Annotated in this window: 51 protein-coding genes and 1 pseudogene (1 of these 52 only partly in view); 30 read left to right on the forward strand and 22 right to left on the reverse strand. The window is 72.1% G+C overall.

Going from position 1 to position 56,169, the window contains the following annotated elements; translation table 11 throughout:
• Positions 1-72: 72 nt before the first annotated feature.
• Positions 73-1,167 (reverse strand): DUF5925 domain-containing protein, encoded by a 1,095-nt coding sequence (locus tag ACFV8T_RS10595; protein WP_385326368.1) that lies wholly within the window; start codon positions 1,165-1,167, stop codon positions 73-75.
• A gap of 227 nt (positions 1,168-1,394) precedes the next feature.
• On the opposite strand from ACFV8T_RS10595, the gene ACFV8T_RS10600 reads away from it, so the two are divergent.
• The 3 genes from ACFV8T_RS10600 to ACFV8T_RS10610 all read left to right on the forward strand — a co-directional run bounded on the left by ACFV8T_RS10600 (position 1,395) and on the right by ACFV8T_RS10610 (position 3,651).
• On the forward strand, positions 1,395-2,204 hold the full coding sequence (locus ACFV8T_RS10600; protein WP_385326370.1) for an SGNH/GDSL hydrolase family protein: 810 nt from the start codon (positions 1,395-1,397) through the stop codon (positions 2,202-2,204).
• 300 nt (positions 2,205-2,504) lie between these two features.
• Positions 2,505-2,768, forward strand: a complete 264-nt coding sequence (locus tag ACFV8T_RS10605; protein ID WP_385326371.1) for a hypothetical protein — start codon at positions 2,505-2,507, stop codon at positions 2,766-2,768.
• 274 nt (positions 2,769-3,042) lie between these two features.
• The gene (locus ACFV8T_RS10610; protein WP_385326372.1) at positions 3,043-3,651 is read left to right on the forward strand and encodes a TetR/AcrR family transcriptional regulator; all 609 of its coding nucleotides are present in this window, start codon (positions 3,043-3,045) and stop codon (positions 3,649-3,651) included.
• A 12-nt stretch (positions 3,652-3,663) separates the two neighbouring features.
• Here ACFV8T_RS10610 and ACFV8T_RS10615 read toward each other — a convergent pair whose 3' ends face one another.
• On the reverse strand, positions 3,664-4,491 hold the full coding sequence (locus tag ACFV8T_RS10615; protein ID WP_385326373.1) for an ABC transporter permease: 828 nt from the start codon (positions 4,489-4,491) through the stop codon (positions 3,664-3,666).
• Positions 4,488-5,465 (reverse strand): ATP-binding cassette domain-containing protein, encoded by a 978-nt coding sequence (locus ACFV8T_RS10620; RefSeq protein WP_385326375.1) that lies wholly within the window; start codon positions 5,463-5,465, stop codon positions 4,488-4,490. The genes ACFV8T_RS10615 and ACFV8T_RS10620 overlap by 4 nt, the downstream gene beginning before the upstream one ends.
• A gap of 64 nt (positions 5,466-5,529) precedes the next feature.
• On the opposite strand from ACFV8T_RS10620, the gene ACFV8T_RS10625 reads away from it, so the two are divergent.
• Positions 5,530-6,237, forward strand: a complete 708-nt coding sequence (locus ACFV8T_RS10625) for a TetR/AcrR family transcriptional regulator (protein ID WP_385326377.1) — start codon at positions 5,530-5,532, stop codon at positions 6,235-6,237.
• A 21-nt stretch (positions 6,238-6,258) separates the two neighbouring features.
• On the opposite strand, the gene ACFV8T_RS10630 is transcribed toward ACFV8T_RS10625, so the two are convergent.
• The 3 genes from ACFV8T_RS10630 to hmgA form a co-directional block, all read right to left on the reverse strand.
• Positions 6,259-6,396 (reverse strand): hypothetical protein, encoded by a 138-nt coding sequence (locus tag ACFV8T_RS10630; RefSeq protein WP_385326378.1) that lies wholly within the window; start codon positions 6,394-6,396, stop codon positions 6,259-6,261.
• Positions 6,397-6,558: 162 nt separating this feature from the next.
• Complete coding sequence (locus ACFV8T_RS10635; protein ID WP_385326379.1) at positions 6,559-7,335, reverse strand: GntR family transcriptional regulator; 777 nt, start codon at positions 7,333-7,335, stop codon at positions 6,559-6,561.
• A 43-nt stretch (positions 7,336-7,378) separates the two neighbouring features.
• Positions 7,379-8,707 (reverse strand): homogentisate 1,2-dioxygenase, encoded by a 1,329-nt coding sequence (hmgA, locus tag ACFV8T_RS10640; RefSeq protein ID WP_385326381.1) that lies wholly within the window; start codon positions 8,705-8,707, stop codon positions 7,379-7,381.
• A gap of 166 nt (positions 8,708-8,873) precedes the next feature.
• On the opposite strand from hmgA, the gene ACFV8T_RS10645 reads away from it, so the two are divergent.
• The 10 genes from ACFV8T_RS10645 (at position 8,874) to ACFV8T_RS10690 (ending at position 21,781) form a co-directional block, all read left to right on the forward strand.
• Positions 8,874-10,955 (forward strand): right-handed parallel beta-helix repeat-containing protein, encoded by a 2,082-nt coding sequence (locus ACFV8T_RS10645; protein WP_385326382.1) that lies wholly within the window; start codon positions 8,874-8,876, stop codon positions 10,953-10,955.
• A 35-nt stretch (positions 10,956-10,990) separates the two neighbouring features.
• Positions 10,991-11,818 (forward strand): hypothetical protein, encoded by an 828-nt coding sequence (locus ACFV8T_RS10650; RefSeq protein WP_385326812.1) that lies wholly within the window; start codon positions 10,991-10,993, stop codon positions 11,816-11,818.
• A complete protein-coding gene (locus ACFV8T_RS10655; RefSeq protein WP_385326384.1) occupies positions 11,815-13,098 on the forward strand; it encodes a hypothetical protein in 1,284 nt (427 codons plus the stop codon). The genes ACFV8T_RS10650 and ACFV8T_RS10655 overlap by 4 nt, the downstream gene beginning before the upstream one ends.
• 108 nt (positions 13,099-13,206) lie before the next feature.
• Positions 13,207-13,827, forward strand: coding sequence for a TetR family transcriptional regulator (locus ACFV8T_RS10660; RefSeq protein ID WP_385326385.1), 621 nt, complete (start codon positions 13,207-13,209; stop codon positions 13,825-13,827).
• A 73-nt stretch (positions 13,828-13,900) separates the two neighbouring features.
• Positions 13,901-14,341, forward strand: a complete 441-nt coding sequence (locus ACFV8T_RS10665; protein ID WP_385326387.1) for a molybdopterin dinucleotide binding domain-containing protein — start codon at positions 13,901-13,903, stop codon at positions 14,339-14,341.
• 132 nt (positions 14,342-14,473) lie between these two features.
• Positions 14,474-15,913 (forward strand): CitMHS family transporter, encoded by a 1,440-nt coding sequence (locus ACFV8T_RS10670; RefSeq protein ID WP_385326388.1) that lies wholly within the window; start codon positions 14,474-14,476, stop codon positions 15,911-15,913.
• Complete coding sequence (locus tag ACFV8T_RS10675; RefSeq protein WP_385326814.1) at positions 15,910-17,169, forward strand: MFS transporter; 1,260 nt, start codon at positions 15,910-15,912, stop codon at positions 17,167-17,169. Before ACFV8T_RS10670 ends, ACFV8T_RS10675 begins: the two co-directional genes overlap by 4 nt.
• A 77-nt stretch (positions 17,170-17,246) precedes the next feature.
• Positions 17,247-19,148, forward strand: a complete 1,902-nt coding sequence (locus tag ACFV8T_RS10680; protein WP_385326390.1) for an ABC transporter ATP-binding protein — start codon at positions 17,247-17,249, stop codon at positions 19,146-19,148.
• Between the two features lie 86 nt (positions 19,149-19,234).
• Positions 19,235-20,623 carry an aldehyde dehydrogenase family protein gene (locus tag ACFV8T_RS10685; RefSeq protein ID WP_385326392.1) on the forward strand — a complete coding sequence of 463 codons (1,389 nt, stop codon included), beginning with the start codon at positions 19,235-19,237 and terminating at the stop codon, positions 20,621-20,623.
• Positions 20,624-20,698: 75 nt separating this feature from the next.
• The gene (locus ACFV8T_RS10690) at positions 20,699-21,781 is read left to right on the forward strand and encodes a Zn-dependent alcohol dehydrogenase (RefSeq protein ID WP_385326393.1); all 1,083 of its coding nucleotides are present in this window, start codon (positions 20,699-20,701) and stop codon (positions 21,779-21,781) included.
• Here ACFV8T_RS10690 and ACFV8T_RS10695 read toward each other — a convergent pair.
• Genes ACFV8T_RS10695 through ACFV8T_RS10705 form a run of 3 tightly spaced genes read right to left on the reverse strand, consistent with a single transcriptional unit; the run spans position 21,778 to position 24,270 of the window.
• A complete protein-coding gene (locus ACFV8T_RS10695) occupies positions 21,778-22,815 on the reverse strand; it encodes a DMT family transporter (RefSeq protein ID WP_385326394.1) in 1,038 nt (345 codons plus the stop codon). The genes ACFV8T_RS10690 and ACFV8T_RS10695 overlap by 4 nt on opposite strands.
• Before the next feature lie 33 nt (positions 22,816-22,848).
• Positions 22,849-23,571, reverse strand: a complete 723-nt coding sequence (locus tag ACFV8T_RS10700; protein WP_385326816.1) for an ArsR/SmtB family transcription factor — start codon at positions 23,569-23,571, stop codon at positions 22,849-22,851.
• 24 nt (positions 23,572-23,595) lie between these two features.
• A complete protein-coding gene (locus tag ACFV8T_RS10705; protein ID WP_266421460.1) occupies positions 23,596-24,270 on the reverse strand; it encodes a TetR/AcrR family transcriptional regulator in 675 nt (224 codons plus the stop codon).
• Between the two features lie 65 nt (positions 24,271-24,335).
• On the opposite strand from ACFV8T_RS10705, the gene ACFV8T_RS10710 reads away from it, so the two are divergent.
• From ACFV8T_RS10710 to ACFV8T_RS10720, 3 genes are all read left to right on the forward strand, one after another.
• Positions 24,336-25,523, forward strand: coding sequence for an acyl-CoA dehydrogenase family protein (locus ACFV8T_RS10710; RefSeq protein ID WP_385326396.1), 1,188 nt, complete (start codon positions 24,336-24,338; stop codon positions 25,521-25,523).
• Positions 25,524-25,610: 87 nt separating this feature from the next.
• On the forward strand, positions 25,611-25,901 hold the full coding sequence (locus ACFV8T_RS10715) for a YiaA/YiaB family inner membrane protein (protein WP_266421465.1): 291 nt from the start codon (positions 25,611-25,613) through the stop codon (positions 25,899-25,901).
• Between the two features lie 81 nt (positions 25,902-25,982).
• Positions 25,983-26,612 carry a TetR/AcrR family transcriptional regulator gene (locus ACFV8T_RS10720; RefSeq protein WP_385326398.1) on the forward strand — a complete coding sequence of 210 codons (630 nt, stop codon included), beginning with the start codon at positions 25,983-25,985 and terminating at the stop codon, positions 26,610-26,612.
• 75 nt (positions 26,613-26,687) lie between these two features.
• On the opposite strand, the gene ACFV8T_RS10725 is transcribed toward ACFV8T_RS10720, so the two are convergent.
• A complete protein-coding gene (locus ACFV8T_RS10725) occupies positions 26,688-27,149 on the reverse strand; it encodes a MaoC family dehydratase (RefSeq protein ID WP_266421469.1) in 462 nt (153 codons plus the stop codon).
• 131 nt (positions 27,150-27,280) lie between these two features.
• Between ACFV8T_RS10725 and soxR the strand changes: the two genes are divergently transcribed.
• Entirely contained in the window at positions 27,281-27,754 is a 474-nt protein-coding gene (gene soxR, locus ACFV8T_RS10730) for a redox-sensitive transcriptional activator SoxR (protein WP_385326400.1), read from the forward strand.
• 60 nt (positions 27,755-27,814) lie between these two features.
• On the forward strand, positions 27,815-28,453 hold the full coding sequence (locus ACFV8T_RS10735) for a serine/threonine-protein kinase (protein WP_385326402.1): 639 nt from the start codon (positions 27,815-27,817) through the stop codon (positions 28,451-28,453).
• Here ACFV8T_RS10735 and ACFV8T_RS10740 read toward each other — a convergent pair.
• Positions 28,389-29,000, reverse strand: a complete 612-nt coding sequence (locus tag ACFV8T_RS10740; protein ID WP_385326404.1) for a hypothetical protein — start codon at positions 28,998-29,000, stop codon at positions 28,389-28,391. The genes ACFV8T_RS10735 and ACFV8T_RS10740 overlap by 65 nt on opposite strands.
• 229 nt (positions 29,001-29,229) lie before the next feature.
• On the opposite strand from ACFV8T_RS10740, the gene ACFV8T_RS10745 reads away from it, so the two are divergent.
• Positions 29,230-32,055: a penicillin acylase family protein gene (locus ACFV8T_RS10745; RefSeq protein WP_385326405.1), complete on the forward strand. Its 2,826-nt coding sequence runs from the start codon at positions 29,230-29,232 to the stop codon at positions 32,053-32,055.
• A gap of 54 nt (positions 32,056-32,109) precedes the next feature.
• Here ACFV8T_RS10745 and ACFV8T_RS10750 read toward each other — a convergent pair whose 3' ends face one another.
• Entirely contained in the window at positions 32,110-33,375 is a 1,266-nt protein-coding gene (locus ACFV8T_RS10750) for an exo-beta-N-acetylmuramidase NamZ domain-containing protein (RefSeq protein ID WP_385326406.1), read from the reverse strand.
• A gap of 185 nt (positions 33,376-33,560) precedes the next feature.
• Here ACFV8T_RS10750 and ACFV8T_RS10755 point away from each other — a divergent pair, with 185 nt between their 5' ends.
• From ACFV8T_RS10755 to ACFV8T_RS10765, 3 genes are read left to right on the forward strand one after another with little or no spacing between them, the layout of a single operon-like run.
• Positions 33,561-34,325 (forward strand): SDR family oxidoreductase, encoded by a 765-nt coding sequence (locus ACFV8T_RS10755; RefSeq protein ID WP_385326407.1) that lies wholly within the window; start codon positions 33,561-33,563, stop codon positions 34,323-34,325.
• Positions 34,322-35,980, forward strand: coding sequence for an AMP-binding protein (locus ACFV8T_RS10760; protein WP_385326408.1), 1,659 nt, complete (start codon positions 34,322-34,324; stop codon positions 35,978-35,980). The genes ACFV8T_RS10755 and ACFV8T_RS10760 overlap by 4 nt, the downstream gene beginning before the upstream one ends.
• A gap of 29 nt (positions 35,981-36,009) precedes the next feature.
• On the forward strand, positions 36,010-36,603 hold the full coding sequence (locus ACFV8T_RS10765) for a TetR/AcrR family transcriptional regulator (RefSeq protein WP_385326410.1): 594 nt from the start codon (positions 36,010-36,012) through the stop codon (positions 36,601-36,603).
• Here the strand turns inward: ACFV8T_RS10765 and ACFV8T_RS10770 are convergent.
• A pseudogene (locus ACFV8T_RS10770) lies at positions 36,542-37,508 on the reverse strand (LysR family transcriptional regulator). The gene ACFV8T_RS10765 and the pseudogene ACFV8T_RS10770 sit on opposite strands and share 62 nt — an antisense overlap.
• Positions 37,509-37,582: 74 nt before the next feature.
• Here ACFV8T_RS10770 and ACFV8T_RS10775 point away from each other — a divergent pair.
• Complete coding sequence (locus ACFV8T_RS10775) at positions 37,583-37,747, forward strand: hypothetical protein (protein WP_385326412.1); 165 nt, start codon at positions 37,583-37,585, stop codon at positions 37,745-37,747.
• Positions 37,748-37,819: 72 nt separating this feature from the next.
• Positions 37,820-42,502 (forward strand): HEAT repeat domain-containing protein, encoded by a 4,683-nt coding sequence (locus ACFV8T_RS10780; protein ID WP_385326413.1) that lies wholly within the window; start codon positions 37,820-37,822, stop codon positions 42,500-42,502.
• Between the two features lie 40 nt (positions 42,503-42,542).
• Here ACFV8T_RS10780 and ACFV8T_RS10785 read toward each other — a convergent pair whose 3' ends face one another.
• Positions 42,543-43,757 carry an acyl-CoA dehydrogenase family protein gene (locus tag ACFV8T_RS10785; RefSeq protein WP_385326414.1) on the reverse strand — a complete coding sequence of 405 codons (1,215 nt, stop codon included), beginning with the start codon at positions 43,755-43,757 and terminating at the stop codon, positions 42,543-42,545.
• An 8-nt stretch (positions 43,758-43,765) separates the two neighbouring features.
• Positions 43,766-44,788, reverse strand: a complete 1,023-nt coding sequence (locus ACFV8T_RS10790) for a phosphotransferase family protein (protein WP_385326416.1) — start codon at positions 44,786-44,788, stop codon at positions 43,766-43,768.
• A 180-nt stretch (positions 44,789-44,968) separates the two neighbouring features.
• Between ACFV8T_RS10790 and ACFV8T_RS10795 the strand changes: the two genes are divergently transcribed.
• Both ACFV8T_RS10795 and ACFV8T_RS10800 read left to right on the forward strand, forming a co-directional pair.
• Positions 44,969-46,258: a glucarate dehydratase family protein gene (locus ACFV8T_RS10795; protein ID WP_385326418.1), complete on the forward strand. Its 1,290-nt coding sequence runs from the start codon at positions 44,969-44,971 to the stop codon at positions 46,256-46,258.
• A 67-nt stretch (positions 46,259-46,325) separates the two neighbouring features.
• Positions 46,326-47,270: an NADP-dependent oxidoreductase gene (locus ACFV8T_RS10800; RefSeq protein WP_385326420.1), complete on the forward strand. Its 945-nt coding sequence runs from the start codon at positions 46,326-46,328 to the stop codon at positions 47,268-47,270.
• A gap of 29 nt (positions 47,271-47,299) precedes the next feature.
• Here the strand turns inward: ACFV8T_RS10800 and ACFV8T_RS10805 are convergent, their stop codons facing one another.
• From ACFV8T_RS10805 to ACFV8T_RS10830, 6 genes are all read right to left on the reverse strand, one after another.
• Positions 47,300-47,611 carry a DUF202 domain-containing protein gene (locus ACFV8T_RS10805; RefSeq protein ID WP_385326422.1) on the reverse strand — a complete coding sequence of 104 codons (312 nt, stop codon included), beginning with the start codon at positions 47,609-47,611 and terminating at the stop codon, positions 47,300-47,302.
• Positions 47,608-48,003 (reverse strand): YidH family protein, encoded by a 396-nt coding sequence (locus ACFV8T_RS10810; protein ID WP_385326423.1) that lies wholly within the window; start codon positions 48,001-48,003, stop codon positions 47,608-47,610. Before ACFV8T_RS10810 ends, ACFV8T_RS10805 begins: the two co-directional genes overlap by 4 nt.
• 44 nt (positions 48,004-48,047) lie before the next feature.
• Positions 48,048-48,569: an NUDIX hydrolase gene (locus ACFV8T_RS10815; RefSeq protein WP_385326425.1), complete on the reverse strand. Its 522-nt coding sequence runs from the start codon at positions 48,567-48,569 to the stop codon at positions 48,048-48,050.
• Positions 48,570-48,603: 34 nt separating this feature from the next.
• Positions 48,604-49,377: a glucose 1-dehydrogenase gene (locus tag ACFV8T_RS10820; protein ID WP_385326426.1), complete on the reverse strand. Its 774-nt coding sequence runs from the start codon at positions 49,375-49,377 to the stop codon at positions 48,604-48,606.
• A 73-nt stretch (positions 49,378-49,450) separates the two neighbouring features.
• Entirely contained in the window at positions 49,451-50,080 is a 630-nt protein-coding gene (locus tag ACFV8T_RS10825) for a TetR/AcrR family transcriptional regulator (RefSeq protein WP_385326428.1), read from the reverse strand.
• A gap of 68 nt (positions 50,081-50,148) precedes the next feature.
• Positions 50,149-51,042, reverse strand: coding sequence for a DMT family transporter (locus ACFV8T_RS10830; RefSeq protein ID WP_385326430.1), 894 nt, complete (start codon positions 51,040-51,042; stop codon positions 50,149-50,151).
• 220 nt (positions 51,043-51,262) lie between these two features.
• Between ACFV8T_RS10830 and ACFV8T_RS10835 the strand changes: the two genes are divergently transcribed.
• On the forward strand, positions 51,263-52,918 hold the full coding sequence (locus ACFV8T_RS10835) for an FAD-binding dehydrogenase (RefSeq protein WP_385326431.1): 1,656 nt from the start codon (positions 51,263-51,265) through the stop codon (positions 52,916-52,918).
• A 284-nt stretch (positions 52,919-53,202) separates the two neighbouring features.
• Entirely contained in the window at positions 53,203-55,023 is a 1,821-nt protein-coding gene (locus ACFV8T_RS10840; RefSeq protein ID WP_385326818.1) for an acyl-CoA dehydrogenase, read from the forward strand.
• 409 nt (positions 55,024-55,432) lie between these two features.
• Here the strand turns inward: ACFV8T_RS10840 and ACFV8T_RS10845 are convergent, their stop codons facing one another.
• Positions 55,433-55,882 carry an ASCH domain-containing protein gene (locus tag ACFV8T_RS10845; protein WP_385326433.1) on the reverse strand — a complete coding sequence of 150 codons (450 nt, stop codon included), beginning with the start codon at positions 55,880-55,882 and terminating at the stop codon, positions 55,433-55,435.
• 156 nt (positions 55,883-56,038) lie between these two features.
• Here ACFV8T_RS10845 and ACFV8T_RS10850 point away from each other — a divergent pair, with 156 nt between their 5' ends.
• A protein-coding gene (locus tag ACFV8T_RS10850; RefSeq protein WP_385326435.1) for a molybdopterin-dependent oxidoreductase crosses the window boundary here: on the forward strand, positions 56,039-56,169 show its 5' portion. Its footprint extends 595 nt past the window's final position; the window shows 131 of its 726 coding nt (coding positions 1-131); its start codon is at positions 56,039-56,041; the stop codon falls past the right edge of the window.

Raw genomic sequence — 56,169 nt, forward strand, 5'->3', positions numbered from 1 at the left:
GGGGGGGGGGGGGGGGGGGGGGGGGGGGGGGGGGGGGGGGGGGGGGGGGGGGGGGCTCCCCCCGACAGGCTCTCAGAGATACAGGCCCGCGTCCGCCCCGGAGTCCTGCTTCGGCACCGACGCGGGACCGCTTCCGCGCCGCAGCGCGTACAGCTCGGCGAGCGTCGCGCCCTCGCGGCCGAGCCCTTTCTCCGTGCCCAGCCAGGCCACCGCCTCCTTGCGGGTCAGTGAGCCCACCTCGATCCTGGCGAGGCAGCGGCCGGGCCTGACCACGGCCGGGTGGAGCCGCTCCAGGTCCTCGTTGGTGGTGACGCCCACCAGCACATTGCGGCCCTGCCCGAGCAGCCCGTCGGTGAGGTTCAGCAGCCGGGACAGCGCCTGGCCCGCGGTGTGCTTGGCCTCACCGCGGATCAACTCGTCGCAGTCCTCCAGGAGCAGCAGCCGCCACCGGCCCTTGGACGTGCCCTCGTCCTCGCCGATCGCGATGTCCATCAGGTAGCCGACGTCGTTGAAGAGCCGCTCGGGATCGAGCACGCAGTCGACCTGGCACCAGTCCCGCCACGAGCGCGCGAGCGTGCGCAGCGCGGACGTCTTGCCGGTGCCCGGCGGGCCGTGCAGCAGGAGCAGCCGGCCCGAGATGTCGTCGGGCGTGACCTTCATCAGCCGGTCCATGGCATCGGCCACCGGCGCCGTGTAGTTGCCGCGGACCTCGTCCCAGGTGCCGGCGGCGATCTGCCGGGTGGTGCGGTGCGGGCCGCGGCGCGGGGAGACGTACCAGAAGCCCATCGTCACGTTCTCGGGCTGGGGTTCGGGCTCGTCCAGGGCGCCGTCCGTCGCCTGGCCGAGGACCTGCTGGGCCAGCTCCGCGCTGGTCGCGGTGACCGTGACGTCGGCGCCGCGGTTCCACCGCGAGATGAGCAGCGTCCAGCCGTCGCCCTCGGCGAGCGTGGCACTGCGGTCGTCGTCGCGGGCGGCGCGCAGCACCTTGGCGGCCGGGGGCAGCAGGGTGGCCCCGGCCTTGACGCGGTCCAGGGTGGAGCTGTGCGAGTACGGCTGCTCGCCCGTCGCGAAACGGCCGAGGAACAGCGCGTCGACCACATCTGACGGGGAATCGCTGTCGTCGACGGTGAGCCGGATCGGCAGAGCGGACTCGGGGTTGGCAGACATGGCGCCCATGATCCGGCAAGGGGGTACCCGACGCACCCGGGTTTCACTACCTTCCTCCCCTTTCCCGGCAGCGGTCACGGACATGACGCGGCCTCAAGGGGGCGCGGAAAGGGACTTGAATTATTGGAGCAACTTGGCATGCACACTTCCGGTGGGGGTGCCGGAACTGCTACCACGGACTCGGCAGACCGGGCGGAGATCCCGTCGGTCGGTCCCAGGGAGGTTCCATGAAGATGTCCAGACTCGCGGCGCTCTCGTCCTCGCTCCTGCTCGGTGCCGTTCTCGCTCTGACCGGAGCGGCCACCGCCAGCGCCGCAACGTCTGTTCAGGCCGTCGACTACGTTGCCCTCGGCGACTCCTACTCCTCGGGTGTCGGGTCCGGCAGCTACGACAGCGCCAGTGGTGACTGCAAGCGCAGCACCAAGGCGTATCCCGCCCTCTGGGCCGCCGCCAACTCGCCCGCCTCGTTCGCCTTCACCGCGTGCTCGGGTGCTCGTTCGGGTGATGTGAAGGCCAATCAGCTCGGCCCCCTCAACTCCTCGACCGATCTCGTCTCGATCTCCGTCGGCGGCAATGACGCGGGCTTCGCCGACGTCATGACCACCTGTGTCCTCCAGTCGGAGGCCACCTGCCTCAGCCGGATCGCCACGGCCCGCAGCTATGTCGACACCACCCTGCCCGGCAACCTCGACTCGGTGTACTCGGCGATCCAGGCCAAGGCGCCGTCCGCCCGTGTCGTCGTCCTCGGCTACCCGCGCTTCTACAAGATCGGCGGCACCTGTGCCGTCGGCCTGAGCGACAAGGTGCGCACCGCGATCAACGGGGCGGCCGACTACCTCAACGCGGCGACCGCCAAGCGCGCCGCCGACCACGGCTTCGCCTTCGCCGATGTCGCGGGGAAGTTCACCGGTCACGAGATCTGCTCCGGGAGCGCCTGGCTGCACAGTCTCAACTGGCTCAACATCGGCGAGTCCTACCACCCCACCGCCGCCGGACAGTCGGGCGGCTACCTGCCCGTCCTCAACTCGGCGGCCTGACGCCACCAGCGCATGCGCCGGGCCCGTTCGGCCGTCTGACGGGCAGGGGACCCCTGTTCGCCGGGGTCTCCGTCCGGCGGGGTGCGCGGACGGCCGGCGGCCCGCGGCGGGCCTGCGGGCGGAGCGAATCCGTCCGTTTCCGTTCTGTCCAACTCGCCCTGAAATCGGGCGGATTCATGGGTGAGGTGTCAACCTCCGTATGTGTGTGCGCGATCCTGCGACCGGGATACACGAGTGTCACCGCGGGGCGATAGGGTTACCCTGCCCGGGTCGGGTGCCCTCGTACGGGTGGGGAGTGACATGGAACAGATAGTGATGCGGAGCAGGCCGCGTGTGCCTGCCATCACATGCGGGAGCGGTGCGACGAGTTCGCGCCTGGACCGCCATCTCGCGGTGCTCGGCGGTCCCGCCGTGCCACAGCGGGATGCCGCGGAGGCGACACTGCTGATGCGCGAGCTCACCTCGCGCGATGCCGCCCACCGTCGCCGGAGCAAGAGCGCGCGGGTCTCGCTCTTCGCGCCGCTGCGACGACTCCGGCGCTCGCTCTTCGGTAGCCGCCGCTGATCCGACAGCCCGTCACGACCGCCCACCGGTCCTCCGTCCGGGCTGCCCGGCCAGGGTCCGTCGCCCGGCCTCCCGCTCGGGGCCGCAGGTGATCACACCGTCCCGGCGCTGCGCTGCTGTCCGCCCTCCCGTCTCCCCAGGGCCCACGGCGGCGCTTCGGTGTGTTCACCGGGCGCCGGAGGGCGACGGTCGCGGTCCCGGGAAGGCTTCGGTGACTGCTTCAGTGGGCGCCTCGGTAAGTACTTCGGCGCCGAAGTACTTCTAGACTGTACGTATGTCCGAAAAGCGAGCCGCGCGCCTGAGCCCCGACGAACGAAGGGCCCAGTTGGTCGCCATCGGCCTGGACATGCTCGCCGAGCGGTCGCTGGACGAACTCTCCACGGACGACGTGGCGCGGCGGGCCGGTATCTCGCGGGGACTGCTTTTCCACTACTTCGACTCCAAGCGCGACTTCTACCGCGCCGTGGTGCAGCAGGAGTGCGACGACTTCGTCGCAGCCACGGAACCGGACCCCTCGCTGGGGCCCGTCCCCTGGCTGCGGTCGTTCATCGCCGGTTTCGTGCGGTACGTACTGGAGCACCGCAAGGTCTATCTCGCCCTGGTCCGCGGCGCCGCGGGCAGTCACCCCGCGGTGGAGGACATCGTCGACGGAACCAGGACCATCCTCGCCCGGCGGGTGGCGGAGGGGCAGCGGCGGCTCGGGATGCCGGACTCGCCGCGACTGGCCGTCGCCGCCCGCGCCTGGACGGCGTTCGCGGAGGAGGCCGTGACCAGCTGGCCGCGCGGGGAACCGGACGCGCCGGCGGAGCTCGGGGCCTTTCTGGAGTCGAGCTTCATCAGCCTGCTCGGCGCCCTGGACCGGCCCTGTGCGCTGCCCCGGTGAGGTGCCCGACGGTCACTCGCCGCCGCGCGCGTAACGCCGTACGGACAGCGGCACGAACACCGCGAGGAGTACCGCCGACCAGGCGAGCGTCCCGGCCACCGGATGGGCGACCGGCCAGGCGGCGTCGGCGGCCGGGGACGCGTTGCCGAACAGGTCGCGGGCGGCCGAGGCCATGGCGCTGATCGGGTTCCACTCCGCGACCGTCCGCAGCCAGCCCGGCAGATTGTCGGTCGGGATGTAGGCGTTCGACAGCAGCGGCAGGATGAAGGTGGCGCTGCCCAGCTGACCGGCGATCTCCTCGTTGCGGATCAGCAGGCCCAGCCAGCAGCCCAGCCACGACGTGGCGAACCGGAGGAGCAGCAGCAGCCCGAAGCCGCCAAGGGCGGCGAGCGCCCCGCCCTCGATCCGCCAGCCGACCGCGAGTCCGACGAGGATCAGCGGGACCATGCCGATGGCCGTGGTCAGCAGATCGGCGGCGGTCTGGCCGAACGGCACGGCGGGCCGGCTCATCGGCAGGGTGCGGAACCGGTCCATCACCCCGCGGTGGCAGTCCTGCGAGGACTGGAACATCCCGACCATGATGCCGTTGGCCGCCGTCGCGGCCAGCAGGCCCGGTACCAGGAACGCGCGGTACTCCTGGCCCGGCACGGCCAGCGCGCTGCCGAACACGTACCCGAAGAACAGCAGCATCGTGATCGGCATGGTCTGGGTCAGGATCACCACGCCCGGGGCCGCCTTGATCCGCTGCAGATGGCGGCCCAGCACGGCCAGAGTGTCGGCGACGGGGGTGCTCGCGGCGGTCGTGGCGGGCCGCTCGTGGACCAGTGTCGTGCCGCTCATGCTGCCGTCTCCTTCCGGGGCGGGGCGGTGCGGCCGTTGCCGCGGTCGGTCAGGCGGAGGAAGACCTCGTCGAGCGTCGGCGGGCGCAGGCTCGCGTCGATCACCGGTACGCCCGCAGCGTCGAGCTCGCGGATGATACGGGGGAGGGTGAGCGTGGTGTCGGTCGCGACGGCGCCCACGGTGCGGCGCTCGTGGTCGAGCACCGGTTCGGCGCCGGTGAGCTGGTCGAGCACACCGGCCGCCGGGAGCAGCGCCGACTCATGGGCGACGACCACCTCGGCGTAACTGCCGATGCGGGACTTCAGCTCGGCGGGGGTGCCGCGATGGGCGGCCCGGCCCCGGTCGATCAGCACGATGTCGTCGGCCAGCTGATCGGCCTCCTCCAGATACTGCGTGGTGAGCAGGACGGTCGTGCCCCGGCCGGCCAGCTCCCGTACCGCCGCCCAGATCTGGTTGCGGCTGTGCGGGTCGAGACCGGTGGTCGGCTCGTCCAGGAAGAGCACCCCCGGGCGGGTCAGCAGACTGGCGGCGAGATCGAGGCGGCGGCGCATACCGCCCGAGTAGGTGCGGGCCGGGCGGTCGGCCGCCTCGGTCAGCTCGAAGCGCTCCAGGAGCTCGTCGGCGCGGGCGCGTGCCGCGTCGCCGCGGAACCGTTGCAGCTTGGCGAAGAGCCGCAGATTCTGCCGGCCGGACAGCTCGCCGTCGACCGAGGCGTCCTGCCCGGTGACGCCGATCGCCGCGCGGACCGAGGCCGCCTCGCGCACCACGTCGTGGCCGGCGACCCGGGCGCTGCCGCCGTCCGGCGTCGTCAGCGTGGTGAGCACCCGGACGGCGGTGGTCTTGCCCGCGCCGTTCGGTCCCAGCACTCCGCAGACGGTGCCCTCGGCGACCGCGAGGTCGAGCCCGCGCAGCGCGTGTACATCGCCGTAGCGCTTCTCCAGACCTTCACTAAGTACAGCGTACGTAGTTTTCATACGGCCCACCGTATCGCACTACGTACGGTGTACGTAACTACGATGGTGGGCGAGGTGATGATCGATGGTGGGGCGACCCGCTGTACCCGAAGTGATCTGGGCGCGCCCCGAGCGCGCGGGCCGGGGCCCCAGGCCCGCATTCAGCCGAGCGGACATCGCGGCGGCCGCCGTCCGCATCGCCGACGCGGACGGCTTCGACGCGGTGTCCATGCGCAAGGTCGCGACGGAGCTCGGCTGCGGCACGATGTCGCTCTACAACTACGTGCCGCGCAAGGAGGACCTGTACGAGCTGATGCTCGACGCGGTCAGCGGGGGGTACGACTTCCCCGAGCCCTCCGGCGACTGGCGCGCCGACCTCGTCGCACTCGCCCGCCAGACCCGCGCGATGATGCACCGCCACACCTGGGTGCCCCGGCTGATGTCACCCGTGTACGGCTTCAGTCCGAATGCCCTGCGGTACCTGGAGTACGCGCTCAGCTGTCTGGACGGGGTCGACGCGCGGTTCGGCGAGAAGATGGAACTCGTCGCGATGGTCAACGGCGTGATCACCACCTTTGTGGCCAATGAGATCGCCACGGCGGAGCGCAGCCGGTCGCTGCCCTGGTCCGAGGAGCAGGAGAACGCCGCGCGCACCGGCTATCTGATCAGCCAGATCGCGACCGGGAAGTATCCGCGGATGGCGGCGGGATTCGCCGAAGACCCGGGGCCGATCGATCTGGAAGGGGTCTTCGACCGGGCGCTCCACCGGGTGCTGGACTCCTTCGACCGGTAGCGGGCGGGCCCGGTCGCCCCGTCACAGCAGCGCGAACTGCCCGTCCGGGCCCTCCTCCTGATGCCCGAGCACCGACGCGGGCCGCCGGGCCGTGGCCGCGACGGGCAGGACGCCCGCCGCGCGGAGACCGGCGGCCGTGAGCTGCGGACCCGTCGGCAAGACCCTCCTGCCGGGGCCGGAGCCCGTCCAACAGGGCGAGCGGGGCGATCAGTTCCAGCAGCTCGGAGGTCCACTCCCGGGGCCGGGCGCGGGGCCGGACCGCCGCGGCACGAGGCAGTGCGCCCGTGCCCTTCCGCGGCGGTCGGTGCGCCTTTCCAGTGGTCAGTGGGCTTCCACGGTGACCGAGAAGGAGAACCGGTCGCCCCGGTAGCGGATCTGCGCCACGTCGACCACCTGGCCGCTCTCGTCGTACGTCACGCCCGTGTAGAACAGGATCGGGCTCAGCAGCGGGACTTGGAGGAGTTCGGCGGTGGCCGGGTCGGCCAGCCGCGCCTCGACCGTGTCGGTGATGCGCGCGATACGGACGCCGACCCGGTCGCGCAGCACCTTGGTCATCGGCCAGCGTTCGAGATCGGCGACGTCCAGGCGGGCCGCGATCTCGGGACGCACCACGTTCTCCACCCAGTTGGTGGGCTCGTCGCTGTCGCCGTCGTGGCGCAGCCGGCGGTAGCTGACCACCTCCGCGCAGTCGGGGAAGTACTCGGTGAGATCCCCCGGCACGGCGACCGGGCCGTGGCCGAGCACCGTGGTCCGCTCGCCCGACTGCTGGGCCACGATCGCATCGATCGAACCCAGCAGCCGGACCGGCGAGACCCGGCGGGCGCGCGGCTCGATGAAGGTGCCGCGCCGCCGGTGCCGGCTGATCAGCCCTTCGGTCTCCAGCTCCTTGAGCGCCTGGCGCATCGTCAGGACGCTGACGCCGTAGTGCGCGGCGAGCTGTTCCTCGGTCGGCAGCCGCGCCGAGGCGTCCCTGGCACGGCCCAGTATCGAGGCGCGCAACGACTGCGAGACCTGGTACCACAGCGGCAGCTTTCGGTTCAGGACCAGCGAATCGGGGGCGAAGGCCGGCCCCGGGGAGATCTTGGGCGTCTGAGGCACCTGGGGCCTTTCGTTCGGACCGGGCCGGGGGCGGCGGTGTCGCCTACGGCCTGAAGTTGCGGCTCAGACCCTGCCACACGTCGTCGTAGCCGTGCTGCAGATGACCGGCGGTCGCCGCCTGCCCCGTCGCCGTCACCGGCCAGCGGGTCTCGAACATGAAGGCGAGGCCGTCGTCGATCTTCTGCGGCTTCAGCTCCGCCTCGCTCGCCCGGTCGAAGGTCTCCCGGTCCGGGCCGTGCGCCGACATCATGTTGTGGAGCGAGCCGCCGCCCGGCACGAAACCGCCCTTGCCGGCCGTCTTGGCGTCGTACGCGCCCTCGATCAGGCCCATGTATTCGCTCATCACATTGCGGTGGAAGTACGGCGGCCGGAAGGTGTCCTCGCCGACCAGCCAGCGCGGCGCGAAGACGACGAAGTCGACACCGGCCAGACCGGGGGTGTCGGACGGCGACGTCAGCACGGTGAAGATCGACGGGTCGGGATGGTCATAGCTGATCGAGCCGATGACATTGAAGCGGTGCAGGTCGTAGACGTACGGGGTGTGGTTGCCGTGCCAGGCGACCACATCGAGCGGCGAGTGGTCGTAGGTCGCCGACCAGAGGTTCCCGCAGAACTTGTTGACCACCTCCACCGGGCGGTCGTCGTCCTCGAACGCCGCGACGGGAGCGAGGAAGTCCCGGGCGTTCGCCAGGCCGTTGGCGCCGATCGGGCCGAGGTCGGGGAGGGCGAACGGCTGGCCGTAGTTCTCGCAGACATAGCCGCGGGCGGTGGCGTCGAGCAGCTCCACGCGGAAACGGACGCCGCGCGGGATCAGCGCGACGTGCCCCGGTTCGGCACGCAGCAGGCCCAGTTCGGTACGGAGCAGCAGGCCGCCGCGCTCCGGGACGATCAGCAGCTCGCCGTCCGAGTCGCTGAACACCCGGTCCGTCATCGACGAGTCGGCGTGGTAGAGATGCACGGCCATTCCGGTGCGCTGCGTCGCGTCGCCGTTGCCGCCGAGGGTCCACAGGCCCGCCAGGAAGTCCGTCCCGGGCGTGGGCTCGGGGAGCGGATCCCAGCGCAGCCGGTTGGGGTCGGGCACGGATTCGGTGAACGGGGCGGTCCGGATCGCCCCGTTGCCGATCCGGACGAACGGGGGATGAGCGGCCGACGGGCGGATCCGGTAGAGCCAGGAACGGCGGTTGTGGGCGCGCGGTTCGGTGAAGGCGGAGCCGCTCAGCTGCTCCGCGTAGAGCCCGAGGGGGGCGCGCTGGGGGGAGTTGCGGCCGTGCGGCAGCGCCCCCGCAACCGCCTCCGAGCTGTGCTGATTGCCGAAACCGGCGGAATGCTCCAGCGCTTCCGCCGTCTTCCTCGCCTGCTCGTTGCCGCTCATGTGCGCTCCCGGTGCCGAAGGAATCCTATGGGTAACCGTAGGAATCGGATCGAGGCGAGTCAACGGCATTCGTGACGCACACGGGTTCCGGGGGTTCCCGGAGTGTTCCAAATGTGTGATGCACGGGGGGGTTCAAAAAGTTGAACAATGCTCTACTCTCCCGCACATGTCGTGGACACGAAGACTTCTGGTGGTTCTGGCGGCGCTCGTCGCCGCCCTGCTCGCGGCCCCGGCCGCCCAGGCGCACGAGGAACGTCCGGTCACCCTGCCCGACGGAACCGGCAGCGTTCCCGTGTACCGCACCGGCGAACCCGATCTGCTGGTCTGCAAGAGCGACCGGGCGGACTTCGAACGCCGGGTGTCCGGCTTCCCGGAGGGGCTGCGGACCCGGAACCTGAAGCTCTTCGACCGGTGCCAGAAGTCCGGCTACCGCCATCTGCAACAGGCCGTCGACGCGGTCGACGGGCCCGGCATGAATATCGCCATCCTGCCCGGCCTGTACGAGGAGGAGCCCTCGCTGCCCAAGCCGACGGGGGAGTGCGCCCGGCTGAAGGCACCCAACTCCCAGCTCGGCTACCAGATCCTGTCGTACGCGCAGCAGGCTCGGTGCCCGCACAACCAGAACCTGGTGGCGATCCTCGGCAAGAAGGACCTCCAGATCGAGGGCACCGGCGCCGAGCGCACGGACGTGGTCGTCGACGCCAAGTACCAGAAGCTCAACGCGATCCGCGCGGACGGCTCCGACGGCATCTACTTCAGGAACTTCACCGCCCAGCGCACCACCTTCAACTCCCTGTACGTCCTGGCCCAGGACGGCTTCGTCATCGACTCCGTCCTCACCCGGTGGAACGACGAGTACGGCTTTCTGACCTTCGCCAGCGACCACGGGCTGTACAAGAACTGCGAGTCGTACGGAAACGGCGACTCCGGCATCTACCCCGGCAGCGCGTCGAACATCAACGACGCGTACGGCTACGACGTGCCGCGCTACTCCATCGAGATCACCGGCTGCCGCAGCCACCACAACATGGTCGGCTACTCCGGCACCGCGGGCGACTCCGTCTACGTCCACGACAACGAGTTCGACCACAACATGGGCGGCGCCTCGATGGACAGCGCCTTCCCCGGCCACCCCGGCCTGCCGCAGAACCACGCCCGCTTCGAACACAACCTGATCCACGACAACAACGCCGACTACTACCCCTACGTCGCCGACGGCACCTGCGCCAAGCCGCCCGTGGACCGCGGCTACGAGGAGGGGGTCGTCTGCCCGCAGATCTCCATGCCGCCCGGTTCCGGCATCATCACCGCGGGCGGCAACTGGAACCTGTACGAGAACAACTGGATCTACGGGCAGCGGCGCGCCGCCTTCGTCCTGACCGCCGTCCCCGCCTTCATCCGCGGCGAGGGCGCGCTGTCCAAGCAGGCCGACACCTCGCACCACAACCGGTACGCGGGCAACCACCTCGGCAGGGACAAGGCGGGCAACTCCCGCCCCAACCGCACCGATGTGTGGTGGGACGGCCAGGGCGAGGGCAACTGCTGGCAGGCGGACGCGGGGCCGTCCTCCCCGCGCGCCCTGCCCACCTGCGGTTCCGGGCGCGGCGCCGTGTCCGGGAGCACCGACCGGCTCGTCGGCGAACCGGTCAAGCTCGCCCAGCTGCTGGTCTGTGCCGACTACAACGTGCAGGCACGCCGGCTGCCGGCCGGCTGCGACTGGTACGGGGCCCGGGGCATCGAGCGCATCGAGGTGCAGGTGGCGCTGGCGGTCGCGGTGGTGCTCGCGCTGGTCGGCGGGGTGCTGTGGTGGCGCAGACTGCGCGGCAGCCGGCTCGCGACGGTGGCCACGGGGCTCGGCGTGATCGGCCTCGGGCTCGACGTGGCCGGATCGACGACGGGGCTGGCCGCCTCCTATGTGCCCGCGCTGGCGCTGTTGCTGACCGGGGTGTGGTGGACCGGCATCGGTCTCGTGCTCCGGAGGGAACGGCCCTGGCTGGGCCGGACCACGGTGGTGCTGGGTGCGCTCACGCTGCTCGACGCCGTGGACAAGGCCGTCTTCATGATCCCGTGGATTCCGCTCAGCCCGGCCTGGGTGCGCGGACTGCTCGGTGTGGTCTGGGTGGTGTGGGCCGTGATCGCCGCCGCCCGCCACGGCGACCGCAACCCGCCGGAAGAGACCGCGGCCCCGGCCCCCGGTTCCGTCCCGGCCCCGGCCTCGGGCCCCGCCCCGGAAGGAGACGCATCGTGAAGCGTTCCACCACACCGTCGCTGCCCGCCCGGCCGATCCGGGTTTCCCGGCCGGTCCTCGCCGCCGTCACCGTGCTCACCGCGGGCGCCCTCGTGTTCGGTGCGAGCGCCTGCGGCGGGCGGGCCACCACCCATCACAAACCCGGCACCAGCCATGAACAGGCCGGCGGCGGCGTCGGCCGGCTGCTCGCCGCCGACGACGGCTCCGGCAACCGGCTGCGCCAGGTCGACGCCGAGGGCGCCCCCGGGGTGACGGTCGCCGTACGACCGGACTCCGAGGACGGGTGGAACGTCCACCTCTCCGTACGGAACTTCAGGTTCACCCCGGACAGCGTGGGCGGCGCCGCCCTCCTCGGGCGCGGCCACGCCCGGCTGTTCCTCGACGGCCACCCCCTCGCCCGCGTCTACGGCTCCTGGTACCACCTCCCCGCCTCCCTCGTCCGTGCCGCCGGCGGCGGTACCGGCCTCACCGCACGGCTCTACGCCGACGACCGCACCGCCTGGGCCGTGAACGCCACCCCCGTCCAGGCCACCACCTCCCTCGCCACGCCCTCCGCGACGGCCACCTCCCCGGAGGAGCACCGAACCGCAACACCCCGGCCCGACACGACACTTGAGATCGTCGTCTCGCACGGCAGGGTCAGCCCCGATCCCGGCCGCACCGAGATCGAGAAGGGCCGGACCGTCGAACTCCGGGTCCGCAGCGACCGCGCCGACACCCTCCACGTCCACGGCTACGACAAGGAGGCCCGGCTGCCCGCGGGCAGGACCGTCACCCTCACCTTCACCGCCGACCGCAGCGGGCTTTTCGAGGTCGAGACCCACGAGTCCGACCTGCTCCTGACCCAACTCGTCGTACGGTGAGCGTCCTCGCCCACGGCATCGGCGCCCAGCACGACCTGCCGCTGTCCCCCTTCTACGCCTTCGCCGGAGCCTTCGCCGCGCTCTTCGTCTCCTTCCTCGCGCTCGGCCTGCTCTGGTCCGCCTCCCGGTTCCGCGGCGACCGGGCGGGCCGCCCGCTCCCGTGCGCCGTCCAGCGCCTCGCCGACGCCCGCCCCACCCGTATCGCGCTGCGCGCGCTCGGTCTCGCCGCCGCCCTGTACGTCACGCTCCACCTCCTCCTCGGCCCGGACGACCCGGACCGCAATCCGGCCCCCGGCGCCGTCTACGTACTCCTCTGGGTCGGGCTCGTCCCCGCGTCGCTCCTCCTCGGTCCCGTCTGGCGACCGGTCAACCCGCTGCGCACCGTCCACCTCCTCGTCTGCCGCGCACTGGGCCGCGACCCCGCCGCGGGCCGGCCCCTTCCCGCACGGCTCGGTCTGTGGCCCGCCGCCGCCGGGCTCCTCGCCTTCACCTGGCTCGAACTCGTAGCCCCCGACCCCGCGTCGACCACCGCCCTCCTCCTCTTCCTCTCCCTCTACGCCGCCGTCCACCTCGCGGGCGCCGCCCGCCACGGGGCCGGGTGGTTCGACCGGGCGGACGCCTTCGAGGTCTACTCGGGGCTGCTCGCCCGGCTCTCCCCGCTCGGCCGCCGCCCCGTCGACCGCCGCCTCGTGCTCCGCTCCCCGTTCGACGGACTCGACGCCACCCCGCAGACGGCCGGACTTGTCGCCACCGTGTGCGTCATGCTCGGCTCCACCGCCTACGACGGCTTCTCCGACTCCCCGTCCTGGATCACCACCGTCCAGACCTCACCCCTGGGCCGCACCACCGCGGCCACGCTCGGACTCCTGGGCGCCGTCGCCCTCGTCGCCACCCTCTACGCCCTCTGCGCCGGCGCCGTCCGGCTGATCTCCGGCCAACTGCGCCACCCGCTCACCGCCTTCGCCCACTCGCTCGTCCCGATCGCGCTCGGCTATCTCGTCGCCCACTACTTCACACTCTTCGTCACCGAAGGCCCACGCACCGTCATGGTGGCATCCGGCACCGACAATCCGGTCCCGCCCGAGCCGCCCCTGGGCCCCGGCGGTGTCGCCACGCTCCAGGTCGCCGCGATCGTCCTCGGCCACGTACTCGGCGTCGTCGCCGCCCACGACCGGTCCGTGCGCCTCTTCCCGCCCGGCCGCGCCGTCGCCGGACAACTCCCGCTGCTGGTCCTGATGATCACGTACACCATCGGCGGGCTGTCGCTGCTCATCGCGTGAGAACCGCGCCGGAGACCGGCGGTCACCCGCCCGCGACCGCACCGGAACCCACCGGCCAACCGCACCGGAACCCACCGGCCGCCCGCCGCAGAGGAGGTCCACGGCATCATGGAGCCCGTGCCCCATGCGAACACGAACCTCCGCCGCGCCCCCGTGCAGCAGCGCAGCGCCGAGCGCCTCGCCCGGATACTCGACGCCTGCGCCGAACTCCTCGACGAGACCGGCTACGAGCAGCTGTCCACCCGGGCCGTGGCCATCCGCGCCGGGGTCCCCATCGGCTCCGTCTACCGGTTCTTCTCCAACAAGCGCGCGCTGGCCGACGCGCTGGCCCGGCGCAATCTGGACAGCTACACCGAACGCATCACCTCCCGCCTGGCCGTCATCCCGACCGCGGACTGGCGCAGCGCCATCGATGCCGTGCTGGACGAATACCTGGCGATGAAGCGCTCCGTGGCCGGATTCGCCCTCGTCGACTTCGGCGCGCCGGCCCCCGAGGACGACCCCGCCGGCGACGCCAACCAGCGGGTCGCGGGCCGGCTCACCGAACTGCTCTCCGGGCACCTCGGCCGCGCCCCCGACGAGGATCTGCTGCGCACCATCCTGGTCTGCGTCGAGGCCGCCGACGCCCTCCTCCAACTCGCCTTCCGTACCGACCCGTCGGGCGACCGGGCCATCGTCGCCGAGACCCGCATCCTGCTCCGGGCCTACCTGGCGCGCGTCCTGGACTGACCGGGCGACACCGTCCGGCCGCCCCGGGCGAGCCCGTCGCGTCAGCACCTCCCCACCGTGCGTACCGGTCGGTATGCTCGCCCTGCTTGCCGACGTACGCGCGCCACCGCTGCCGCCGCCCAGCGGCGGCTCGAACGTCTGCACCTTGCAGGTGCACCCCACCGACGCGGCCCGGCTGGGACTGGTGGACGGCGGCCCGGCCACCGTGGCGTCGGACGGCGGCGCGGTGACCGCCCCGGTCGGGATCACCGACGGTGTACGGCCCGGAGTGGTGAGCCTCCCGCACGGGTGGGGCCACCACCGCCCCGGCACCCGGCTCTCCGTCGCCGCGGTCCGCCCCGGCGTCAACGTCAACCAACTGCTCGACGGCACGCGGCTCGACCCGCTCTCCGGCACCGCCGTGCTCAACGGATTCCCGGTGACGGTGACACCCGCCGCGACACACGAGCCCGTGGCGCCGGCGGGGGCGCGGGTCGGGACACCGGCGGGGGCACCGGTCGTGCCCAAGTCGTGATCCCCGCGTTGACCTGGGGTTTTGCTCGTATTGCTCGCATGTCAACATCTTGTTAACGCTGTGAACCGCGCCCTAACGTCATCCGCACCGCCGAGTCCGGTGGGAGTTCAAGGGTGAGCGATAGGTATCCACATGCTGACAATCCTCGGCTTCGCCATGATTGCGACCTTTCTGGTCCTGATCATGTTGAAGAAGATGTCGCCGATCGCGGCGCTGGTCCTGATCCCCGCGCTGTTCTGCGTCGCGGTCGGGCAGGGCGCGAAGCTCGGTGACTACGTCATCGAAGGCGTCGGCAATCTCGCCCCGACCGCCGCGATGCTGATGTTCGCCATCGTCTACTTCGGCGTGATGATCGACGTCGGCCTCTTCGACCCGATCGTGCGGGGCATCCTGCGCTTCTGCAAGGCCGACCCGATGCGGATCGTCGTCGGTACGGCCGTGCTCGCCGCCATCGTCTCCCTCGACGGCGACGGCTCCACCACCTTCATGATCACCGTCTCGGCGATGTATCCGCTCTACAAGCGCCTGAAGATGAGCATGGTCGTGATGACCGGTGTCGCCGCCACGGCGAACGGCGTCATGAACACCCTTCCCTGGGGCGGCCCCACCGCCCGCGCCGCCACCGCGCTCAAGCTGGACGCGGGCGACATCTTCGTCCCGATGATCCCGGCGCTCGGCATCGGACTGGTCGCCGTCCTGCTTCTCGCCGTCGTGCTGGGCCGACGCGAGCGCAAGCGGCTCGGCATGCTCACCCTCGACGAGGTGCTGGCCACCGAGACGGCCACGGAGTCGGAGACCGTTCTCGTCGGGGCGGGCGGCGGCAGCGACCGTACCCGCAAGAACTCCGGCGGAGCCGGTACGGGCACGGGCGCAGGCGCGGACGGCGACGGAGCCGGGGACTCCGGGCCGGACGAGGGCGAGGACGAGGGCTTCAAGGGCCTGGACCCGAACCGGGCCACCCTGCGTCCCAAGCTCTACTGGTTCAACGCGGGCCTCACCGTCGCCCTGCTCACCGCGATGATCATGGAACTGATGCCGATCCCGGTGCTCTTCCTGCTCGGCGCGGCCCTCGCCCTCACGGTCAACTTCCCCCACATGCCCGACCAGCGGGCCCGGATCGCCGCCCACGCCGACAACGTCCTCAACGTCTCCGGCATGGTCTTCGCGGCCGCCGTCTTCACCGGCGTCCTCTCCGGCACGGGCATGGTCGAGCACATGGCCGACTGGCTCGTCGGCGCGATCCCCGACGGCATGGGCCCGCACATGGCGATCGTCACCGGCATCCTCAGCATCCCGCTGACGTACTTCATGTCCAACGACGGCTTCTACTTCGGAGTGGTCCCGGTGCTCGCCGAGGCGGGTGCCGCCCACGGTGTCTCCCCGCTGGAGATCGCCCGTGCCTCCCTGGTCGGCCAGCCCCTGCACATGTCGTCCCCGCTGGTCCCGGCCGTCTATGTGCTCGTCGGCATGGCGAAGGTCGAATTCGGCGACCACACCAGGTTCACCGTCAAGTGGGCCGCGCTCACCTCGCTGGTGGTGCTCTGCGCCGGACTCCTGTTCGGCATCATCTGACCGTGCGCACCCTCCAGGAGCCCGGCAGGGGCTGGCTGCTGCGCCTCGTCATCGCCTTCGCCTTCGCGCAGGGGGCGGTGTCGATGGCCCGGCCCGCCGTCTCCTACCGGGCTCTCTCGCTCGGTGCGGACGAGCGCGCCATCGGTGTGATCACCGGGGTGTACGCGCTCCTCCCGCTCTTCGCCGCCGTCCCGCTCGGGCGCAGGACCGACCACGGCCGGTGCGCGCCCCTGCTGCCCTTCGGCGTCGTCCTGATCGCGGGCGGCTGCGCCCTGAGCGGCCGGGCGGACTCGCTGACGGCGATGGCGGCCTGGAGCGGCGTGATGGGGCTCGGCCACCTCTGCTTCGTCATCGGCGCCCAGTCGATCGTCGCCCGTCAGTCCGCCCCGGCCGAACAGGACCGCAACTTCGGGCACTTCACCATCGGCGCCTCCCTCGGCCAGCTCATCGGCCCGATCGCCGCGGGGTATCTGATCTCCGAGCGGGACGGTGCCATGGCCCGTACGAGCGCATTCGCCCTGCTCGTCTCGGCCGCCGTCGCCGCCGTCTCCCTCGGCTCGCTCCGGCGCATCGAGCACCGGTCCGCGCCCGCGGCCCGCCGGGCCGACCCGGGCGCGAAGGTCCCCGTCGGCCGCATCCTGCGGGCCCGCGGCGTCCCGGCCGGGATCTTCATCAGCCTCGCCGTGCTCTCCGCGACCGACATCCTCACCGCGTATCTGCCGGTCGTCGGCGAACACCGGGGCATCGCCCCCGCCACCATCGGACTGCTGCTCAGTCTGCGCGCCGCCGCCACCATCGCCTGCCGCCTGGTGATGACCCCGATGCTCCGGGTCCTCGGCCGCACGGCGCTGCTCACCACGACCTGTCTGCTGGCCGGAGTGCTGTGCGCGGGCATCGCCCTGCCCGTCCCCGTGGCCGCGCTGGCCGTGATGCTCGCCGTGCTCGGCTTCTGTCTCGGGGTCGGGCAGCCGCTCTCGATGACGACCGTCGTCCAGGCCGCGCCGCCGGAGGCCCGGTCCACCGCGCTCGCCCTCCGGCTGACCGGAAACCGCCTGGGACAGGTCGCGGCCCCCGCGTCCGCCGGTCTGATCGCCGGGGTGGCGGGCATCGCGGCGCCGTTCGTCATGCTCGGCGCCCTCCTGATCGCGGCGGCGGGGCTGGGCGTACGCGGCGGGCGGGCCCGGAAGTCCGGTGCCGCCCCGACCGAACCGGCACCCCGGCCGGGCCGGCGCCACGCCGACCGCGACCGCGCCTGACACCCGCCGATGGCAGTTCACCGCCGCCAGGACCCGGCGGTTGACCTCAAGTCCACTGGAGGTCGTACGTTCCTCCCATGAGCATGGAAACCACGGCGTGGACACAGCTCCACAACGTCATGAACGCGCAAGCGGACCGACGCCCCTTCGACCCCGCCACCCTGCGGCGCATCGCCGCGTTCGCCCGCCCGCACCGGCGCCGGGTCGCCCTGTTCCTGATCCTGAGCGTGGCGACGGCACTGCTCGCGGTCGCCACCCCCGTCCTCGCCGGCCGCGTCGTGAACGCGATCGTGTCCGGCAAGGAGTCGGGCACCGTCACCCGGCTGTCCCTCCTCATCGCCGTGATCGCCGTCGCGGAGGCCGCACTGGGCCTGGTCAGCCGCTGGCTCTCGGCCAATCTCGGCGAGGGGCTGATCCTCGACCTGCGCACCGCCGTCTTCGACCATGTGCAGCGCATGCCGGTCGCGTTCTTCACCCGGACCCGCACCGGTGCGCTCGTCAGCCGCCTCAACAACGACGTCATCGGAGCCCAGCGCGCCTTCAGCAACACGCTGTCCGGCGTCGTCAGCAACGTCGTGACGCTGCTGCTCACCCTCGGCGTCATGCTCTCCATCTCCTGGCAGATCACCGTGCTCGCACTGGTGCTGCTGCCGGTGTTCGTGCTGCCGGCCCGGCGGATGGGCACCAGGATGGCGAGGCTCCAGCGGGAGGCCGCGGCCCACAACGCCGCGATGGGGACCCGGATGACCGAGCGCTTCTCCGCACCCGGTGCCACCCTGATCAAGCTCTTCGGCCGCCCCGCCGACGAGTCCGCCGAATTCGCCGTCAGAGCCGGCCGGGTGCGCGACATCGGCGTCCGCACGGCCATGGCCCAGTCCGCGTTCATCACCGCCCTCACCCTCGTGTCCGCGCTGGCACTCGCCCTGGTCTACGGGCTCGGCGGCTTCTACGCACTGCGCGGCCGGCTCGACGCGGGCGCGGTCGTGGCCCTGGCCCTCCTGCTGACCCGGCTGTACGCACCGCTCACCGCACTCGCCGGGGCGCGCGTCGAGGTGATGAGCGCGCTCGTCAGCTTCGAGCGGGTCTTCGAGGTCCTCGACCTCAAGCCGCTCATCGACCAGAAGCCGGACGCACGGGCGGTCCCGGACGGTCCGGTGTCCGTCGAGTTCGACCAGGTGCGGTTCGGCTACCCGTCCGCCGACAAGGTCTCGCTCGCCTCGCTGGAGGACGTCGCGAGCCTCGACACCCGCGGCGGCGACGAAGTACTGCGCGGGGTCTCCTTCCGCGCCGAGCCCGGACAGACGGTGGCACTCGTCGGCTCGTCCGGCGCGGGCAAGTCGACCATCGCCCAACTGCTGCCGCGGCTGTACGACACGGACGAGGGCGCGGTACGCATCGGCGGCGTCGACGTACGCGACCTGACCGCCGACACCCTGCGCGACACCCTCGGCATGGTCACCCAGGACGGCCACCTCTTCCACGAGTCGGTGCGCGCCAACCTGCTGCTCGCCCGCCCCGGAGCCGCCGAGGAGGACCTCTGGGACGCGCTGCGCCGCGCGCGCCTGGACGGTCTCGTCGCCTCGCTGCCCGACGGGCTCGACACCGTCGTCGGCGAACGCGGCTACCGGCTCTCCGGCGGCGAACGCCAGCGGCTGACCATCGCCCGGCTGCTGCTGGCCCGTCAGCGCGTCGTCATCCTCGACGAGGCCACCGCCCACCTCGACAACACATCCGAGGCGGCCGTCCAGGAAGCACTCACCGAGGCGCTCGCCGGACGCACGGCGGTCGTGATCGCCCACCGGCTCTCCACGGTCCGGGCGGCCGACCTCATCCTGGTCGTGGAGAACGGGCAGATCGTGGAGCGGGGCACGCACGACGAACTCCTCGCCGCGGGCGGCCGGTACGAGGAGCTGTACCGCACCCAGTTCGAGAACCCCGGTACGGAGCACGCCGAGCTCGGCCGGCAGCCCTCGGCGTGACGGGCGTCTCTGGCGCCCGAAAACTAACAGCGCTAGTTTGGGGTTGCGGACGCCCCCGTCCGCAACCGTGTCCGGGAGGAACAGCGATGAAGGCCCACGACGGCATGTACATCGACGGGGCCTGGCGGCCCGCCGCGGGAAGGGACACGATCACGGTCGTGAACCCGGCGGACGAACAGGTCATCGCCGAGGTCCCGGCCGGCGGGGCGGAGGACGTCGACGCCGCGGTACGGGCCGCCCGCGCCGCGCTCCCCGCCTGGGCGGCCACCGCGCCCGCCGAGCGTGCCGCGCGCATCGCCGCCCTGCGCGACGTACTCGTCGCCCGCAAGGACGAGATCGCCGGGACCGTCACCGCCGAACTCGGCGCGCCGCTGCCCTTCTCGCAGGCGGTGCACGCGGGCGTACCGGTCCTGGTGGCGGGCTCGTACGCCGAGCTCGCCGCCTCGTACGCCTTCGAGGACAAGGTCGGCAACTCCACCGTGTACGCCGAGCCGGTCGGCGTCGTCGGCGCGATCACTCCGTGGAACTACCCGCTGCACCAGATCGTCGCCAAGGTCGCCCCCGCGCTCGCGGCGGGGTGCACGGTCGTCCTCAAGCCCGCCGAGGACACCCCGCTGACCGCACAGCTCTTCGCCGAGGCCGTCGATGAAGCGGGCGTCCCCGCAGGCGTGTTCAACCTCGTCACCGGTCTCGGCCCGGTCGCCGGACAGGCCCTGGCCGAGCACGACGGCGTCGACCTGGTCTCGTTCACCGGCTCCACCGCCGTCGGCAGGCGGATCGGCGCCACGGCCGGCGCGGCCGTCAAGCGCGTCGCCCTCGAACTGGGCGGCAAGTCCGCCAACGTCATCCTGCCGAGCGCGGACCTGGCCAAGGCCGTCGGCGTCGGCGTCGCGAACGTCATGGGCAACTCCGGCCAGACGTGCAGCGCCTGGACCCGGATGCTGGTGCACACCTCGCAGTACGACGAGGCGGTCGCGCTCGCCGCGGAGGCGGCCGCCAAGTACGGCGACCGCATCGGCCCCCTCGTCAACGCCAAGCAGCAGGCGCGGGTGCGCGGCTACATCGAGAAGGGCGTGGCGGAGGGTGCCCGCCTCGTCGCGGGCGGCCCCGAAGCCCCGCGCGAGCAGGGCTACTTCGTCAGCCCCACCGTGTTCGCCGATGTCACCCCGGAGATGACCATCGCCCAGGAGGAGATCTTCGGCCCCGTCGTCTCGCTCATCCGCTACGAGGACGAGGACGACGCCCTGCGCATCGCCAACGGCACCGTGTACGGCCTCGCGGGCGCGGTCTGGGCGGGCGACGACGCGGAGGCGGTGGCGTTCGCCCGGCGGATGGACACCGGGCAGGTCGACATCAACGGTGGCCGGTTCAACCCGCTCGCCCCGTTCGGCGGCTACAAGCAGTCCGGCGTCGGCCGCGAACTCGGCTCCCACGGGCTCGCGGAGTACCTCCAGACCAAGTCCCTGCAGTTCTGACCGTTCCGCGTCCCTGCGGTTCCGGCCCTTCCGCCCGCCCGTTTCCCCTGCTGCCGCCCCTCAAGGAGCCTGTTCGTGGTCCGCGCCGCCGTACTGCCAGCCGTCGGAGCTCCCCTGGAGATCACCGACATCGAACTCCCGGAGCCCGGCCCCGGCCGGGTGAGGGTCGCCCTCGCCGCCGCCGGCGTCTGCCACTCCGACCTCTCGCTGTCCGACGGCACCATGCGGGTGCCCGTCCCCGCCGTCCTCGGCCACGAGGGCGCGGGCACCGTCGTCGCGGTCGGCGAGGGCGTCGGCCATGTGGCGCCGGGCGACGGCGTCGTGCTCAACTGGGCTCCCTCCTGCGGCAGTTGCCACGCCTGCGCGCTGGGCGAGGTCTGGCTGTGCGCGAACGCCCTGAACGGTGCGGGCGCCGTCCACGCCCGGCGCGCGGACGACGGCGGCGAACTGCACCCCGGTCTCAACGTCGCCGCGTTCGCCGAGGAGACGGTGGTCCCCGCGGGCTGCGTCCTGCCCGTTCCGGGCGGTGTCCCGCTCACCGACGCCGCTCTCCTGGGCTGTGCGGTCCTCACCGGATACGGCGCCGTGCACCACTCGGCGCGGCTGCGCGAGGGCGAGACGGTGGCCGTGTTCGGTGCCGGGGGAGTGGGCCTGGCCGCTCTCCAGGCCGCCCGTATCGCCGGTGCCTCGCGCATCGTCGCGGTCGACGTCTCCCCGCACAAGGAGGAACTGGCCCGCCGGGCGGGCGCCACCGACTACGTGGTCGCCTCGGAGAACACCGCCCGTGAGATCAGGGCCCTCACGGGCAAGCAGGGGGTGGACGCCGCCATCGAGTGCGTGGGCCGCGCCGTCACCATCCGCACCGCCTGGGAGTCGACCCGCCGCGGCGGCCGGACCACGGTCGTCGGCATCGGCGGCAAGGACCAGCAGGTCACCTTCAACGCCCTGGAGCTCTTCCACTGGGGACGCACCCTCTCCGGCTGCGTCTATGGCAACTCCGACCCGGCGCGGGACCTGCCCGTGCTGGCCGGACATGTCCGGGAGGGGCGGCTCGACCTGGGTGCCCTGGTGACGGAGCGCATCACCCTCGACGGCATCCCGGCGGCGTTCGACAACATGATCGCCGGCCAGGGCGGGCGGGCCCTGGTGGTCTTCTAGGACCCGTCCGGAAGGGACCCCGGCCGCTCCTGGCGGCGGCCGGCGGTCTCGCCCTGGGCAGCGCGACATTCCGCGTCGTCCACGGCCATCCGGTCCGGCTCACGGGCCGGATCCCGCCGCGTCGCGCCGGTCCGCGGACGCGTCCGGGAGACCGCCACCCCGGCCAGGCAGAGCAGCCCCCCGCCGACGGTGAGCGGCGCGGGCACCTCGTCCAGCAGCAGCCAGGACATCAGCACCACCAGCGCCGGGACCGCGTACGTGGTGGCGCCCATCCGTCCCGCCGTGGTCCTGGCGAGCGCGTAGGCCCAGGTGGTGAAGGCCAGCGCGGTCGGGAAGAGGCCCAGATAGACCATGTTCAGGGTGGCGGACAGCGGTGCGTCGGCGGCGTCGGAGATCAGCGCACCGGAGAACGGCAGGCAGGCGACGGTGCCGACCAGGCAGCCGAAGGTGGTGATCTGCAGCGCGGAGCCGTGCCGCAGGGCGGGCTTCTGGCGCACCACACCGGTCGCGTACGCCACGGCGGCCAGCAGGCACAGCAGTACGCCGAGCACCGACGCGCCGCCGTCACCGGACATCGAGAGCCCCACCACCGCGGCGCCCGCGAACGACACGGCCATGCCCGCCAGCAGCCTGCGGGGCAGCACCTCGCCCAGCATCCGGGCCCCGAGCAGCGCCATCAGCAGGGGGCCGACGTTCACCACCATCGCGGCCGTGCCCGCGTCGACCTGCTGCTCACCCCAGTTCAGCACCACCATGTACAGGCCGAACCAGAGCAGCCCGGACCAGATGATCCCCGGCCAGGCGGCCCGCGGAGGCAGCCCCTCGCGCCGCACCACCAGGAGCGTGCCGAGCGCCAGGGAACCCGCGAGCAGCCGGCCGAGGGCGAGCGCACCGGGAGAGTAGGCGTCGCCGGCGCTGCGGATGGAGACGAAGGCGGAGGCCCACAGCAGCACGGTGGTACCGGCCGCGGCGGCGGCCCGCCAGTCGCGGTGCGGAGCGGGTGGACCGGCGGGGGAGGAGGTCGGGGTCGTCATGGCCACGACCGTAAGGCCGCGACCGTTCGGCCCCTACCGAATTGTTGCCGGCTCGATGCCGAGGTGTTCGTACAACGCACGCTCCCCGTCCGGGGTGGCCTTCACCGCACGGCCTGACCCGATCCGTACGCACCACCCGGTGTCCAGCGCGTGGCGGCACAGCGCGGCACCCGCGACCCCGGCCAGGTGCGGCCTGCGCTCCGTCCAGTCCAGACAGCTCCGTACGAGAGGACGCCGCGAACCGGTCTCCAGGCCGATGCCCCGCTCGCCGAACCAGCGCAGGCCCGCATCGGTGAGCGCGAAGCCGGTTTCCTGCTCCAGCAGTCCCCGTACGGTCATGGCGTCGGCGATCACGATGCCGATCCGCCCCGCGAGATGGTCGTAGCAGGTCCGGCCGCGGGCCATCGCGCTGCTCGCGTTCACCGCGCTCAGGGTGCGCGGACGCTCCGGCGCGGCGCCGGGGACGACCTGGGCCGCCAGGTCCTCGACGAGATGCGCGGTCCGTTCGTCGGCCAGCCGCAGATAGCGGTGGCGGCCCTGCCGCTCCTCGGCCAGCAGCCCGCCCGCGACGAGCTTGCCGAGGTGTTCGCTGGCGGTCGACGGTGCCACGGAGGCGTATCCGGCCAGCTCTCCGGCGGTCCAGGCGCGGCCGTCGAGCAGGGCCAGACAGAAGGCCGCGCGGGTCTCGTCGGCGAGGAGCGCGGCCAGGGCGGCGAGCCGGGGCGCGGCCGGGTCGGGGTGTGCCATGCGTGCCATGCGTGCCATGTGAACCAGGATGCGTCAGGAACGCTTCGGCGCGGGCCGAACCGTTCCGGCCGGCGCCAGCAGCTCGTACTGGACCGAGAGGCCGTCGACCAGGGCCCGCAGCCCGGTCTCGAAGGCCCCCTCGTCGACCTTCTGGCGGCGCTCGGCCAGCAGATGGGCCTGGCCGAGGTGCGGGTAGTCGGCGGGGTCGTACGCCGTCTCGTCGTCGACGAAGCCGCGGGCGAAGGAGCCCAGTGCCGAACCGGTGATGAAGTACCGCATCAGGGCCCCGATGTACGTCGCCTGGGCGGGCGGCCAGCCGGCCCTGACCATCGCTCCGAACACCGCGTCGGCGACCCGGAGACCGGCCGGCCGGCGGCCCGGACCCTGGGCGAGCACCGGAACGATGTGCGGGTGCTCGGTGAGCGCCGCACGATAGGAGACGGCCCAGTCGTGCAGGGCGGTGCGCCAGTCGCGGGGGTCCGACTCGTCGAACATCGACAGGTCGACCTGCGCGGACACGGCGTCCGCGACCGCGTCCAGGATCTCGTCCTTGTTGCGGAAGTGGTTGTAGAGCGAGGGTCCGCTGACCCCGAGTCCGGCCGCGAGCCGACGGGTGGACACGGCGTCGAGCCCCTCGGAGTCCACGAGTGCGCTCGCCGCCTCGACGATGCGGTCTCTGCTCAGGAGGGGCTTGCGCGGTCGGGCCATGCGGCACATAGTAGGGCCTGCAAGCGAAAAACTAGCAGTGCTAATTAAAAGTGGGGAGTCGAAGGATGAACCTGGAGCTCGGCGAGGAGCAGGAAGCCGTCCGGCAGCTCGCCAAGGACTTCGTCGCCCGTGAGATCGCCCCGCACGTCGTGGAGTGGGACCGGGCCGAGAACGTCGACAAGTCGATCGTGAAGAAGCTGGGTTCTGTCGGCTTCCTCGGGCTGACGGTCCCCGAGGAGTACGGCGGCTCGGGCGGCGACCACCTCGCGTACTGCCTGGTCACCGAGGAGCTGGGCCGCGGCGACTCCTCGGTCCGCGGCATCGTCTCCGTCTCCCTCGGGCTCGTCGCCAAGACCATCGCCGCCTGGGGCGACGAGGAGCAGAAGCGGCACTGGCTGCCGAGGCTCACCGCGGGCGAGGCGATCGGCTGCTTCGGCCTCACCGAGCCCGGCACCGGCTCGGACGCCGGAAACCTGACGACGAGGGCCGTCCGGGACGGAGGGGGCACCTCCCGATCGAGCGGAGCCGGGAGTGGGGGAGGCTACGTCATCAACGGCAGCAAGATGTTCATCACCAACGGCACCTGGGCCGACGTGGTGCTGCTCTTCGCCCGCACCAACGACACCCCCGGCCACAGGGGCATATCCGCCTTCCTGGTCCCCACCGACACCCCCGGCCTCAGTCGCCGCACCATCCACGGCAAGCTCGGCCTGCGCGGCCAGGCCACCGCCGAGGTGATCCTGGAGGACGTCCGGGTGCCCGCGTCGGCACTCCTGGGCCCGGAGGGCAAGGGCTTCTCCATCGCCATGTCCGCCCTGGCCAAGGGGCGGATGTCGGTAGCGGCCGGCTGCGTCGGCATCGCGCAGGCCGCCCTCGACGCCGCCGTGGGCTACGCGGGCGAGCGCGAGCAGTTCGGCAAGTCCATCGCGAGCTACCAGCTCGTCCAGGAACTCATCAGCGACATCTCCGTGGACGTCGACGCGGCCCGGCTGCTGACCTGGCGGGTGGCGGACCTCGTCGACCGCGGCGAGGACTTCGCCACCGCCGCCTCCAAGGCGAAGCTCTTCGCCTCCGAGGCCGCCGTCCGCGCCGCCAACAACGCGCTCCAGGTCTTCGGCGGCTACGGCTACATCGACGAGTACCCGGTCGGCAAGCTGCTGCGCGACGCCCGGGTGATGACGCTGTACGAGGGCACCAGCCAGATCCAGAAGCTGATCATCGGCCGCGCGCTGACGGGGGTCTCCGCCTTCTGACCTGCGCTGTCGCTCGAACGGGCGTCTGAGTACCGGTTGAGTACGGGAACGGATGTGGCGCACGCCATGTCGGCCGATGCTGGGCGCATGAGTGAGACAGCAACGGTCAAGCAGCAGGGCACCGCGGCCTTCTACGGCCAGGCCGTCGCCTCCTTCGGGGTGGCGATCGGTGCGGTGGCTCTCGGTATCTACTTCCTCGACGCCGACGCCTGGGTCCGCGGATTCCTCGCGATCGGCGTCCTCTACCTCGTCACCTCCTGCTTCACCCTGGCCAAGGTCATCCGGGACCGCCAGGAGGCGGGGCGGATCGTCAGCCGGGTCGACCAGGCCCGGCTGGAGAAGATCCTCGCCGAGCACGACCCCTTCCAGAAGCTCTGACAGTCCCTCCGGACAAGCCCTAAGCGCTTGCTCAGGTTCGGGGTATGGTGTTCGTCCTGCTGACGAGAGGGGCGAGTGACGATGAGCACGGCGGAGGAGACCGACGGCGACAGCGCGCCGTGGGCCGAGGTGACGCCCGAGGCGGCCAGGCGGCTGCTCGTCGCCGCCGTCGACGCCTTCGCCGAGCGCGGGTACCACGCCACCACCACCCGCGACATCGCGGGCCGGGCGGGGATGAGTCCCGCCGCGCTCTACATCCACTACAAGACGAAGGAAGAGCTGCTCCACCGGATCAGCAGGATCGGCCACGACCGCGCCCTGTTCGTCCTGGAGGCGGCCGCCGACGGCGGAGGTACGGCGGCCGAGCGGCTGGCCGAGGCCGTACGGTGCTTCGTCCGCTGGCACGCCGAGCGGCACACCACCGCCCGCGTGGTCCAGTACGAACTCGACGCCCTCGGCGAGGAGCACCGCGCCGAGATCGTCGAGCTGCGCCGCAGGAGCGACGCGGTGGTGCGCCGGATCATCAGTGAGGGCGTGCGGGCGGGGGAGTTCGATGTTCCCGACGTCCCGGGCACCACGCTCGCGGTGCTCTCGCTCTGCATCGACGTGGCGCGCTGGTTCAACGCGCAGGGCAGCCGGACGCCGGACGAGGTCGGCGAACTCTACGCCGACCTCGTGCTGCGCATGGTCGCGGCGGAACGTCAGAAGTAGCGGAACGTCAGAATCAGCGGTACGTCGGAAGCGGCGGTGCGTCGGAAGCCGCCGCAGGCCGGAAGCGGCGGTACGTCAGAAGTAGTAGCGCGACACCGACTCGGCCACGCACACCGGCTTGTCGCCGCCCTCGCGCTCGACCGTGACGACGGCGGTGACCTGTACCCCGCCCCCGGCCTCCTCGACGCTCCTCAGGACGGCCGAGGCGCGCAGCCGTGAGCCCACGGGCACGGTGGACGGGAAACGGACCTTGTTCGTCCCGTAGTTGATGCCCATCTTCATGCCCTCGACCCGCATGATCTGCGGTACGAGCGCCGGCAGCAGCGAGAGCGTGAGATAGCCGTGCGCGATCGTCGTGCCGAACGGCCCGGTGGCGGCCCGCTCCGGGTCCACATGGATCCACTGGTGGTCGCCGGTGGCCTCGGCGAAGAGGTCGATCCGCTTCTGGTCCACCTCCAGCCAGTCGCTGTGCCCCAGCTGCTCGCCCACCCCGTCGCGCAGCTCCTGCGCGGACGTGAAGATCCTCGGCTCTGTCATGTCCCTGGTCCCTGCCCTTCCAGCTCCAGTCCATCCTTCATCGCGCTGTCTAAGCGCTTGCTCAGCATGGTTGGCGGGTGCGTTCCTGTCAACGACGGACCGGCCGGAGGCGGGCCAGTAGGGTTGGAGGGGTGCCCCAGATCCCACAGACACTCCATGAACTCACGGTCGGACAGCTCTCCGCGCGCAGCGGCGCGGCGGTTTCGGCCCTGCACTTCTACGAGACCAAGGGCCTGATCAGCAGCCGCCGCACCAGCGGTAACCAGCGCCGCTACAGCAGGGACGCGCTGCGCCGGGTCGCGTTCGTCCGTGCGGCGCAGCGGGTCGGCATCCCGCTCGCCACCATCCGGGACGCCCTCGCCGAACTTCCCGAGGAGCGCACCCCGAACCGCGAGGACTGGGCGCGGCTCTCCGCGGCCTGGCGCTCCGAACTGGACGACCGCATCGAGCAGTTGGGGCGGCTGCGGGACCATCTCACCGACTGCATCGGCTGCGGCTGTCTGTCCCTGGAGAACTGCGTGCTCTCCAACCCGAACGATGTCTCCGGCCAGCGGATCAGCGGCTCGCGTCTGATGCCGGAGCGTCCGCCGGCCGAGGGTCCGTAGCTCTGCTCGGAAGCATGTTTGTGTCGGGCCCGACTGTGTCGCTCATGTGCACCCGGGCAGGTGATCAAGAAGGCAACGGCGGTGGGCGCGGACGACGGATGCAACGGGCGGGCCGGACCAGGGGCCGTGGACGTCGGGGAGGGCCGGACGATCGGCGGCCGGTGCCGGCTCGTCGAGCGGCTGGGCCACGGCGGGATGGGTACCGTCTGGCCGGCCCGGGACGAGATGGTGCGCCGGGACGTCGCGATCAAGGAGCCGCGGTTCCCCGACGAGTACTCCGATATCCAGCGGCAACGGTTCTTCGCGCGGATGCTCCGGGAGGAGCGGTCCCTCGCCGGTGTCGTCCACCCCGATGTCGTGGCGCTGCACGACGTCGTCACCGAGGGCGGACAGCCCTGGCTCGTCATGGAGTTGGTGCGGGGCCGTTCCCTGGCGGACCTCCTGGAGGAGGGCACGCTCGCCTCGCCGGAGGCGGCGCGGATCGGCCTCGCGGTGGTCGACGCGCCGGCCGCGGCGCATACGGGCGGGGTGCTGCACCGGAACATCCCGGGACCTGGTCCTGACATGCGGGGCCCCGGGCCCGCCCGCCCGGGTGCCGGGCGGGCGCGGGCCTGCCGGAGAGGTTCGACGCCCGTCACGCCACCGATGCCAGATCCCGCCGAGGTGCGCTCCGGGCCTTCGCCAGTGCCCGCGGGGTGAGCACCGGCTGCGGCACCACGATCCCGCACCCCGTGCAGACCGGCCCCGACCACGGCTCGCACTCCAGATCCTGCCGCCAGCGGATCGCGGCGCCCGCGCACACCGGGCAGACCGTACCGGGCTCCGACTCCAGCGCCGTGATCAGCCGCCGCAGGACCTCGGCGAGCGGCGCCGACGGGTGCACCGCCGGGTCCTCGCACCGCGCGACCCCGTAGCCGCCCCAGGTGCGCCGGTGCCAGTCGTCGAACGCGCCGGGCCGTCGCAGCCCGTCGTGCTTCTCCCGCCTGCGGCGCTCGGCGAACCCCGCCTCGTAACCGAGCCAGACCGCCCGCGCCGCCTCCAGCTCGTCCAGCGCGCGCATCAGCCGCGCCGGATCGGGGGACCGGTCCTCGGGCCCGATCCCGTGCCGGGTGCACAGATGGTCCCAGGTCGCCCGATGCCCGTAAGGGGCGAACCTCTCCAGGCACTTGCGCAGCGAATACCGCCGCAGCGCCAGGTCGCTCCGCGGATCGCGGACCTGTCTCGCAAGACTTCGGAATCCCGCCACCGCACCGTCACCTCCGTCGCTCGTACTTCGGCGTCAAGGAATGGACGTACGGCTGCCCCGTTCGGATCCCACGAAGACTGATGTTGTCCGGAATTCGGCGCGAGCCGTCAGCGCGGCGCCGCAGCCTGCGGCGGCATGTGACGATTCGGAAAAGGTGACGGTTGCTCACCTTACCGGCGGGTCATACCGCCAGTAACCTCCGGCGCATCGGCCTCTCGGAGGAGCACGCATGCCCCCACGCACCGTCAAGTTCAGAGCCGCCACCGTCGCGGCGGTTCTCGCCCTCGGCACCACCCTGCTGGCGGCCTCGCCGCAGGCCGGTGCCGCAGCGGAACCCGCCCCCGTCACCGACTACTGCCAGGGGCAGTGCGACGACATCCTGCCGCCCGGCGAGAACGGCAACGCCACCCTCGTCGACATCCTCGGCAACAAGGCGTTCGGTACGCACCCCGCGCACAGCGACGACCAGCTCGACCGCTACAACGGCCTGGTGGCCGGACAGTCGGGTCTCACCGACCAGAAGCTGACCGACTTCTTCAACGACGCCTCCTTCGGCGTGTCCACGGACCAGGTCGAGTCCGTCACCTCGCCGCGCGACGACGTCACCATCACCCGTGACAAGGCGTCCGGTGTCCCGCACATCAAGGGCACCACCCGGTACGGCACCGAGTTCGGCGCCGGATTCGCCGCCGGGCAGGACCGGCTCTGGCTGATGGACCTCTTCCGGCACATCGGACGCGGCGAACTGACCTCGTTCGCCGGCGGCGCTCTCGCCAACCAGGGCCTGGAGCAGCAGTTCTGGCCGCAGGCCCCGTACACCGAGGCAGATCTCGAAGCCCAGGTCGAGTACATCAGGACCCACGAGGGCGCCCGCGGCGAACAGGCCATGGCGGATGCCCAGGCGTACGTCGACGGCATCAACGCCTACCGCGAGAAGTCCAAGAACGGCCGCTACTTCCCGGGCGAGTACGTCCTCACCGGCAAGATCGACGCCATCACCAACGTCGGCGAGATCCAGCCGTTCAAGCTGACCGACCTGATCTCCATCGCCTCGGTCGTCGGCGGCCAGTTCGGCGGCGGCGGTGGCGGCGAAGTGCAGGCGGCGCTCTCGCTGCTGGCCGCCCAGCAGAAGTACGGCGTCGCCGAAGGCACCAAGGTCTGGGAGTCGTTCCGCCAGCGCGAGGACCCCGAGGCCGTGCTGACGATCCACGACGGCACCTCGTTCCCGTACGCGGGCAAGCCCGCCGAGGCGCGCGGCACCGCGCTGCCCGACGCCGGGTCCGTCACCGCCGACCCCCTCATATACGACCGGACCGGCTCCGCGGGCACCGACAGGAAGGCCCCGGTCAAGGCCCCGGCCACGCTCAAGAAGGCCCAGGGCATCTACGACGACGGCGTGATCCCCGAGGGCTCGCTGCCCGGCTCCGGCTCCGGCGCCCAGAGGCGCGGCATGTCCAACGCCCTGCTGGTCTCCGGCAAGCACACCGCGAGCGGAAACCCCATCGCCGTGTTCGGACCGCAGACCGGCTACTTCGCCCCGCAGCTGATGATGCTCCAGGAACTCCAGGGGCCGGGCATCAGCGCCCGCGGCGTCTCCTTCGCCGGCGTCGGCATGTACATCCAGATGGGCCGTGGCCAGGACTACGCCTGGAGCGCCACCTCGGCAGGCCAGGACATCACCGACACCTACGCCGTCGACCTGTGCGAGCCCGACGGCTCCACACCGACCAAGGACGCCACGCACTACCTCTACCGCGGCACCTGCACCGCCATGGAGACGCTGGAGCGCACCAACTCCTGGAAGCCGACCGTCGCCGACTCCACGGCGAAGGGCTCCTACCGGATGCAGGTGCGGCGCACGAACTACGGCATCGTCACCCACCGCGCCACCGTGGGCGGCAAGCCCGTCGCGTACACCTCGCTGCGCTCCACCTACCGCCACGAGGCCGATTCGATCATCGGCTTCCAGATGCTCAACGATCCGTCGTACGTCAAGGACGCCGCCTCCTTCCAGCAGGCGGCGAGCCATATCGACTACGCCTTCAACTGGTTCTACGCCGACTCCCGCACCGCCGCCTACTACAACAGCGGCATGAACCCGGTGCGCGCGGCGGGCGTCGACCCGGCGCTGCCGGTGCGGGCCGAGCGGGCCTACGAGTGGCAGGGGTACGAGCCGGCCGCCAACACCGCCGCGTACACCCCGTTCGCCGAGCACCCGCACTCCAGCGGGCAGGACTACTACATCTCCTGGAACAACAAGCAGGCCAAGGGGTACGCCGCCGCGGGCTTCGGCCTCAGCGCCGTGCACCGGGGCGATCTGCTGGACGACCGGGTGTCGGAGCTGGTCGAGGAGGGCGGGGTGACGCGTGCGTCCCTCACCCGGGCCATGGCCCAGGCCGCGGTCACCGATCTGCGCGGCGAGCAGCTGCTGCCCGAACTGCTGAAGGTGATCCGCTCCCGGCCGGTGACCGATCCCGAACTGAACGGTGCCGTACAGCAGTTGGAGTCCTGGCGGGCGGCGGGATCGCAGCGCAGGGAGAGCAGCCCCGGTTCGCACGCGTACACCCATGCCGACGCGGTGCGGATCATGGACGCGTGGTGGCCGAAGCTGGTCGAGGCCGAGTTCAGGCCGGGGCTCGGCGACGGCCTGTACGGAGCGCTGACCGCCAACCTCGCCACCGACGAATCCCCGGCGGCGAGCCACGGGCCGAGCGGGGCGCACAGCGGATCCGCGTTCCAGTACGGCTGGTGGGGCTTCGTGGACAAGGACCTGCGCCAGGTCCTGGGGCAGCAGGTCAAGGGGCCGCTGGCCAGGACGTACTGCGGCAACGGCGATCCGGACAGCTGCCGTGACGCACTGCTCGCGTCCCTGAAGCAGGCCGCGGCCCGGCCCGCGACGGAGGTCTATCCGGGGGACGACAGCTGCAAGGCGGGCGAGCAGTGGTGCTCCGACTCGATCGTCCACCGGCCGCTCGGCGGGATCGCCCAGAAGTCCATCCACTGGCAGAACCGCCCGACGTACCAGCAGGTGGTGGAGTTCCCCGCCCACCGGTAGGGGGAACCACGGTGCCGGGCGGGTCCGAAGTTCTCGGGCCCGCCCGGCGCCGTCTCACCGGTACTGGAGGTACCGCTTGCGTACGGCCCGGAACGCGGCGAGATCCTCCGCCCAGGCCCCCACCACCTCGTCCGTGTCCGCCCCCGCGTCGATCATGGTGCGGACCCGGGTGTTGCCGGTGAGCTTGTCGATCCAGTTGTCCGAGCGCCAGGCGAAGCCGCTCCAGGTCCGCTTCGCCGTCACCAGCAGCGCGATCCCCGTGCGCACCGGATCGAAGACCTCGCGGTCCTGGACGTGCAGTTGCACACCGCCGACCGTCTTCCCCTGGAACTTGGAGAACGTCGGCGCGAAGTACGCCTCGCGGAACGCGACCCCGGGCAGGTCCAGCGCGTTCGCCGCCGCCGCCCACCGGTGGTCGACGCCCTCCGCGCCGAGCAGTTCGAACGGCCGGGTCGTGCCGCGCCCCTCGGAGAGGTTCGTGCCCTCGAACAGGCAGGTCCCCGAGTAGACCAGCGCCGTGTCGGGCGTCGGCATGTTGGGGCTCGGCGGTACCCACGGCAGCCCGGTCGCGTCGAAGAAGTCCGAGCGCTTCCACCCGGACATCTTCACGATGCGCAGGTCCACCGGCCGCTCGGCCAGGAACCGGGCGTTGAAGAGCAGCGCCAGTTCGGTGACCGTCATGCCGTGCGCCTGCGCGATCTCCCGGCGGCCCACGAACGTGCCGAACGCCGGGTCGAGCACCGGGCCGAGCGCCGCCCGCCCGGTCACCGGGTTCGGCCGGTCCAGGACGACGAACCGCTTCCCCGCGAGGGCCGCCGCCTCCATGCAGTCGTACAGCGTCCAGATGTACGTGTAGAAGCGGGCGCCGGCGTCCTGGATGTCGAAGACGACCGTGTCCACGCCGGACGCCGTGAAGACATCGGCGAGTGCCTGCCCGCTCTTCAAGTACGTGTCGTAGACCGGGAGTCCGGTCGCCGGGTCGTCGTACCGCCCCTCCGAACCGCCCGCCTGCGCGGTGCCGCGGAAGCCGTGCTCCGGGCCGAAGACGGCGATCAGGTCCACCCGCTCGTCCGGGTGCATCACATCGACGATGTGACGCACGTCGGAGGTGATCCCGGTCGGGTTGGTGACGATCCCGACCTTCTCGCCCTTCAGCAGTGCGTAGCCGTCCGCGGCCAGCCGGTCGAAGCCGGTGCGGACCCGGCCGTGCCCCTTGCCCGGAGCCGGTGCGGCGGTCGCGGCCCCGGCCCCGGCGGCCGTCGCCGCGAGGGCCCCCACCGCACCGCCGGCGGCCAGCAAACCACGTCTGGACAGGCTCATTCGGCTACCTCCATGATCGCGACGCATGTCATGGTCACGCACGCTAGCGCGCGTTCAGGCCATACGGAATGAGCCGGACGGGACGGGTGTGACAGGAGTGCCGCCCGAGCGGCATCCGCCTCTTCCGCTCCGGCATACCGACTGGTTAGTCTGCCAGTGCAGTCGGCTGAGAGAGGCGGGACCCGATGAGTGCGGTGCAGGGCACGGGCGTGGTGGTCACAGGGGCCGGAGGCGGCATCGGAGCCGCGCTGGCCCGCCGGTTCGCCGCGGAGGGTGCGCGGGTCGTGGTCAACGACCTCGACGAGGCGAGGATCAAGACACTGGCCGAGGAGATCGGCGGCATCGCCGTCGCCGGTGACGCCTCGCAGATCGTCGACGCCGCCAGGGACGCGCTCGACGGCACCGTCGACGTCTACTGCGCCAACGCCGGCCTCGCCTCGCCCGGCGACGTCTGCGCCGACGAGGAGGTCTGGGCCGCGGCCTGGGACGTCAATGTGATGGCCCATGTCCGCGCGGCCAGGGCGCTGCTGCCCCACTGGCTGGAGCGCGGCAGCGGACGATTCGTCTCGACCGCCTCCGCCGCCGGACTGCTGACGATGATCGGCGCCGCGCCGTACAGCGTCACCAAGCACGGCGTCGTCGCCTTCGCCGAATGGCTCTCGCTCACCTACCGCCACCGCGGCATCAAGGTCCACGCGATCTGCCCGCAGGGCGTGCGTACGGACATGCTCACCGCCGCCGGATCGGCCGGGGAGCTCGTCCTGGCCCCCAGCGCCATCGAGCCCGAGGCGGTCGCGGACGCGCTCTTCGACGCCATGGCCGAGGACCGCTTCCTCGTCCTGCCGCACCCCGAGGTCGCCGGGTACTACCGGGCCCGCGCCAAGGACACCGACCACTGGCTCGGCAGCATGAACCACCTCCAGCAGAAATGGGAGGAGACCGGCGCATGACCGAGTCGATCTACGCGGCCAAGCCGTGGATCCCCCTGCTCAGCGAGGCCCAGCGGGCCCCCGTCAGCCCGGCCCCCAGCCTCGTCCACGCCTTCCGGGACTCCGTCGCCCGCAGCCCCGGGCACCCCGCTCTCGCCTACTTCGACGGACGCCTGAGCTACCGCGAGACGGACGCGCTCTCCGACTCGGTGGCCGGTCACCTCGCCGCCGAGGGCCTGGAGCGCGGCGACCGCGTCGCGATCATGCTGCAGAACACCCCGCAGTTCGTGCTTGCGCTGCTCGGCGCCTGGAAGGCCGGCGCCACGGTCGTCCCGCTCAATCCGATGTACAAGTCCGGCGAGGTCGGCCACGTACTGAAGGACGCCGAGGTCACCGCGCTGATCTGCGCGGACCGGGCCTGGGAGGCGTATCTGCGGGACACCGCGGCCGGCGCCCCGACGGTACGGATCGCCCTCACCACCAGTGAGCTCGACCTCCAGAGGCAGAACGACGAACGGGTACTCGGCTTCGACCGGCTGCCCGTGCCCGAGGACGCCGACGACCTGGTCGCCGTCGCCCGGCGGGGCACCAGGGCTCCCGAGGGGCGCGAACCCACCGCCGCCGACGTGGCGTTGATCAGCTACACCTCCGGGACCAGCGGCACCCCCAAGGGCGCCATGAACTCCCACGGCAACATCATGATCAACGCCGAGCGCCAGCGGACCGGGCACCCCGTCCCCGAGGGCTCCTCCTACTTCGCGCTCGCCCCGCTCTTCCACATCACCGGCATGGTGTGCCAGCTGGCCGCCTGCCTCACCAACGCGGGCACCCTCGTCCTCGCGTACCGCTTCCACCCCGGCGTCGTCCTCGAAGCCTTCGCCGAACACCGCCCCGCCTACACCGTCGGCCCGTCCACCGCCTTCATGGCGCTGGCCGCCCACCCCGACGCCACCCCCGAGCACTTCACCTCCTTCCGGGTGATTTCCTCGGGCGGCGCGCCGCTGCCGCCCGCCCTGGTCGAGAAGTTCCGGGCGGGCTTCGGCCCGTACATCCGCAACGGCTACGGCCTCACCGAGTGCACCGCCCCCTGCGCCTCCGTACCGCCGGAGCGCGAGGCCCCGGTCGACCCGGTCTCCGGGACCCTGTCCGTCGGTGTCCCCGGCCCCGACACGGTGGTCAGGATCCTCGACGAGAACGGCGAGGAGGTGCCCTTCGGCGAGCAGGGCGAGATCGCGGTCCGGGGCCCGCAGGTGGTCTCCGGCTACTGGCGGCTGCCCGAGGCCACCGCCGCCGCCTTCCCGGAGGGCGAGCTGCGCACCGGCGACATCGGCTTCATGGACAGCGAGGGCTGGCTCTACGTCGTCGACCGCAAGAAGGACATGATCAACGCCTCCGGCTTCAAGGTCTGGCCGCGTGAGGTGGAGGACGTCCTCTACACCCACCCGGCGGTCCGGGAGGCGGCCGTCGTCGGTGTCCCCGACGCCTACCGGGGCGAGACCGTACGCGCCTATGTGAGCCTGCGGCCCGGCGCCTCGGTCGGACCCGAAGAACTGGGCGCGTACTGCAAGGAACGGCTTGCCGCGTACAAGTACCCGCGCGAGGTCGAGATCCTGACCGAACTCCCGAAGACGGCGAGTGGGAAGATCCTCAGGCGGGAACTGCGTTCCCCTCGATGACCGATTCACGCGGAAGGCAGGTGGCGGCAATGGCCAAGGCGACGGACGGGGACCCGGCTCCCGTCCCTCAGCGGCTGCTGGCCGCCGCCACCCGGCTCTTCGCCGAGCAGGGCTACGACCGCACCTCGGTCCAGGAGATCGTCGAGGCGGCGGGCGTCACCAAGGGCGCGCTCTACCACTACTTCGGCTCCAAGGAGGACCTCCTCCAAGAGGTCTACGCCCGGGTGCTCCGCCTCCAGCAGGAGCGCCTCGACGCCTTCGCCGGCGCCGACGCGCCCGTCGAGCAGCGGCTGCGCGACGCCGCGGCGGACGTGGTCGTCACGACCATCGAGAACCTCGACGACGCCTCGATCTTCTTCCGGTCCATGCACCATCTGAGCCCGGAGAAGAACAAGCAGGTCCGGGTGGAGCGGCGCCGCTACCACGAGCGCTTCCGGGCCCTGGTGGAGGAGGGCCAGCGGAGCGGGGTGTTCTCCACGGCCACCCCGGCGGACCTGATCGTCGACTACCACTTCGGTTCGGTCCACCACCTGTCCACCTGGTACCGCCCCGACGGCCCGCTCAGTCAGCAGGAGGTCGCGGACCACCTGGCCGACCTGCTGCTGCGTGCCCTGCGTCCGTAGGCCCTGCGAGCCGGTCGAGGAGCGCTTGGGCCGCCGGGTTGCGGAGCTCGGGGCCACCTGTGCGGACCGAGCCGGGCTCGCGGGGCCCGGACGCCCGCCCGGCGAGGACCACGGTCCGGCCGGGCTCCGGCCGGCGGATGCTCAGACACGGCAGCCCCGCGTCCTCGCCGATCCGCCGTGGCACGATCGCCACGCCGATCCCGGCCCGTACGAGATCGACGAGCAGCCGGATCTGGGTGACGTCGCAGGTGATCCGGCGCTCCAGCCCGCAGTGCGCGGCCAGCCTCCGCACCGCGGTCTCCGGGCCGGTGCCCGCGCGGAAGTCCACGAACGGTTCGTCGGAGAGGTCCTTGATCAGGGTGCGCCCGGCGGTCGCCGGCCGATGGCCCGGCGCGGTGATGAGCACCAGGTCCTCGTGCCAGGTCGCGAACCCGACGATGCCTTCGGGGAGTTCGGCGGCGTCCGGTGCGAGATGGGCGAGGTCCAGCTCACCGGCCCGCAGCCCCGCGACCAGCTCCGGTGTCGTCGCCTCGCGCAGCGAGATCTGCACCCCCGGCCACAGCCGGTGGTACGAGGCCGCTCGGCCGCCAGATCCACGCAGGTCAGCGTCTGGATCGTGCCGATCCTGCCCCGGCCGGTCACCAGCCCCGCCACGGCCGCCACCGCGTCCCGGGCCGCCTCCGTCCCGGCGAGCACCGACCGGGCCGCGGGCAGCAGTGCCCGGCCCGCCTCGGTGAGGTCACCCGCCTGTCGGTCCGGTCGAACAGATCGGCCCCCAGCTCCCGTTCGAGGTTGCGCACGGAGGTGCTCAGCGCGGACCGCACGATCGGCTCGGCACGGGCGGCGGCGGTGAAACCGCCGTGCGTGACCACCGCCATGAAGTGGCGGAGTTGGCGTGGCTCCATCCATCCACGCCATCGATCGCAGCCGGCTGAACCATCTGTTGGACCGATCACGGGTGCGGGCCGAAGCTGGAGGTATGACTCACATCCAGTCGTCCGCGCACGTCCCCGCACTCTGGACCGCGGCGTACGGCCCCCACCACGCGCCGGCCGTGCGCTTCGCCGCCCGGTGCCTGCTGCGGGTGAGGGCCTTCGTACGCGATCTGGCGCTGGCGGACCACGTGGGTTCCGGCGGCTACTGAGGCAGCCCTTGGAGGGAGCGAAGGCCCGAAACCCGTTGGTGGGGCCGGAGCGCGCGCGGTTAGCATCCGACGATGCGAACGCCGGTCGACGAACAGTTCCGCGCCCTGGGCCGACTGATCGGGCACGAGGACCCCGGGCAGCGTCATCTCGGGCTGGTCCGGCTGACCGAGCGCGTCACCGGGTGCCCCCCGTTCGACGACGGGGAGATGGACGCACTCGCCGGGCTGCTGCCCGCATCGCTGACCGGACTGCCGGAGGCCGATCTCCTCCTGGCCGGGCTCTACGAGCGACTCGGCCACCGTCTGAGGGGCCGTCCCCGGCCGCCGTGGCGCACGTCCGGGCAACTGCCGGTACGGGTACGGATCGCCTGGCTGCGCGCCGATGTGTTCCACGATCCCGAGGTGCTCCGCGACGAGGCCCCGGGTGAACTCCTCTACCAGGCCGTGCGGGGGGCGGGCATCACCGGTACGCACCGGCCGGCGCGGCTCGTGGACGAACTGGCGGGCAGCGGTGATCCGGTGCTTCAGGCCGAGGCGCTGCGGCTGGCCCGGGAGGGGCTGCACGCCGGACTGCTGGCCCCGGCGCTGGTCCGGGAGGACCTGATCGGTCTGCTGGGAGCCGGCAGCGCCCCGGTCGTCGCCGGTGCGCTGGGCGGACTCGCCGAACCGTGGGCGTCGACGGACCCGCTGCCGCCCGGCCTCCTCGCTCCGTTCCTCTCCGCCGATCCGGTACGGCCGAGGTCCGGGGGACCGGCGGAGGGTCCGGTGCGGGGACAGGCCGGGGGACCGGCGGAGGACGCTGTGCGGGAATGCCCCGCGGTGGCCGATGCCGCCCTCGCTGCCGCCGCGCGCCACGGCCACCGGGACCTGCTGCGCCACGTCGTCGGCGACCCCGGTCTTCCGCCGGGCCTTCGCCGGCGCGGGATGGAACTGCTCGGCGAGCTGGCGGACCGCGACGACATCGGCGAGCTGACGGCCGTCGCCGCCCGTGATCCCCTGCTGCTCGGCGGCCCGGCCGTGGCCTGCCTGCGCGGTCTCCACCGGCGCGGGCACTTCCCGGACGGTCCCCACGTCTCCGCCGTCATCGGCCTGGCCCTGTCCGATCACTCGATCCCGCCCCGCGACGTGGCGACGATCCTCTTCACCTCCCGGAAGGAAACGCTCCGGGTACTGACGGACGCACCGGCCGACGATCCGGGCTGGCCGCGACGGCTCGCCCTGCTGGTGGCCCTGGCCGGGCAAGGAGCCGACGATCTCCCGATCGGGGACGCCGTCGCACACGTACTGCCCTCCGCCCCCGCCCCCGGGCCGTTCCTCGACGCGATCCGCGAACTGCGCCACGAGGGTGCCGAGGAGGCCGTGATCGCCCTGCTGCCCTCGGCGCCGGCCGCGGCCCTGGACGCGCTGGAGGCGATCGGAGGCGACCGGACGGTACTGGCCCTGCGCGAAGGGCTGGGCCTCACCACGGACGGGACAGCGCCCCATCTGCGCGCCGTACGCAACCGCGCCCTCGAACTGCTGTGGCAGCTGAACCGCGATCCGGTGCAGCGCCGCGCCCTTCTCGTACGGCTCGACCCCGTCGATCTGCCGCCGCGCATCGCGGCCGACCTCGGCGGACCGGACGAGCGCGAACTGGCCCTGCTGAGTTCCCACCTGGACCCGGACGCGCCGGTGGCGGCGCTGTGCCGGCTGGCGGCCCACGGCAACGCCGGCACCCTCCCGGTCATCGCCGACCTGCTGCTGCGCATCGTGGCCGAGCAGGCCGCGTCGAGGAGCCCGGACGCGGCGCCCCGGACAGGGGAGCACGGACAGCCGGCCGGTGAGCCCGCGGTGCCGCAGGAGGTCCTGGACGCCGTGAGCGCCCTGGGCCGCCGGCTCCACGGACGGGGCGCGATCCGGCCCGTCTGCCTGCTCGGCACCACGGACGCCCGGGAGGCCGGGCACGCACTGGTGGCGACGGTGGCGCTGGATCTGCTGGACCGCCCCGGACTGTCCGACGACGAGCAGGTGGTCCTGCTCGAACTGCTGCTCAGGGCCCCCTGGACGGGCACCCGTGCGCGGGTGCACCGACTGCTGCGCCACCGCGACCGGCACGTACGCAAGCACGTCATCGCCCTGCTCGCCCGCGACACCACGGGTGAGGACGCCCAGGCGCTCTCGGCCACGCTGATCGCGCTGACGAGGGCCCAGGACGTCCAGACCGTCCGGCAGGCGCTGCTCGCGCTGGGCCATGGCCGGGCCCACTGGGCGAGCGCCGCGATCTCCGCATGTCTCGACCATCCGAACATGAACATCAGGAAGACGGCGGCCGAGGCGCTGGTCCGGGCGGGCACACCGGTGGCGCTCCCGAAGCTCCTCTTCCGGCTCGGGCACGACGGCAACCCCGGACTGCGCGCCGCACTCGTCGCGGCCCTGCGCGCCGTCCTCGGCGACGCCTATGCGGCCACCCTCGTCGCCGCCGCCGAACACAGCCGGGACGACGGCACCCGCCAACTGCTGCTGGAGGGCCTCCACGGCGTCCTCGCCGCACGTTCGGTCCTCGCACTGGACGACCAGGAGTCACCGGTGGCGGTCACCCTGCTCACCCTGGTGGCGTCCCGCCGGGTCGGACTGGCCTTCGGCACCGTGAAGGATCTGGCGATACCCATGGCCAGGCACGGGATCACCGCACCGGCCGCCGGAGACCCGTCATCGGTGGCCGGCGAGGCGGACCGCGACATCGAGGACCTGGTGACCGGGGGCTGGGATCCCGAGGTCGCGCTGCGCGTCGTCGAGCGGGACGAGCCGCTCGGCCCCGACCGGTCGGAACAGCTGCGGCCGATGCTGGCCGACTGGCTCCGGCTGGCGGGCTCCCGCCCGGAGCTCCGGAGCAAGGCGCTCGGGAGCAAGGAGCCCCGGAACCAGGAGCCCCGGAACCACGAGCCCCGGAGCAAGGCGCTCCGGAGCAAGGTGGTGCGGTTCGCGCTGCGGCTCTGCGCCGAGCCCCGGGGCGACGCGGAGCTCACGGCGTTCGCCCGGTCCGCCCCGCTCCTGATGGACGCGCTTGCCGACGCCCTGGGCAAGGACCGGCACGACCTGATCGCGGTGCTCGAAGCGGTCGCGCCGATGCTGACGGCCACCGGAAAGCCGGCCGCCGTCGCCGCGGTACGGGCCCTGCGCCCCGCGCCGGCGACGCCGAGCCGGTCCACGCTGACGCTGCTGCGCCGCCTCGGCGCGGTACCGGTCCGCGCCGACCTCGACCGGGCGCTCGCGGGCGCCAGGCTCGGCGCCGACCCCTGGCGGGCCGAAACCGCCGTGCTCCGGGAGGCCTTCGCCGTCCCGGAGACCGCCGACGGGCCCCTGCCCGCCGGAACCCGGGCCTGGCAAATCGCGCTGGACGACGCGGTCCGTACACCGGGCGCACTGGAGGAGTTCCGCCGACGGGACGACGGCGCGGTCCCCTCGCGGGACCGGCTGACCGCGCTGATCGAGGCCCATCGGGGCGCCGACCCCGGGGTCCGGGCCGCGCTCATCGACTGGATGACGCTGCTCCAGCCCATCGACGCGCCGCCCTGGACCATCGCCGAGACCGCCCACGCGCCGACGTCACCACCGCGACGGGTACGCGTCGACGACCTGGACCAGCCGCGTTCGGCGGCCCTGCGGGAGCGGCTGCTGGCCATGCTGGGATCGGCCGAGGCGGACCGCAGGCAGACCGCGGCCCAGGTGCTGGCGCGGTGGCCCGAGCCGGAGGCCCGTCTGGCGGTCCTGCGCGCGTACCTCCACGGCCGGGTCGGGCTGCCCGCCGGCGTCGACCCGGCCCGCGCACTGGGCGCCGTCGACGAGACGGAACTCCGGGGCGACGGGATCCTGCGCGACAGGGTGGCGCGCGCGGCTGCCGGGCTCGACCCGTGGGAACTGGAACGGCTGGTCCCGCTGCTGCTGGAGTGGTGGGAACACGCGCCGCCCGCCCTGGGCCGGGCCGTCGGCGACGCGTTGCGCGCGTACCCCGCCGACGCGCTGGCCGGGGCACTGGGCGACCGCCTCGACGCCGGGGCTTGGGGCTTCCTGGATCTGCTCGTCGGCCGCCCGCTGCTGCGCACCCCGGCGCTGACGCGGACCTGCCGACGCCTGCGTACCGAAGGGCGCGACGAACTCGCCGACCGGCTCCTGCTCGTGGAGGGACCGCTGCGCGGCCCGGACGCCGGGCGGCAGGACGCGGCGGCACTGGCGGTGCTCCGCGACCGTGGTGCGGCCGTACCCGCCGGGACCGGCCATCGCCCGACCCGGCAGGAACTGCTGGACCTGGCCGGAACCGGCACGCCGGAGCAGATCTGCCGGGCGCTCACGGAACTGGCCGGGGCGCACACCGGCCCGGAGCCGGACCAGGACCGGCAACTCCGTGATCTGATCGGCGAGTTGATCACGCACCCCCGGTCCAAGGTCCGGCTGCGCGCCCATCGGGCCTCCCGGGTGATGCTCGGCCGGCCGGCCCATCTGCGCCACACCGAACTCCTGCTGGACGACCCCCGGCCGGACGTGGTGCGCATGGCGATCCGGACGCTCTGCCGGGCGGGCTGGGAGCCGGCGATTCCCGCGGTGACGGGACTGCTCGGGCACCCGCACGCCGTCGTGCGCGAGGCGGCGGCCGAGGGGCTGGTCGAGCTGGGCGGGGCGGCGGTCCCGGCCCTCCGCAACGCCGCCGCCCATGCCCGGCCCGACCGGCGCTGCCTGTACACGGAGGTACTGGACCGGATCAGGGCCGCTGAACACTGAGGAGTGACCCGCAATCCCTGGCCGGCCCCCGGGCCGCCGTCTACACGTACCGCTTGATCTCCCGCCGGGCCAGCGACCGCTGATGCACCTCGTCCGGGCCGTCCGCCAGCCGCAACGTCCGTGCGGCTGCCCACAGTTCGGCCAGCGGGAAGTCCTGGCTCACCCCGCCCGCGCCGTGCAGCTGCACCGCCCGGTCGATGATGTCGACCACCGCGCGCGGGGTGGCGATCTTGATGGCCTGGATCTCCGTGTGCGCGCCCCGGTTGCCCACCGTGTCCATCAGCCAGGCCGTCTTCAGCACCAGCAGCCGCAGCTGCTCCACCGTGACCCGCGCGTCCGCGATCCAGTTCTGCACGACGCCCTGCTGGGCGAGCGGCTTGCCGAAGGAGGTACGGGACACCGCCCGCCGGCACATCAACTCGATGGCCCGCTCGGCCATGCCGATCAGCCGCATGCAGTGGTGGATCCGGCCCGGCCCCAGCCGTGCCTGGGCGATGGCGAAGCCGCCGCCCTCCTCGCCGATCAGATTCCCGGCCGGCACCCGCACATCGGTGAGGACGACTTCCGCGTGACCGCCGTGGTAATGGTCCTCGTACCCGTACACCTGCATGGCGCGGCGCACTTCGAGGCCGGGGGTGTCGCGGGGGACCAGGATCATCGACTGCTGGCGGCGGATGTCGGGGCTGTCCGGGTCGGTCTTGCCCATCACGATGAAGATCTTGCAGTCCGGGTTCATCGCCCCGGAGATGTACCACTTGCGGCCGTTGACGACGTAGTCCCCGCCGTCGCGCACGATCCGGGTCTCGATGTTCGTCGCGTCCGACGAGGCGACCTCGGGCTCCGTCATCGCGAACGCCGAGCGGATCTCACCGGCCAGCAGCGGCTCCAGCCACTGCTTCTTCTGCTCGTCCGTGGCGAACTGGTGGAGCACCTCCATGTTCCCGGTGTCGGGAGCCGCGCAGTTGAGCGCGGTCGGCGCCAACTGCGGTGACCGGCCGGTGATTTCGGCGAGCGGTGCGTACTGGAGATTGGTCAGCCCGGCCCCGTGCTCGGCGTCCGGGAGGAAGAGGTTCCACAGACCCTGCCTGCGCGCCTCGGCCTTCAGGTCCTCGACGATCCGCGGGGTGTCCCACGGGGAGGCCAGCAGCGCGCGCTGCTCGTCCGCGATCTTCTCGGCCGGGTGGACGTGCTCGTCCATGAAGGCGAGCAGCTTGGCGCGCAGCTCTTCGGTGCGGGCGTCGAATGCGAAGTCCATGGGGGTGATCAGCCTTCCTGGAGGGTGGTGAGGCCGTGCTCGATGAAGACCGGGACGAGATCGCCGATGCGGTCGAAGCCGGCGCCGACGGTCTGGCCCAGGGCGTAGCGGTAGTGGATGCCCTCCAGGATCACGGCGAGCTTGAACCAGGCGAACGCCGTGTACCAGGAGATGGCGGAGGTGTCCCGGCCGGAGCGGGCGGCATAGCGCTCGATCAGTTCGGCGGGGGAGGGGTGGCCCGCCGCGCCGCTGGTGGTGGAGACCGGCGAGTCGGCCAGACCGAGGTCGGAGCTGTACATCACCAGCAGGCCGAGGTCGGTCAGGGGATCGCCGAGCGTCGACATCTCCCAGTCGAGGACGGCCTTGATCCGGTCGTCCGAGCCGATCAGGACGTTGTCCAGCCGGTAGTCGCCGTGCACGACGGTGGGCGCGGACGAGACGGGCAGCTCGCGCCCGAGCGCGGCGTGCAGTTCGTCGATGCCGGGCAGCTCGCGGTTGCGCGACGCGTCCAGCTGTTTGCCCCAGCGGCGCAGCTGCCGGTCGAGGAAGCCCTCGGGGCGCCCGAAGTCGCCGAGTCCGACGGACTCCGGGTCCACGGCGTGCAGTGCGACGAGGGTGTCGACGAGCCCGAGGACCGCCTCCCGGGTGCGCTCGGCGCCCAGCGGGGCGAGCTGCTCGGCGGTGCGGTACGGGGTGCCCTCGACGTACTCCATGACGTAGAAGGGCGACCCGATCACCGAGTCGTCCTCGCAGAGCAGCACCGGCTCGGGCACCGGAACGGCCGTCGGGTGCAGGGCGCTGATCACCCGGTGCTCGCGCCTCATGTCGTGCGCGGTGGCCAGCACATGGCCCAGCGGGGGCCTGCGGACGACCCAGCGGCCGGTGCCGTCCGTGACGGTGTACGTCAGGTTCGACCGGCCGCCCTCGATCAGCCGGGCTTCGAGCGGTCCGCTCACCAGCCCCGGCCGCTCGCGGTCGAGATGTCCGCGCAGCCGGTCGAGGTCGAGACCTGGCGGGGGGACTGAGCTCATCGTGCGCACCTCCGAGGGGGTGAAAGACGGTCGGAGACCATCATGCCGACCAGTCGGTATGTCGTCCAGTGCGTGCCCGGGATCCATCGGGTGGAGTCGCGTCCGGATCCGACGGGCGGACTCGCGTCCTCCTTGGCGCGGAGTCTGGTGTTCAGTCGCATCCCTGAATAGGGTTCACGTATGAATACAGAGCTGCTGATCGACGAAGTCCGGCTGACCCCGATCCTGATAGCCGACCCGCCCCTGCTCAACACCCAGGGCGTCCACCAGCCCTACACCCCGCGGCTCATCGTGGAGGTCGTCACACGCGGTGGGGTCACGGGTATCGGCGAGACGTACGGGGACGGCAAGTACCTCGAACTCGCCCGGCCGCTCGCCACCGCACTCACCGGACGCCCGGTCAGCGATCTGAACGGACTGTTCGCCCTGGCCGATGAGGTGTGCGGGGATTCCCGCGCGGCCGACGACCGGGTCGACGCGGGCGGGCTGCGCGGCGTCCAGACCGCCGACAAGCTCAGGCTCTCCGTCGTCTCGGGCTTCGAGGTCGCCTGCCTGGACGCGCTGGGCAAGTCCCTCGGCCTCCCCGTGCACGCCCTGCTCGGCGGGAAGGTCCGAGACAGCGTCGAGTACAGCGCGTATCTCTTCTACCGCTGGGCCGCTCACCCCGAGGGCGGCGAGCAGGACGACTGGGACGCGGCCCTCGACCCGGCCGGAGTCGTCGCCCAGGCCCGGCGCTTCGCCCGCGAGTACGGCTTCTCCTCCTTCAAGCTCAAGGGCGGCGTCTTCGCACCCGACCGGGAGATCGCCGCGATCCGCGCCCTCGCCGAGGAGTTCCCCGGGCAGCCGCTGCGCCTCGACCCCAACGGCGCCTGGTCCGTCGAGACCTCGCTCCACGTCGCCGAGCAGCTGAAGGACGTACTCGAATACCTGGAGGACCCGGCCGGCGGCACGGACCTGATGGCCTCGGTCGCCGCCGGCACCGACGTACCGCTCGCCACCAACATGTGCGTGACCACCCTCGCCGAGGTGCCGGAGGCCTTCGCCCGTGGCGCCGTGCAGGTCGTCCTCTCCGACCACCACTACTGGGGCGGGCTGCACCGTACCCGTGAACTGGCCGGGATCTGCCGCACCTTCGGCGTCGGACTCTCCATGCACTCCAACACCCACCTCGGCATCAGCCTCGCCGCGATGACCCATGTCGCGGCCACCGTTCCCAACCTCGACTACGCCTGCGACAGCCACTACCCCTGGCAGACCGAGGACGTCATCACCACCCGCCATGTCTTCCGGGACGGCCGGCTCACCGTGTCCGACGCACCCGGGCTCGGTGTCGAACTCGACCGCGAACGCCTGGCCGCGCTGCACCGGCGCTGGCTCGACGACGACGGCACGATGCGCGAGCGCGACGACGCGGCCGCGATGCGCAAGGCCGAGCCGGGGTGGGAGACACCGACGATCCCGCGCTGGTGACGGGCCCGTCGCCCGGGACGCGACGGCCTGACTTGCGGGGGCCCGGACCCGCACCGAAGGTCGGTGCATGAAGGCGATCAGCTACAGCGGGTACGGCGGGGCCGACGTCCTGGAGTACGGGGAGCGGCCCGACCCCAAGGTCGGCCCGGACTCCGTCCTGGTGAAGGTGCGGGCCGCGGCCGTCAATCCGGTCGACTGGAAGGCCCGCGAGGGCCACCTGGACGCCGCACTGGAGGCGGTGTTCCCGGTGATCCCCGGCTGGGACGTGTCCGGCGTCGTCGTGCAGCCCGGCACGGCCGTCGACGAGTTCGCGGTCGGCGACGAGGTCATCGGCTATGTGCGGGAGGACTTCCTCAGCCGCGGCACGTTCGCCGAATACGTCGCCGCGCCCGTGCGCACCCTCGCCCGCAAGCCGCTGAGCCTGAGCTTCGAGGAGGCGGCCGGACTGCCGCTGGCCGGTCTCACCGCCTACCAGGTCCTGCACCGCGCCCTGCGGATCCGCGACGGCGACACGGTCCTCGTCCACGCGGCGGCCGGCGGGGTGGGCTCCTTCGCCGTCCAGCTCGCCCGGCACGCCGGCGCCCGCGTCATCGGCACCGCGAGCGAGCACAACCACGATCATGTCCGGCAGCTCGGCGGGGAACCGGTGGCCTACGGGGACGGCCTCGCCGACCGGCTGCGGGCCCTGGCCCCGGAGGGCGTCGACGCCGCGTTCGACACCGTCGGCGGCGAGGCGCTCCGGGTCTCCGCCGAAGTGCTGAAGCCCGGGGGCCGCCTGGCCTCCATCGCGGACGGCGAGGTCCTCGCGTACGGCGGCCGCTACGCCTACGTACGACCCGACGCGAAGGACCTCACCCATCTGGCCGAACTGGCCGAACAGGGCATCGTCACGGTCCATGTGGAACGGGTCTTCCCGCTGGAACAGGCGGCGGACGCCTACCGGCTGAACGAGCAGGGGCGTACCCGCGGAAAGATCGTCGTCACCGTCCCCTGGGAGGTCCCGGACCTCTGACGCCCGCCCTCGCCCGGCGCCCGGAACACTCAGAACAGCATGGCCGCGGCGAACACCGCGAGCGCGACCGTGCACGCCGCCGCGGTCAGCGCGCCGCGTGCCGACAGCGGTCGCGGCCGCGCGGTCCCCATCCCGAGCACCCGCAGGTGCGCCACCCGCAGGAAACCCAGCCAGGCCAGGGCGCTCAGCGCCACCGCCACGATCGCGGCCGGGCCCGCCCCGCCGTGCAGCGCCTGCTTGACCGCCAGCAGCGCCACCACCGTGCACGACAGCGTCGTACGCCGCCAGGCCAGCCGGGTCCGCTCGGGCTGCAGCCCGGGGTCGCGCTCCGGGGTGGTCACCGCCCCTCCCAGCCGAAGAGGACCACCACCACCATCGCCACGGCGACGACCGCGACGCCCAGTCCCAGCAGCGTCGGGAACCGCGAGACCGGAAGGTCCTCCCCGCGCCGCATCGCCCGTTCGCACCGCACCCAGTGGTTGACCGCCCGCAGCGCGCACAGCACACCGGCCGCCAGCAGCGCGAGCGCCAGACCGGCGCGGATGCCCCAGGCCAGCTCCGGCAGGAACTGGTCGACCGCGAACCCGCCGCCGATCAGCGCCAGAGCCGTCCGGATCCAGGCGAGGAAGGTGCGCTCGTTGGCGAGCGAGAACCGGTAATCGGGGGTGTCGCCCTCTTCGCGGATGCGCTGCGGTGCGAACCACAGCCGCAGGCTCTGTACGAATTCGTTCACGCTTGAACCTTATCTGCCGCTTTGCAGGTGATCGCCGGTCGGGCTCAGGAGGCCGTTCCGGCCGCCCGGAAGGCGCGCAGCCGGTGGTACGCCTCCAGGCCGTCCGGCACCCACTCCCGGTCGCCGATCCGCCGCGCCAACTCGTCATCGGTGAGGAAGGTGTGCCAGGCGACCTCCGCCACCTGCGGGTTCACCGGCAGCTCGCACCGTACCTGGTAGACGTACGACCACCAGGAGTGCCCGGCATGCTCGTAGAGGAACTTGAAGAGCGGTTCGGGCCGGGGGAGCCCGGACACCCCCAGCTCCTCCTCGGCCTCCCGCAGCGCCGCCTGGTCGTACGACTCACCGGCGCCGACCACCCCGCCGACGAACATGTCGTAGCGGGACGGGAAGACCAGCTTGCCCGGGGTCCTGCGGTGGACGAAGAGCCGGCCCTCCGCGTCCCGGGCCTCGATGAAGACGCAGCGATGGCGAAGGCCCCGCGCGGTCGCCTCACCGCGCGGGGCCTGCCCCACGACCACGTCGTTCTCGTCGACGATGTCCAGGATCTCGTCAGAGGGAGTCATGCTCCCCATCCAACATCAGACGATCGCGGGACGATCACTGCCCCATGACGTACTTGACGGTCGGGCCCGTGGTCCAGCCGCCGTCCACGGCCAGCTCGGCACCGGTGATGTACGAAGCGGCGTCCGAGAGCAGGAACGTGACCGCCTCCGCGATCTCCGGGGCCTCGCCGACCCGGCCCATCGGGGTGTTCGGGTAGTTGCCCTCGCCCTGCTGGATGCCGACGGACGCGGTCATCGGCGTGTAGACCATGCCGGGGTGCACCGAGTTCACCCGGATTCTCGCCGTGCCGAGCTCCACCGCGCCGACCTTCGTCAGGCCGCGCACGCCCCACTTCGAGGCGCCGTAGCTGGAGGTCAGGGCGAGGCCCATCAGGCCGGCGGCCGAGGAGATGTTGACGATCGAACCGCCGCCGTTCTCCTTCATCACCGGGATCACCGTCTTCATGCCGATGAAGACGGCCGTCAGGTTGATGTCGATGACCTTGCGGAAGTGCTCCACGGTCTCGGTCTCCAGCGGCTGGCCGGTCGACACCCCGGCGTTGTTGACCAGCCCGTCGATCCGTCCGAACTCGGCGAGGGCGAACTCCGCGACGCGCTGCCAGTCCTTCTCGGAGGTCACGTCGTGGTGCACGAAGCGGGCCCTGGCCCCCAGCTCCGCGGCGGTGGCGGCGCCTTCCTCGTCGAGCACGTCGGTGATCACCACATGGGCGCCGCCCGCCACCGCGAGGCGGGCGGCCTCGGCGCCCAGGCCCCGGGCGCCGCCGGTGATGATGACGGTCTTGTCGGTGAGGTTGCTCTTGTCGGTCATGTCGCTTCCTTCATGTGGTGCAGGTGGCAAGTGGTGCGGTGGCAAGTGGTGCGGTGGTACGTGGTGCGGGTGGTCACGCGCTGCCCGGCACGGGGGCGTGCAGGAACGCGGTGGTGGTCTCGACGAGATCGGCGAGGAAGAGCTCGTCGCCGGTCAGCGGTTCGGTGCCGTCGAGACGCTGGCGGGCGCGGTCGGCCAGCGCCGCGCCGATCAGGGCGAGCGCCAGATCCAGGCGCTCCAGGCGCACCGGACCGGGCAGGCCGCCCAGGCGGTCCCCGATGCGGCCGATCAGACGCCCGTAGTCGGTGCCGTCCAGGACGGGGTGCAGCCGCCCGGTCCGCAGCCCGGTCTCATGGCTGAGCCGGGCCGAGATCCGCAGGCAGCGGCGACCGCGGTCGTCGGCGAGCAGGCTCGCCTCGGCCGTCACCAGCGCGGTGAGCAGCTCCCGTACGCCGCAGTCCGCGCCCAGCGCGTCGAGCAGGGGTGCCACCACCTGTTCGGTACGGGCCTGGCGGCCCGCCATCACCGCGTCGAGCAGCCCGGCCCGGGAACCGAAGTGGTACTGGACCGCGGAAGGGTTGCTCTGCCCGGCCAGCCGGACGATGTCCCGCAGCTGGGCGCCGTCCGGTCCCTGCGCGGCGAAGATCTCCTCGGCCGCGCGGATCAGCTTGTCCCTGGTCTCCTGCCCCGACGTTCGCGCCATGGCGTCATTCTAATGCTGGCCATTATTAAAAACCAGTGCGGACGGCCGCTCGGGACGGCCGGCCCCGCTCAGTTCGGCTGGAGGCTCTTCTCGCGGCGCCCGCCCACCGGCCCCTCCGGCATCGCCGGATGCAGCCCGAGCAGCACGATCCCGACGACGATCGCGGCGAGGCCGACCGCCTGCCAGGCCAGCGCACCGGTGTCGGTGCGCAGCTGGTCGCCGAGGAAACCGACCCCGCAGGCGATCCCGGCCAGCGGCTGGGCGGCGGTCAGCGGGGGCAGCGAGACCCGGAGCGGGCCCGTCTCGAACGCGCTCTGCACCAGCAGCAGCCCCGTCACCCCCAGCGCCACCACCGCGTACGGCTGCCACGCCGTCACCAGCGCCGCCCACCCGTCGTCGGACAGCCGCTGGCCGGTGACCCGGGTGAGTGCGTCCTGCAGTCCGTACAGCAGTCCGGCCGCCACGGCGAGCAGCGCGGGGGCGACCCCGGACTCGGAGCGTTTGGCGAAGGCGGTCAGCAGCAGCGCGGTGCCCACCACCACGCCGATCACCAGCCAGTGCCGCAGCGGGCTGGTCACCGCCTCGCCGCCCTGCGGCTGGCCCGCCAGCAGAAAGGCGGCGACCCCGCCGGCCAGCAGCCAGAGACCGGCCCAGCCCTGATGGCCGAGACGCTGACCGGTGCGATGGCGTGACAGGGCCATCGCGAAGAGCAGATTGGTCGCGAGGAGGGGTTCGACGACGGACACCTCGCCCTTGCCCAGGGCCAGGGCGCCCAGCACCATGCCGCAGACCATCAGCCCGATCCCGGCCAGCCAGCTCGGCACCCGCATCAGGTCCAGCAGCAGCCGGGGGGAGAGGTAGTCGCTTCTCGGGGCGTGCGAGGCGGCGGCCTGCTGCAGGACGAAGCCGAATCCCAGACAGCAGGCGGCACTCACGGCGAGCACGAGGACCAGCACCGACACGCTTCTACCTCGAGTCAGGCCAGAAGTGGGTGATTTGTACCGACGATAGCGCCTGCGTCCCGGGGGCGCGGCCGGAGCGCGGCCGAACGGGCGGTTGACGCCGCAGCGGCCGGTGCCGAAGATCTGACGCACGAGTAACTTCCGGCTCCGGAGACGGCTCGGAGACGGTCCGGAGCCGGACCGTGGCCGCGACCGGATCGCCCCGACAAGGATGGAACCCATGGCGTACGACGCTGATGTGATCGTTATCGGGGCAGGGCTCGCCGGTCTGGTGGCCACCGCCGAGCTGGTCGACGCCGGCCGCTCGGTGATCCTGCTCGACCAGGAGCCCGAGCAGTCGATCGGCGGCCAGGCGCACTGGTCCTTCGGTGGCCTCTTCCTCGTCGACTCGCCCGAGCAGCGCCGGATGCGGATCAAGGACAGCCATGAGCTGGCCCTCCAGGACTGGCTCGGCACGGCGGGCTTCGACCGGAAGGAGGACCACTGGCCACGGAAGTGGGCCGAGGCGTACGTCGACTTCGCGGCCGGTGAGAAGCGCCCCTGGCTGCACGCCCAGGGGCTGCGGATCTTCCCCGTCGTCGGCTGGGCCGAGCGCGGCGGCTACGACGCGAACGGCCACGGCAACTCCGTACCCCGTTTCCACATCACCTGGGGCACCGGCCCCGGCATCGTCGCCCCCTTCGAGCGCCGGGTGCGCGCGGGCGTCGCCAAGGGGCTCGTGGAGTTCAGGTTCCGTCACCGGGTCACCGGCCTCGGCCGCACCGCGGGCGCCGTCGACACGGTGACCGGCGAGGTGCTGGAACCGAGCGCCGCCGCCCGGGGCACCGCGAGCAGCCGCCGGGCGACCGGCACGTTCGAGCTCAGGGCCCAGGCGGTGATCGTCACCTCCGGCGGCATCGGCGGCAACCACGACCTGGTGCGCAAGCAGTGGCCCGAGCGGCTCGGCACCCCGCCCGCGAAGATGCTCTCCGGCGTCCCCGCCCATGTCGACGGGCTCATGCTCGGCATCGCCGAGGAGGCGGGCGCCCACCACATCAACCGCGACCGGATGTGGCACTACACCGAGGGCATCGAGAACTGGAACCCGATCTGGGCCAAGCACGGCATCCGGATCCTGCCCGGACCGTCCTCGCTCTGGCTGGACGCCCGCGGCAAGCGGCTGCCGGTCCCGCTCTTCCCGGGCTTCGACACCCTCGGCACCCTCGAACACATCATGAGGTCCGGCCACGACCACACCTGGTTCGTCCTCGACCGGAGGATCATCGGCAAGGAGTTCGCGCTCTCCGGATCCGAGCAGAACCCGGATCTGACCGGAAAGTCGATCCGCGGCGTGATCGGCCGGGCCCGAGCCGACGTACCGGCCCCGGTGAAGGCCTTCATGGACAACGGGGTGGACTTCGTCGTCGAGAAGGACCTCGCCGCGCTCGTCCGGGGCATGAACGCGCTCACCGGGGAACCGTTGATCGACGAGGCCGAACTGCGCCGCGAGATCACCGCACGCGACCGTGAGATCGCCAACCCCTTCACCAAGGACCTCCAGATCACCGCGATCCGCGGAGCCCGCGCCTATCTCGGCGACAAGCTGATCCGTACGGCGGCGCCGCACCGCATCCTCGACCCCAAGGCCGGCCCGCTGATCGCCGTACGGCTGAACATCCTGACCCGCAAGTCGCTCGGCGGACTGGAGACGGACCTGTCCTCCCGGGTGCTGACCGCGGACGGCACCCCCCTGGCCGGTGTGTACGCGGCGGGGGAGGCGGCCGGTTTCGGCGGCGGCGGGGTGCACGGTTACCGCTCGCTGGAAGGGACCTTCCTCGGCGGCTGCATATTCTCCGGCCGCGCGGCCGGCCGGGCGGCGGCGAAGGCGGTCGGCTAGGAGCGTCCTGAAGATCTCGAAAATACGCCAGACTTGCACCTTTTTGTGCCGATTGGCGTCTGTCGGCAATCCGGGGTGAACCGGGTGGCCGGGCAAGATCTTCAGCGGTCCACCAGGGCTGAATCGCCCTGGTATCTCCCTGTGGGCTCTCGGCTCCGTTCGAACGGGGGTGGGCGGGACGGCCCGCGCCTCGGAACGCGTGGGTACCGTCATTTGGATGATCTCAATCGTGTTGATCATCACGCCGTGCCTACCGAACGTGTGAGCTAGCGTTCCGAAGCGTGATCAACAACGCCTCACTCCCCTCCGACCAGGCAGCTTCGACCGTTGCGGCGCTGACGCGGGCGCTCTTCGGTGAACGGCTGGAAGAGCTCCACGCGCCATGGCGCAAGCTGTTCAGTACCGAGCCGTTCCGCTTCAGGGAAGGGCTGTCTCCTGATGAACGTGCCGCACTGTCCTACGAACGTTTACACCTGATCAACGACGCGCTCGACAAACCCGAGGACTTCGTGGTCGATGTGGAGCGGCTCGCGGCACTCCACGAATGGGTCGGCCCGGTGGACGCGGGACTGGGAACAGTGGCGAGCATCCACTACAACCTCTTCCTCGGCAGTCTCCTCGACCATGCGCCGGGTCCGGACCGTGATCTGGGGGAGTTGGCCGATCTGCGGCGTACGGGAACGTTCCTGTGCACGGAGGCCGGGCACGGCAACAGCGCCTCGCAACTGGAGACCACCGCCACGTACGACCGGTCCGCGAGGGAGTTCGTGCTGCACACGCCCAGCACGGCCGCACGCAAGTTCATGCCGAACACCAGCTCCATCGGCGGTCCCAAATCCGCTCTCGTCGCTGCCCGCCTCATCACGGACGGCAAGGACCAGGGCGTCTTCCTGTTTCTCACCCCGCTCAGCGACGACGCCGGGCTCCCCATGCCAGGAGTCGGGATACGCAGGCTGCCGCAGACCGCCACCGCCCCCGTCGACCACTCCGTCACATCCTTCGACCATGTCCGGCTGCCCCATGGAGCACTCCTGCAGTCCGACCACGGGCGCCTCACACCGGAAGGCGACTTCACCAGTTCCATCGGCAGCCCCCGCAAGCGCTTCCTGCACTCCATCGGCCGCGTCACCGCCGGCAAGCACTGCATGAGCGCCTACAGCCTCGGAGTCATGCGTCACGCGCTCGCCGTAGCCGTACGGCACGCCCATACGAGGCAGACTTCCGGCGTGTCGGCCCGCGGCGATGTTCCGCTGTTCGCGCACCGCAGCCACCACGCCCCGCTCATCGACGCCATCGCGACCTCCTACGCCGCGACCCTCCTGCACCGCGTCGCAGTGCGGCAGTGGGCGCGGGCAACGGAGTCGGAGCGGGAGGACGGCGAGCGGTTCGCGGCCATAGCCAAGGGCTGGATCACCTGGCGGGCCCGCGCCGTCATGACTGAGTGCCGCGAACGCTGCGGTGCGCAGGGGCTCTTCCTGGCCAACGGAATCGCGGGCCAGTTGGCGGCCAACGAGGGAACCATCACGGCGGAAGGCGACAACCTCGTCATCTGGGTCAAGGCCGCGGGCGAGATGCTTCTCGGGCACTTCACTCCGAAGGAACCCCAGGAGGCACCGCCCGAGGACCGCGACCTCGGCGATCCCGTCTTCCTCCAGGACCTGTTGTCCGACATCGAACGCATCTGGCACCAACGAGCACGTACCCGCCTGCGCAGCCGAACGGCCCGTGATCCCCTCAATCGATGGAACGCCACCGTCACACCTGCTCTGGAACTGGTCGACGCCTACGCACACTGTCAGGCTGCCCAAGCCCTTCTGGACGCGGCCACCCGGGCCACCGACCCGGAGGCGCGGCGTCAGCTGGGTTTGCTGCACCGGCTGTTCACGCTGCGCCGGGTCGCGGCTCACAGTGGAGACCTGCTCGCGGAGGGGTATCTGACCGGCGACCAGGTGAGGCAGCTCCCCGACGCGGCCGAGAGCGTCGTCGCGGACCTCGCACCCCACGCCATGACTCTCACGAACGGATTCGCCCTCGCGGACGAAGTCTTCCTCGACCACCCCATCAACCGTGCCGAAGGCTTCGAAGGCAGCCTGCTGCCCGGGTGAGAGCCTCCATGCCTGTTCATCGGGGCGACGGCGCGCCCGGAAACAGCTGACACCCTCGGAGGAACGGGCCGCACCCGGAGGCCGGGTTCGGCCCGTTCCACGCCATGGACGTGAGGCGACTGGCGCCCGGCAGGGTCCGAGTCCGGCGCCACGCACTGCCTGGAACTGCCGCTGCTCCTGGGCTCCCGGGCCGCCTGGCAGCAGTCCCCGATGCTGGGGGACACCCCTTGGGAAGAGGCGGACGCGCTGGGCAGGGCGACGCGCGCCACGCGGACCGGCTTCGCCCGCACCGGCCGTCCCGGCACCGTGACCCCGCCTCTGACCTGCCTCGGGACCCCTGCCCCGCAGCCCGTAGGCCACCGGCCCCGCCCACGGCCCCCGGTCGGCCGCGCGCACAGCCCGGCAGCGGCTACCGCTCCTTGGTCCCCACCACGGGGTCCAGCAGCTCGACGACCCGGAACCGTTCGGCGACGACCATGGTGTCGTCGTCGACGGTGAACGCCGGGTCGCCGAGCGCCTCCCGCATCTCCTCGCCGTGCCAGAACTTCTCGTGTCCCGCGCGCCACTCGGCGATCGACGTGTCGCCCTCGCCCTCGTCGACCACATGCTGGAGGTCCACGTCGCCCAGGCGCAGCACCCGTACCTCCGTCACCTCCAGCACCGCGGTCTCCCGGCCGTCCGAGTCGATCAGTGCGGACCGCTCACCCACCGGAGGCAGCTCCTCCTTCTCCGCCTCGTACTCCGCGAGCAGCCCGGTCGTCGACACCTTCGTACCGGCGAGCACCGCCCGCACCAGCTGATCGCGCAGCGGTCCGGGGAAGGCGAGCAGAAAGGGCTTGAGGGGTTCACGGTTCGACATGGCGCCAAGTCTGACATGTCCCCCGGGGTGCGGCGCCGGGGCGTGCGCCCGCCCGGGGCTGCCAACTGTGCGCCGGGTGAGCGGAGTTGGGGGCGGGTCCGGGCAGGTGGCCCGCGGCCCCTGGCGGCCGGCGGCGCCGGCTGGTCGAATGGCCGGGTGAACAGTCGCCCTCCCGACGCCGAAGGCACCCCCGTGGGCCGCCGTCTCGTCCTGGCCGTGCTCGGTCTGGGCGCCGCCGGGGTCGTCGCGGCGCCCGTGCTGCAACGCACGCTGGAATCCGGCCTGGG

It is taken from the genome of Streptomyces sp. NPDC059832, from assembly GCF_042731715.1.
Taxonomy (GTDB): Bacteria; Actinomycetota; Actinomycetes; order Streptomycetales; family Streptomycetaceae; genus Streptomyces.

Excerpts from the sequence above, each read along its gene's own strand:
- ACFV8T_RS10595 (WP_385326368.1), bottom strand. The coding sequence starts at position 1,167 with ATGTCTGCCAACCCCGAGTCCGCTCTGCCGATCCGGCTCACCGTCGAC.
- ACFV8T_RS10600 (WP_385326370.1), top strand. The coding sequence starts at position 1,395 with ATGAAGATGTCCAGACTCGCGGCGCTCTCGTCCTCGCTCCTGCTCGGT.
- ACFV8T_RS10605 (WP_385326371.1), top strand. The coding sequence starts at position 2,505 with ATGGAACAGATAGTGATGCGGAGCAGGCCGCGTGTGCCTGCCATCACA.
- ACFV8T_RS10610 (WP_385326372.1), top strand. The coding sequence starts at position 3,043 with ATGTCCGAAAAGCGAGCCGCGCGCCTGAGCCCCGACGAACGAAGGGCC.
- ACFV8T_RS10615 (WP_385326373.1), bottom strand. The coding sequence starts at position 4,491 with ATGAGCGGCACGACACTGGTCCACGAGCGGCCCGCCACGACCGCCGCG.
- ACFV8T_RS10620 (WP_385326375.1), bottom strand. The coding sequence starts at position 5,465 with ATGAAAACTACGTACGCTGTACTTAGTGAAGGTCTGGAGAAGCGCTAC.
- ACFV8T_RS10625 (WP_385326377.1), top strand. The coding sequence starts at position 5,530 with ATGGTGGGGCGACCCGCTGTACCCGAAGTGATCTGGGCGCGCCCCGAG.
- hmgA (WP_385326381.1), bottom strand. The coding sequence starts at position 8,707 with ATGAGCGGCAACGAGCAGGCGAGGAAGACGGCGGAAGCGCTGGAGCAT.
- ACFV8T_RS10645 (WP_385326382.1), top strand. The coding sequence starts at position 8,874 with ATGTCGTGGACACGAAGACTTCTGGTGGTTCTGGCGGCGCTCGTCGCC.
- ACFV8T_RS10660 (WP_385326385.1), top strand. The coding sequence starts at position 13,207 with ATGGAGCCCGTGCCCCATGCGAACACGAACCTCCGCCGCGCCCCCGTG.
- ACFV8T_RS10665 (WP_385326387.1), top strand. The coding sequence starts at position 13,901 with ATGCTCGCCCTGCTTGCCGACGTACGCGCGCCACCGCTGCCGCCGCCC.
- ACFV8T_RS10670 (WP_385326388.1), top strand. The coding sequence starts at position 14,474 with ATGCTGACAATCCTCGGCTTCGCCATGATTGCGACCTTTCTGGTCCTG.
- ACFV8T_RS10680 (WP_385326390.1), top strand. The coding sequence starts at position 17,247 with ATGAGCATGGAAACCACGGCGTGGACACAGCTCCACAACGTCATGAAC.
- ACFV8T_RS10685 (WP_385326392.1), top strand. The coding sequence starts at position 19,235 with ATGAAGGCCCACGACGGCATGTACATCGACGGGGCCTGGCGGCCCGCC.
- ACFV8T_RS10695 (WP_385326394.1), bottom strand. The coding sequence starts at position 22,815 with ATGACGACCCCGACCTCCTCCCCCGCCGGTCCACCCGCTCCGCACCGC.
- ACFV8T_RS10700 (WP_385326816.1), bottom strand. The coding sequence starts at position 23,571 with ATGGCACGCATGGCACACCCCGACCCGGCCGCGCCCCGGCTCGCCGCC.
- ACFV8T_RS10705 (WP_266421460.1), bottom strand. The coding sequence starts at position 24,270 with ATGGCCCGACCGCGCAAGCCCCTCCTGAGCAGAGACCGCATCGTCGAG.
- ACFV8T_RS10710 (WP_385326396.1), top strand. The coding sequence starts at position 24,336 with ATGAACCTGGAGCTCGGCGAGGAGCAGGAAGCCGTCCGGCAGCTCGCC.
- ACFV8T_RS10715 (WP_266421465.1), top strand. The coding sequence starts at position 25,611 with ATGAGTGAGACAGCAACGGTCAAGCAGCAGGGCACCGCGGCCTTCTAC.
- ACFV8T_RS10720 (WP_385326398.1), top strand. The coding sequence starts at position 25,983 with ATGAGCACGGCGGAGGAGACCGACGGCGACAGCGCGCCGTGGGCCGAG.
- ACFV8T_RS10725 (WP_266421469.1), bottom strand. The coding sequence starts at position 27,149 with ATGACAGAGCCGAGGATCTTCACGTCCGCGCAGGAGCTGCGCGACGGG.
- ACFV8T_RS10745 (WP_385326405.1), top strand. The coding sequence starts at position 29,230 with ATGCCCCCACGCACCGTCAAGTTCAGAGCCGCCACCGTCGCGGCGGTT.
- ACFV8T_RS10750 (WP_385326406.1), bottom strand. The coding sequence starts at position 33,375 with ATGAGCCTGTCCAGACGTGGTTTGCTGGCCGCCGGCGGTGCGGTGGGG.
- ACFV8T_RS10755 (WP_385326407.1), top strand. The coding sequence starts at position 33,561 with ATGAGTGCGGTGCAGGGCACGGGCGTGGTGGTCACAGGGGCCGGAGGC.
- ACFV8T_RS10760 (WP_385326408.1), top strand. The coding sequence starts at position 34,322 with ATGACCGAGTCGATCTACGCGGCCAAGCCGTGGATCCCCCTGCTCAGC.
- ACFV8T_RS10765 (WP_385326410.1), top strand. The coding sequence starts at position 36,010 with ATGGCCAAGGCGACGGACGGGGACCCGGCTCCCGTCCCTCAGCGGCTG.
- ACFV8T_RS10775 (WP_385326412.1), top strand. The coding sequence starts at position 37,583 with ATGACTCACATCCAGTCGTCCGCGCACGTCCCCGCACTCTGGACCGCG.
- ACFV8T_RS10780 (WP_385326413.1), top strand. The coding sequence starts at position 37,820 with ATGCGAACGCCGGTCGACGAACAGTTCCGCGCCCTGGGCCGACTGATC.
- ACFV8T_RS10785 (WP_385326414.1), bottom strand. The coding sequence starts at position 43,757 with ATGGACTTCGCATTCGACGCCCGCACCGAAGAGCTGCGCGCCAAGCTG.
- ACFV8T_RS10790 (WP_385326416.1), bottom strand. The coding sequence starts at position 44,788 with ATGAGCTCAGTCCCCCCGCCAGGTCTCGACCTCGACCGGCTGCGCGGA.
- ACFV8T_RS10795 (WP_385326418.1), top strand. The coding sequence starts at position 44,969 with ATGAATACAGAGCTGCTGATCGACGAAGTCCGGCTGACCCCGATCCTG.
- ACFV8T_RS10800 (WP_385326420.1), top strand. The coding sequence starts at position 46,326 with ATGAAGGCGATCAGCTACAGCGGGTACGGCGGGGCCGACGTCCTGGAG.
- ACFV8T_RS10815 (WP_385326425.1), bottom strand. The coding sequence starts at position 48,569 with ATGACTCCCTCTGACGAGATCCTGGACATCGTCGACGAGAACGACGTG.
- ACFV8T_RS10820 (WP_385326426.1), bottom strand. The coding sequence starts at position 49,377 with ATGACCGACAAGAGCAACCTCACCGACAAGACCGTCATCATCACCGGC.
- ACFV8T_RS10825 (WP_385326428.1), bottom strand. The coding sequence starts at position 50,080 with ATGGCGCGAACGTCGGGGCAGGAGACCAGGGACAAGCTGATCCGCGCG.
- ACFV8T_RS10835 (WP_385326431.1), top strand. The coding sequence starts at position 51,263 with ATGGCGTACGACGCTGATGTGATCGTTATCGGGGCAGGGCTCGCCGGT.
- ACFV8T_RS10845 (WP_385326433.1), bottom strand. The coding sequence starts at position 55,882 with ATGTCGAACCGTGAACCCCTCAAGCCCTTTCTGCTCGCCTTCCCCGGA.